A 55,832-nucleotide genomic window follows, 5' to 3' on the forward strand; every position below is an offset into this window, starting at 1 on the left:
CGAGCGGCTGGAGAAGCTGGTTTCCGCTTTGAAGCAGGCTGCCTTCGGCCGCAAATCCGAGAAGGCTGATCCAGAGCAGTTCGATCTTGCACTGGAGGACCTTGAGACGGCTATTGCCGCTGTCCATGCTGAGGACGAGGCCGATAGCCCTTCGGGTAAGCAGCACGCCAAGCTACGCGCAAGCAATCGCGGTTCTCTTCCAGCCCACCTCTTACGCATAGAAGAGATCATCGTGCCGGAAAGCCTGATCTGTGCTTGCGGCGGGTGCCTTCATTGCATCGGCGAGGACGTGTCCGAGAGGCTGGATATCATCCCGGCGCAGTTCCGTGTCATCGTCACCCGTCGTCCCAAATACGCCTGCCGTGACTGCACCGACGGCGTCGCTCAGGCTCTAGCACCCGCTCGGCTGATCCATGCAGGATTACCTACGGAGGCAACCATCGCGCATGTGCTGGTGTCCAAATATGCCGATCATTTGCCTCTTTACCGACAGGCTCAGATCATGAGCCGACAGGGCATCGACCTTGACCGTTCCACGCTTGCCGACTGGGTCGGTCGAGCAGCTTTCGAACTGCGTCCGGTATTCGACGCTTTAATTGCCGACCTGAAGCGCTCGACCAAGCTGTTCATGGACGAGACCCGTGCTCCGGTTCTTGATCCAGGCTCCCGCAAAACCAAGATCGGATACTTCTGGGCGCTGGCCCGCGATGACCGACCATGGGGCGGAGGTGCCCCGCCAGGTGTAGCCTTCACCTATGCTCCCGGTCGCGGCGGTCAACATGCCGAGCGGATATTGCAAGGATTCACGGGGGTCCTCCAAGTGGACGGTTACGCGGGATATAATCGCCTGATCTCGCCGGACCGCACCGGTCCCGGCATCCGGCTTGCCTATTGTTGGGCGCATGCCCGGCGTAAGCTGGTCGAGATCACCCGCACTGGTTCAACGCCGATTGCCGAAGAAGGCGTGAAGCGGATCGGCGAACTCTATCGCATCGAAGCTGAGTTGCGCGGTCTCTCACCCGAAGCCCGCCTTGCCGGAAGGCAAGAACGATCAGCACCGTTGATCAACGACATGCGGATTTGGCTCACACAGCATCGGGCTCGTGTTGCTGGCAAATCGCCGCTCGGCGAAGCACTCACCTACATCGCAAAATACTGGGATGGCCTTTGCAGCTTCCTGACCGACGGCCGCATCGAGATCGACAGCAATAGTGTCGAAAGAACCATACGGCCGATAGCTCTGAACAGGAAGAATGCGCTTTTTGCCGGGCATGACGCGGGAGCCGAGAATTGGGCAACCATCGCCTCGCTGATCGAGACGTGCAAGCTCAATGCCGTCGATCCATTCAGTTATTTGACCAGCACGCTCACCGCCATTGTTGGCGGCCATAAGCAAACCCAGATTGATGGTCTCCTGCCTTGGAACTACCAGGCAGGATAATGCTCTCTAAGAGCTCCTGTCGGCCTGAAGCGGTCGTCCCGCTACTGTTGGCTGGTTTCGTGGGCTGGTATGCAAAACTTCGCAAACCTTTGGCACGCAAGCGTTCAGAGGGCAGCTTGAGGGTTCTGTAACGAATCGCGCCTAGACTGGGAAAATGATGTTCCGTCCACTCATCGCCGCTATCACCAGCGTTCTGACCGCAGCGCCCGCCCTCGCTATCGACCGCGCTGACATCGAGCGCGTTCGTCAGACACCTCGTCATTTCATGTGCAAGCTGGATCAACGATTCCTGGGAAACGTGCACACACCCGGAGAGGGAAGCAGCACGACACGCGACATAATCCAGCAATCGAACGATAGGGGATCGCCAGTTCCGGCGGCCATCGAAATGAGGATTACCCCAGCCACCAAAAGCGGGAACGGGGTAGCCACCGGAGGACTCTGGCCGGAATTCGTTACGCCGGGCCGCAGACCTATTCCTTTTGACCTTCAGCAGGTCAGAATTTCGTTCTTCGATGAAAGGCAGACCATATCGTTCGTTTTGAAGAGCGAAACGATGATGTTCCCGCTCAGCCTTGTTGAGGCACCATCTCGTCAATGGTGGCTTTCGCTTTCCTCTGCTGTCTATCCGAACACCAGAACACACGACTATCTGTGTGAAGACCTTCCGAACTGATCAATATTGAACGGCAGCGGTGGAACCGACGGCGTGTTTGAGATAACAGCTATTGGCGCGAAGCGGCCGTCTCGTCATGGCGGCAATCCTCGAAACTACTTGAAGCATGTTGGTCAAGGTGCGACCGGGACACCGCTTACGACTTTTCCCGTTCATCAAGTACTTTACGATCCACGGCTCTGGGCGACTGAACAGCACCTTTGCTCCAGGCACGTCGACTGCTTCGAAACGCGTAAGGTTGCCTTTCACGGCTGCGGGATTTGCGAGAAACCCCGATAGCGGAAGCACGATCCGATGGACGTCGGGCGTTTGCACTTACGTCGAACTCGGCACGAATCTGGCTCGGTTCCATACGTTCCGCGGGAACGTCTATCGCTACAAATACACACAAAACAGCAACAATCAGTATGTGCTTGGCAGCGACGACGTTTCCGCTCCGGCCTATGCGATCCGCTACTACATCTTCGGCATCCCGGCTTAGCGCCGCTGCCTTAAGGAACTCCACAACATGGCTGATTACTACATCGCAGGGACGATCGCCCTGACGAACGGCAGTGCTGCGATCGTCGGCACTGGTACTGCGTGGCAGATCGCCAACGTCGCCGGCGGCACGATCTTCGTGCAGGGCGAGGGCAATCCTCTCCCGCTGGCCTCGATCGAGGACGACACGCATGCCACGGCGGCGCTCGAATGGACCGGCGCAACCGGCCCCTATTTGTATGCGTTGCTGCGCGCCACGGCGTTCAGCGAGCAGCTCGAGGCGAACAGCAACATCATGTCGCGGCTTCTGGTCGGGCTCGAAGCAGGGACGCTTTACCGCTATGATGCATCCGGCGACACGGCTGATCTCGCGACATATGACGATCGACCGAAGGGCTTCGCGTTCCTCGCGGTCGACGTTAACCCGGCTGATCTCTACATCAAGGCATCGGCAGCGTCCGCCGATTGGGCAGGGCCGTTCAGCTACGGAACTGGACCGCAGGGTCCGGCGCCTGCCGTGACGTTCGAGCCTGTTGTCACCGGCGCTCCTGGCACCAGCGCCAGCATGGCCGTGACGGGAAGCGGCGAAGCGGGCGACCCTTTCGATATCACCTTCACCATCCCGGCCGGCGATCTCGGCATCAATTGGCGCGGAGCCTATTCCGGCGCAACCGCTTATGCCGCGCGTGACGGCGTGCTGGACAACGGTTCGGCGTGGATCGCGCTGCAAGCGACAACAGGTCACGCGCCGCCTGTCTTGCCGACAACCGCGAATTCCTATTGGTCACTGGTTGCGGCAAAGGGAACGGACGGCACTGGTACAGGCGATGTTATCGGCTCGGGTGCGTCCGTGGCGGGCCGTATTCCGCGATATGTAGGCACAAGCGGCAAGACGATTGAGGATAGCGGCGTACTAGCCGCCGACGTCGTCACCGGTCCCGCATCGTCCGTTGACGGCGCTCTTGTTGCGTACAGCGGGACGACCGGGAAAGCAGTCAAGACACTGACGAACACGCAGGCTAAGGCGTGGCTCGCATCCACGGCCCCCGATGTGTCGTTCAGCAATGCTGTCGCCAATCTTCCGGGATCTCCAACGACGGTCCAGGCTGCGATTGAATCGGTTGCAGCAAATAGCGGCGGTAAGAACGACGCCTTGTTTGCGCTCGAAATCGCGGACCTGAAAGGCTCGCGCATGGGGATGAAAGGCGGGATTGCTGACGCGTTCGATGACGAAACGGGTGTCAATACGGGCGGATCCACCAATCAGGCATATGACGCGACGAATGACTGGTACGCACCGACTTCGACGGTTTCAAATGTAGCGTCATTGCCGGTCAATACTGATGCACCCCTTACCACACAAAGAAAGTATCGAACTCGCATTAGCGCCGCCGGCTTGGCGGCAAGCGGGACATTTATTCGCATTCAAGTTACCGGGCCATCTAGCGGCACACCGAAGCAAATCAACAATATCTTTGTCGGACAAGCCGCCGCAAGCGGTGACGCTTGGGACATGGCGGCGTCTGGACCGACCCCGGCCCGTATTACCTTCGGCGGCTCAAACAGCGTCACGCCGCCCGTTGGCGGGAGCGTCTGGAGCGATTGGGTTGCGTTCGTTCTCGACAATACGAAAGACCATGTCGTTGCCTTTGATACGGCGGCAGGATCGGCGTCTATTCGCTTTGGCTCTGCTGTAACGAATTTTGTTTCGTATTTTAAAGACGGTGCAACTGACGAGGCCGGAACGCCAGACGTATCGGGGTACTCTTCGACCGCGAACGTCTTCATTATGTCGGCGATCGAAACGAAATCCACTGCCGCCAGCTTCAACAACATGACATTGGTTTCTGCCGCTTACACGGCAGCTAGCGCACCGTCCACGGCACGCCTAGCCGTTCAGCTTGTGGAAGTCGATGCAATCACGATCAACACCGACGTCACGGCCGAAGTCTCGCGTGACGGCGGCACGACCTGGTCGGCGGTCACGCTGGCGCTTTCCACGAACCTGAATGGCGTCAAGGTCTATGAAGGAACCGCGTCGATTAGTGGGCAACCTTCCGGCGCGTCGATGCGCTGGCGAGTGAAGACGCTGAACAACAAGAACGTGGATGTTTCAGGAGTGGTGCTGCAATGGTCGTAAAAACATTCGGAAGTGTCATCGTTCCCGGCGAAGCGCCGACGCTCGACCATTACAAGGTGGCGTTCGATGCGCACCTCGATTCCGTCGCGCAAGAGCGGCAATACGACAGCCGTCTAACGATCTTCACATGGCTGAACAGTGCCAACCTACAATATGCTGCGGAAGCGCAAGCCTACAAGGAATGGCAGGACACCGTCTTCGACGAGATGGCCACCATGCAGTCGGCGGTTGCGGCCGGAACGATGCAGCCGCCGTCGATCTCGGAGTTCATTGCTGCGCTGACGCCGATCAGTTGGCCCTAAAGTATTCGGTTCAGGTATCTAGCGCGGTCCTGCCGAACCTTGTCGCCGTTATAGACGCCTTGCAGTTCAGCCCACCGGTATGCGGCAACCGCGCCCCGCACAATAAACGCCAAAAGCAGAAATGGTGCCACGGCGGCGGCCATGGCGCCTGTGCCGATAATCAGAACGGTCTTTGCGATCAGGCGCATAATTTCCCCCTGAACAAGAGTCGGGGAGTTGGAAACTCTCAGAGGAGAGCGCCCGCGCCTTTAGGGTTGCCCCCTGAACATACGCGCGGGCCTCCCCGACCGTTTGTTCGGAGAGTGCAAGTCACGGCTGCACAAAGCCGCCTCTGAGGGGTTTCCACGCCCCACTGCCCAATGTGTGGGCAGCGCGCAAACATAGTGAGAAATCAGACCGTCAGTCAATTGGGAGCTTTTACATCCGCTCAAACTTCTACGCGGCACTTCGCGGCGAGAGCGGAGACCCGGCATAGGGCTGGGGCCTTACCGGGTCTCCATGCCGCGCCGGGTCAGCCACCGGCGCAGCACATTCAATGCTGCGTCGGACGTCGATACACACTTCTTTAGGAAAAGGCGAGAACTGGTGCAGCGACAATGACCAAGGCCACGATCGAGAGCAAGTGCCGAATTGATTCTGCCGACGCGCCGGCTATGTGCACCGTCGTCTTTCCCGTCGCGCTCGGGAAGTTGGCCGAGATAAGCTTCGGTTTGCAGAAGAGACTCGGGGAACAATGAGGCCGCCGGAAGGTTCCGGCCACCCGCATCCGCGCTTCAGCCATTAATCGAGGTAAAAGGTCCGGATAATCGGGCAACCTCGCTTGTTATAAAACTCCGCACGCATGGGACCTCTGCGCGTCATTCCGTCAACTGCGACAGAGTTTGACGAGTAGTTTACAATGCGCCCGCGGCGGATACCCCGATCACGCGCCTTGTCCATCGCAAGGTCGGGATCACAACGGCGGCTAGCGCGGCGATCATAACGGTAGCGGTAATCGTCGTCGTAGTCATAGCGCGGCGCGTCATAGTACCCGCGGGGTGAATCGTAATATCGGGGGCTGCCGGGCCCGATATAAATTTCCTGAGAAAGTGCGATGGACGGGGCGATCACGGCGGCTGCGGCCGCTATCAGCATAACAAGTGCGCGCATTTAGAGTCCTCCTGGTCCTCCTTAAGAGTTGCTTTGGCAATTCTACAGCGCCGATCATGAATGGCGGCAGAACAGACGTTCCGCGCGCCACAAACTAAGCGGTCGGCTCTACGCGCCGGCGGCTTGCCGGAACCTTCCGAAGTATATGGAGCATCCCATGGATCGTGCGAAGTTCTTCGCGACGGTGCGGAGACCCGGCAGAAATTCTGGGGTGCCACCGGGTCTCCTTTTGCCGCAGGGAGGAATGTGCGGCGCGACAATTTAGATGGGGCGCACCTCGATTCGTGCCATCGAAATGAACCGGTAAGGATAACGGCCGGTTAACATCCAATGGACGTGTTCCTGTCCGAGGCGTTTATCGGAGTGTGAAGCGGGGCCAGTTCGATAGCCGCGCCTTGGCAAGCACAGTCTGAGCTTCTCGGCCGACAAGAAGCGCAATGAAGATCAAAGTGATTGTGGAAAAATCCCAGAACATTCGCGCACCTCGAAAAAGTGAGAAAGAGCGGGCCGCAGCTTAACCACTCACCCCCTGCGGCCGCTCTAGCGTCCGTGAGGTGCTCAAGACCTACTATCCATATCAGGCGGCAATGCGTCTGGTTATCGCAAGATATCAGGATGAGCAGGCATCCTTCGCGACCGTCTTCTGCCTAACCCTACAAAATCGGAGCATCCCTATGCAGGTCCTTGACCCCGCAAACGAATTCGCACGTTCTCTCGCCAAGGTGCTTATCATCGAAGGCGGCTATTCCAACAATCCGAAGGATCCCGGCGGCGCAACGATGAAGGGCGTCACGCAACGCGTCTATGACGAGTATCGCCGCTCGCATGGTCTGCCCCTCATGCCGGTAAGAAACATCAGCAACTCCGAGCTGGAGGCCATCTACCGCCAGAAATACTGGGACGAAATCAAGGGCGACAAGCTGGCGCCTGGCGTCTCCTGTGTCGTCTTTGACGGTTCGGTGCATTCCGGCGTTGCGCAGTCGGTCAAATGGCTGCAGCGCGCGCTTCAGGCGATGGGTCTCTATCAAGGGCTCATTGACGGCATTCTCGGGCAGGGGACGCTTCTCGCTCTCGGGGGCGTCAACGACAACGACAGCCTGATTGCGCGCATCCTCGACCGGCGTCTTGCCTTCCTCAAGGCGCTGAAGACATGGAAGACGTTCGGCAAAGGCTGGACAGCCCGCGTCAACGGCGTGCGCGCGGTCGGTCAAGCCTGGGCAACCGGCTCGGTTGGCCCCGAGATCGAGTATGTCGCCGGCGGCGAAGCCAAGGCGCTGATCTCCGACGCGAAGCCCGCTCCGGTGCTGGCAGTTGCGGACGCGACGACCGGGGGCGGCATTGGCTCCGGCACTCTCGCCGGCACACTGCAGCAGGCTCAGGACCAGTTGACGCCGCTCAGCACGAGCAGCGAATTCATCGGCAAGCTTGTCGCGGGGCTGATCATCGCCAGCGCCGTGTTGACGATCGGCGGCCTTGCCTATCGCTGGTACGCTAAGCGCAAGAGGGACGAGCTGCAGGATGCCCTCGATCTGAAGGTGGCGGTCAATGCTCAAGCTGCTGCCTGAATGGCTCAAGATTGGAGCGGGAGCGGCGTTGGGCGCTCTCGTTGCCATCTACCCTGCAATCCTCGTCGGACGCTCTGAGGGGCGCCAGCAAGCCGCAACCGCGGCGCTAGAAACTGCGGTGAAGCGCTTCGCCGAAAAAGGAAAAATTAATGGTCAAGTCTCTTCGCTTGATGCTGCCGCTCTGTGCAATGATTTCGGGCTGCCAGACAGCGACAAAGCCGACTGCATGCGCCGGGTTCGAGAAGCTTCAGCCAAGCCTTGAGACGTCGGTGCTCATCCTCCGAAACGACCGGCCATTTGCCAACCAGGTGGCATCACATAATCGCTTCGGCGCCTCTCAGGGCTGCTGGTAGCGAGGGCCCGGCCTCCTCGTAAGGCCGAGCCCTCCTGTTGCCGCCTCGAAGCTTAGCGAGCACGGCGGCGGCGAAATAGTCGATCGGCTTTCGTCGGTCAAGCATCGCATAGAGCATTTGAAGGGCAGGGCGCGCAGGAATGAACGGAGACACCATGCACATCGAAGTTGAGAAGCCGACCGGTTCATTTCATCGCCATCATCGGCGCTGGATTGGCCAATGCCTTTGCCGTCGGCGGGGTATGGGTCAGTCTTAACCGCGACATCGCCGATATTCGAAGTGCTCAAGAGCGGACACAGAAGGTTCTCGACGACACCCAGCAGCAGGTGTCGCAAATTCCACCGCTTTCATTCCAGGTGACGAGAGCTCTTGAGGCGACGGCGGAAAATAAGAAGGGGATCGAGGCGGCAAACGCGCGCGTTGATCGCGTCGTGGAATCGCTCGGGGGGAAACTCGACACCGCGATTGAGAGCATTAACAAGGTCGCGACCCGCGTCGAGGTGTTGAGCAGTAAGCTCGATGATGCTCAGGAGCGAGCGAACAAGACCATGTTCAGGACGCCGATCGTCCGGCCTTAATACGACCAGGGCTCGTCCAAACGTGTCAGAAATGGCGAGCCCTGTCGCATACCACGGCGTTGGTTGGAGAGCGGCTGCCGCGGCTAGGTGCTGTGCTTGGCGGCTACAGCATCTAAAACTAAAGCTCCGCCAGCGCCTGCGCGTCAATAATCAATTAGGATTACGCTGACACGTCATCAGCTTGGACGGCATTGCGGCTTTGCGTAAAGCGCGCATCGAGGCTTGCAGCGATCTCCTCTGGTGCCTTGACGCCCGCATTAACGAGCGAGATGGCGGCCGTGAGCGCTTGTTGGCCACCTTCGCTTTGGAGATTGACTTGGTTGCTCTGCGACCGGCAACTCAATGCCGAGCTGATAAGTTCAATCTCATCGTCTGTGCAAGAAAGTAGCTCGAAAACAGATGACATGATCGCTCTCCATTGGGGCAAGAGCAGATTGTCTCTCAAGCGGTCGACACCCGGTTGCATACGTGGACCGATGACAAAATGTACGCCTCGACGGCGCCCATAGCAATTAGGTGTCCGCTAACGTACGGAGGCCCGTCTGAGCGGGGCAGTCTGATCCAGAGGATCGCGCGGCCCTCCAAGGGCAAGGAAGGAGCAAAACAATCAGCCTGCCACACGATCCCAGATAGTAGACGCCCGAGCTCTATCGAATGTTCCGGCGCCTGACCGCCATTTCCCGGCGCGGTTCATCTGCTGGGGTCAATCCAGGACCATGAAGCCGAACGGCAGAACCGCGACGATATCGCCGCTTTCATCCACGATTTCGAAGCGCTGTGCCGCGATCTGCTCGCCGCCCATGACTAATTCCGCAATCATCTCGCGAGCAGCGTTGCGGGCCTCTTGCTGAACGGCCGCGACGTTCGGCAACTCGACACCTTCGTCGTCTTCGACCAATTGATCGCCAGTACGGATGTGAAAATAATACCTCGCCATCGACGGACAGTCTCCTGTTACGCGATCGGAGAACAATCAAGGCTGCCCATTGTTCCCGTCTGTGGCGTGCGCTTAGCCATCAGCTGAGAGCCTCCAAGACCGCCGCCAACCTACCGAGTGTGTCCGGAGCGCATCGATCACATCGGCCGTCAGCACCTCGCTCTGCGGGGCAGGGCCGTCGCACTAGACATGGAAATACGACCAAGGGCCCGTCCAAAAGGGTCGGAGAATGGCGAGCCCTTGGTCTTATGGCGGCCTCGGGATAGTGGGGAACACCGTTGCCGTCATGCGCTGCACTTTGGGGGGCTCCAGCGCCGAAAACTAAAGCTCCGGGGAGCCTGCGCGTCAATAATTAATTTGGATTAAGATCGAAGGGCCCGCTCCTACGGAAAAGCGAGCCCTTGCCGCGCCTCTTGTGTCCCCTAGCCATTCAGCGCGGGATTGACCACGCGGCACCCGGAGATGGGTGTCATCCGGGCTGAACAGAAGAACTGCCGCGCACCCCCAAGCGCGCCAAACAAAGCTGGTTCCGTAATGTTCCAAAAAAACCCCTAAGCGGGGCAGGTTACGGGGAAAGGTGACCGCGCGGCACCAGGATGAAAGCTGCAATCTAACACCACTGGCGGCTGAGGTAAGGAAGTCTAACCGCGCGGCCGTCACCCAAACGCTCGGGATCGGGGCCTGTTCCCGTTCGGAACCGTACGGTCAAAAAGAGGCCCCGCCGAAGCGGGGCAGTTTGACGAAGAAAGGATCGCGCGGCTTTCCAGTAAGGCAAAGGAAGGGTCTATCAGCGAACCATGCCACGCGATCCCAAACAATCAACAATTAGACGCCCCTAATGTTCCGAACTGGGCGCATTAAAAAGAGGCGTTGACCCGTTGCGGGATTTCACCTTGTGGAAGCTGCTGTTCGATGAGGTTTTGCGCAAGTGCCGTGATGCCACCATCGTCAGCTGGATCGGTCTCCAGCAACTCCAGTGCGCGCTCAAAGATTGCTTTTTGCTCCTCTGCGGAAATGATCCCCTTCCGCTCAAGATGTTCCATCAGTGCCGCATGAAGTGCTGATGTGGAAAGGGAAACGGCGGAGGAGGAGATAAGGGCGGGATCGGCCACGACCGTAACATCGATCCTTCGCGATGAGAGGCGGCTTTTAGCCGCTCGCCAGAACCGGCTGCATGATTCAATCATTGGCATGTTCCTCCCAGCCCGCCAACTCTTGGTAGCGTACCGCAAGCCTAGAAGCTCTGGAAGACGGCCTTAGGTCCCACAGATCATTGGAATAGCTGCCAGATAGCCAACAGCCCCTACCAGCGCGGCGGTCGCGAGCGTCTGGCATTCCTGGTGGCACACCACCCCTCCAAAAGACTGAGAGGCCCCCTCCTTTGCCTGAACCATTGTCGTTATGGCTGCGGCGGGCAGCCAATGGGACAGCTTTCCCACATAGACATTTCGCTAGAAAATAGGGGCCAAATATCTCCGAAATGTAAGTCAAAGGAGAGAGCTATGTCGGCAAAAGAACGACCATCACAGCTCAATCAAGCACGGCGTCATTTTCTCGGTCTCGCTGCTGCAACAGGTGCCAGGGTAACGGCGATGGCAATCGCCGGCTCAACTATGCTTTCTGGGTTCAGCGCCCAAGCACAGAGCCGTGGCAACGGCAACGGGAACAACGGGAATGGCAATGGTAACGGCGGTGGGAATGGCAACGGCAACAACGGCAACGGCAATGGTGGCCCGTGCTTTCTCCGCGGCACTTCTATCCTAACCTGGGCAGGCGAGAGATGCGTGGAGGATCTTCAGGTCGGGGACCTTGTCTTGTCCCTACCCGGTCCGGTCAAGCCGGTCAAATGGATCGGTCGTAGCCTCTACAAGCGAAGCGGTTCTTCCTGGAATGCCGACGTCGTGCCGATCCGCATTTCACGGAATGCACTGGACGAGGGGACACCTTATAGGGACCTCTATCTCTCCCCTGGCCACGCTCTGTTCGTTGATGGCAGCCTTATCCTGGTGAAGGACCTCGTCAATGGGATGTCTATTGTGCCGGTGCCTCCTGCCGACGGCGAGGTGATCGAATATTTCCACGTGGTGCTCGAAACCCATGAGGTGATCTTCGCCGAAGGAGCGCCTGCCGAGAGCTTCCTCCTCTGGGCCGACAATTACGAGGGCTTCACGAACTTCGCTGAGTTCGCCCGCCTCTATCCTGGCGGCTTTAGGATGAAGCCATTTGCGCGAGTCGCCGGCTTCGAATCCGGACGGGATCACCTGAAGGCTCTGCTGCGTCTGGGGATGCATCCTTTTCTCCCAATCCCTGACGCGCGCGACCCAATCGATCGCGCCTATGAAAGAATTGCGGCGCGCGCCGAGCTGCTTGTAGGTGAGATCTGATCGCCTGAGAGGGAAGGGCTTCTCGCTGAACATATGTAGGTCTTGCTCGGCTCGCGAGCGACACTGGGCTTCGCGCGGCGGTACGCGGCTAAACTTTCACATTTGGAGGACTCTTCCGATTGCGTAGGTTTCCGCGCCTTCTGGTCGGCCCGCGAGCCACCAAAGGGCTGCCGCCAGCCCGCCGTAACACGCTATCATCAAGGCGCATGCGGCGGAGGCTCGCCATAGGTGGGCGAGAATATCCTGTCCCTCGAACTGAAATGGCGAGGCATATCTGAAAAGCGCAAAGGTTAACGCGAGGCTGGTTAGCGGCCGTATGAACGCGGCTACCTGAGCGATCACGCTTGCGCCCGTCATCTCGCGAACGCTCCAAAGCACGATCGCCAGAACGGCAACAGCCGCGGCCGTCTGAGCTGCGAGAGCTCCGTTCACGCCATAAAGGGCGATGCAGACGAGTGTCAGCGGGATCCTGACCGCCATCTCTGCCGCCATCCGGATTGTGAGAAAATGCATCTGGTTAAGCCTGAGCGCGAGCGGCACGAGGGGCAGAAGCGGTATGGCGATGATGTTGATGATCGCCAGCCAGGCCAGGATCGGCGCCGCGGACAGCCATTGAGGACCGAAGACGATAGCGATCAACGGCTCCGCAAGAGCACCCATGATCATGTAGAGCAAGCCCAGAAATAGCATGTAGCCTCCGACCACCTGGCAGTAGATGCTGCCAAGCTCCTTCGTATCCTCAAAGCGTGCAAAGGTCGCGACCAGCGGCTTCACCAACGGCTGGACGACTGCCTGATGGGGAATGAAGCTGATGTCCGTCGCGACCGTGAACTTGCCGAAGGGAGCGGCAGGGATGAAGCGGGGGAGCATAAGGCGCTCGAGCTGCCAGTTCAGCGCCGAGATGAACTGCGTGAGCGTATTCCATCCGAAGATGCCCGAGAAGAAACGCCACTCAACAAGGGTAAGCCTTGGCGCAACGGGGACGAAGGCGAACGACAGGATAAGAGCGGCAAGCGGCGTCGCGATGATCGCCGCAACGATGGCCCAATGGCTGTGAAAGACGATGGCGACTGTGACCGCGGCGAGAAAGGCGCAACTCTTCGATGCGACGTCGATGGCGCAATCGCGTCTTAAATCGAAATGCTGGGCGAAGATGATCATCCTTGGGTTCGCCATCCCCCGCATTGCGGGGGCTAAGCTGAGGATTCCGATGACGGCGGCGAGCTCGGGATACCCGTAGAACTGCGACAAGGGCCAGGCCAGGATTCCAAGTATCAGGCCGATGACGAGACCACGGATCACGCCAAGCGTAAACGCCGTATCGAACATATCGTCGGTGGGGTTCTGGGTCCGCAGGAGTGCTGCGGCGATTGGAAGGTCGAGAATGGCCTCGACGATGAGGACGGCCGTCATGGCCATCGCGATCAGCCCCATGTCCGCGGGCGTCAGGTAGCGGGCCAGAATGACCAGGGTTCCGAGATCGATTAGCTTCGCGCCGAGCCTGCCGGCGATGGCCCATGCCCCCGCAGACGTTGCATGCGTCGACAGCGGCTTCCCGGACACGCCGGCTGGTTGGTCTATCTCAGAACGATCCGTGATCGTCTCCAGTCCAGTCACACGCGCCAAGAGCCTGAGAGTTAAAGGAGGCCACAAGCTGGGACCGTGAACAAAGCTGTGACCTCCTTTTCCCTTGGAGGAGGGATACGAGGAACGTCACCCCAGCAACCAACGCTTCCTAGTCATTCAGCAGTTAGGCTTTTCGCCGCAGTCGACTAGTTGGACAAAGGTCCTAGGACAGGTCTACGGAATGGCTCGCGCGGCTCGCCCTGATCTTCAGTGCCAACTGCCGATTTCCCCTCCAGTACGGGTGTTTTTGACTTCCCAAGCTTTGGAGCCAAATGCGGAACATTACGGGAGCAGGCTAGTTTAGATAATTCCCATCCGCCAACTCGGTGACGACGTTCATCCTTTCCCCACAGTCAGGACGATGAGCGAGTCAATGATCGGTGATAGCATGGACACGCAGGCCAAAATCAGCAAAGAGGCGCTTCAGGCATCCATCGACCGCCTTGCACCATTCCACCATGCCATTGATCTGCCCTACGGACTGAGCACTTTTGTGGCGGCCGCTTCTCGTCAAGATAGGGAACGGACGCGAATGCAAACACTCCTTGATCATGCATGGGCAAGCACGATGTCGGCCTGCGGGGGGAGTTTGGAGGGCAAACGAGTCCTCGACATAGCCTGCAACTGCGGCGGATTTGCTGTCCACGCCGCTAAAGCAGGAGCGAAACACGTCCTCGGGATTGACACTGAACCTCACTACATCGAACAGGCGAATTTCGTTAAAGAGGCCCTATCTCTTAATAATCTGAGGTTTGAGCGACTCGATCTGATGGAACTCGACCCGGCCAAACACGGGACGTTTGATCTCGTCTTATTTTTCGGCATTCTCTACCACCTGGAAAATCCGATTATGGCCGTAAAGCGCATTTCGGCCGTCACCAAAAAGGTTATTGTGGTTGACACTTCCCTCATGAAGGTGCCGATTATAAATCGAGTTCTGGATCGCTGGCCGATGTGGCATATGCGTAGGGTGGCAAGCGTTGGTCCTGATGCGAAAAACATCACGACCGCACGCTGGCGCCGAGCGGACTTCTGTCAGTTTTCCCCTAATGCCGCCGCCGTCACAAGCCTGCTGGAATATACTGGATTTACCGATATCGTTCGCCTCAAACCAACGGCAAGCGGGCTTGAGAGGCGCTACTACGATGGCCGGCGTGCAACCTTCATTGGCATTAAAACTCGCCCCGACTTGGCTCCGGCGTGATCAAGCGCACCAGTCATTTCTATGCCGCGACCGCCATTCCCTCGCAAAGCCTTCACGCAACAGAATCTGGCCGATCTCCTGCCCATTCGCCCGATAGATGTTCACCAGCGGCCGATGTGACGGCGTGTTGTCGATCGCGCCGCTCCATTCGATCCGCTCCGCTTTGTAACCTAGCGCATCCCACGCCAAACAAACTTTAGCGCTTTAAAAGCAAATACGAATCTGAGCTGAGATGGACTGTCATATCCTTCTTTCTTTTCGTGGAAGAATATGTACTTTGCGATCACGCCGGGTACAGACAAAATCAGCCATCCGCCAGCGATCAGCCTAAATACTTCAGAAAAATATGATCCTATTGAAAGGATTAGGATAATAGCAATCCGGTATACGATAATATGCTGGGAAATGAGTGTTGTTACTTTATCCATTCTAGTTCCCCGCAGTGAAGTATGGAGACACCATGCGAGATTTTATTGCTGACTTCCCTTGGCGATTAACGCCAGCTTCCGTTCCCTGATGCACTTCGCGTGCGATCCGATTTCCGGCGTATCGATGCCCGAGACGAACGGAACACCTTCTCCCAGCAATCGAATGTTCTGACCGCTCGGCAGGCACTTGACCGTGTCGCCGTCGATGGCCGCCATTGAGGCGCACATAAGCAGTTCGGTGATCAATTCTGTCCTCCATGCCTCGGCAGGCCTTTGTAATTCAACGGCTGATGTTTACGGCAATACCAGAGCGTGATTGCCTTGATCTCCTCAAAGCCGTAGCAGCCCCACTCTGTGCACCGGATGCCGGTGGCGTCCTCATGGTCGCATAGGTGATTCTCGTGAATGTTGGCGCCGGGCGCCGATGTATGAGCATCGCTGAGCATTTCCTTACCTCGGCATCTTCATCACGAAAAATCCAGACTTACCCGTCTCGCCACACTTCTTGCATCGCAGCTTGGGTTCAAGCTTGCGCAGGACGGCATCGCCTCCACACTTCAGTCTCAGCGCCCGGATATTGACTTCGGCATAGTGCTCACACTTGCAGATAGCGAATAAAATCTCCCAGCTCATGATATCGCCGAGCTTCTCCTCAGGCCCAACCCGTTCTGGCTTCCGTTCCCTTGCCATAGCTACCACCGGTTTTCCCGCTTCATCGTCATGGCTCGGGGTGGCTTGGCGGCAGGCATGAACATCACCGCCACTTTCCGGCTGCCACACACCGGGCAGCGCAGCCGCTCCGACAGCATCGACAGCGGAAAATCGCGGCCTCGCGTAGCAACCAGGGTGACGATATCCAGATCGTGCTTCCAACTGCAGGCTCGAACGGTCTTTAGACCCTCATGCTTACCCCATGCGCATCGGGCCTTAAGGTCCCAACCGGCATCCATTGCTTCGCCGATCGTTTCGGCCATGCGTCATCGTCTCCTCGTCACAGGTTTCCAGTGCCCTGATTTTCAGAAAGACGGCCGCTCGTCTGTTCCTTAATTGTTCTCATCTGCGAGGCGAGTCAAGCGGGTGATTGCTTTTTAAGCTAAGTCTGATGTGATGGGGGATGACCAAGCCGCCAAAGTCCAAGCCTCTCCTCAGCGATGCCGACTCGCCGGTTCGATCCCGGCCGCGCAAGCGGCGAGATCCCGCACAGCCGAACCTTCAACTTGATCCGATGCCCGACCGCATCGAGCCATGCCTTGCGCTGCTCAAGCCGAAGGTGCCGAAAGGTCAGGACTGGGTCTACGAGATCAAATGGGACGGCTACCGCCTGGCCGTGCACATCGAGCCGAAAGGCGTGCGGATCCTGACGCGCGGCGGCCATGACTGGACGCATCGATTTCCCACAATCGAGCAGGCGGCAAAGCAGCTCGGCGTGAATACCGCAATCCTCGACGGGGAGGCGGTGGTGTTCGACGAGCAGGGACGGTCCGATTTCGGACGGCTGCAGCAATCGCTCGGCGGCCGAGGTGGAAAGCAGAATTCCTTCGAAGCGATGTTTGTGGCCTTCGACATCCTCTATTTCGACGGTCACGATCTCACCGGCATGGACCTGATGGCGCGGCGGCATCTGCTGGAGGGTTTGGTCCCCGCCGGCGGCGAGGACACCATCCGACTGTCTGAGGAGATCAACGCCGACGGCGACAAGCTCCTTGCCGCCGCATGTGAGCATGGACTGGAGGGCGTTATCGCCAAGAACCGGCATAGCACTTACCGTTCCGGCCGCCTGGGTGATTGGGTCAAGGTCAAGTGCCTCCAGAGCGACAGCTTCATGATTGTTGGCTACGAGCGATCCGCTTCGGCGAGCCGTGGAATTGCGAGCCTGCTACTCGCAGGGCGCAAGGGCAATAGTCTCGTCTACGTTGGCGATGTCGGGACCGGATTCAAAGAGCGCGATCTGATCTATCTGTCGGAGACGCTTGACACCCTGAAGACCAGCAAGCCGGCCGTTCAGGTCAAGCGAAAGAACATCGTGTGGGTACAGCCGACGCTGATAGCCGAGATCGAATACCGCGCCTGGACGCATGACGGAAAGCTCCGGCACGCGTCCTACAAAGGCCTACGTGATAAACAGGACAACGCGGCAATTTATGAGCTGAGCGACATTCTTTAGTTACAGAAGTTGATGCCGTCTTTAACGATGACCGCCCACTTAGGGCCCAGGGTCTCGCGCGCGGAAAGCGCTTGTGCACTGCCTGGTTCGCCCTCTTTGAACATGTGCACTCCAATCGCTTGGTCGTGCGATCCGCTATAGACGACCGGGCCTGGCGTGTATGTTGTTGTTGTGTTGACCGTGCCAAAGTTTCCGAAAGAATTCACGGTTCCATACGTCCGATAGGAACCTGGCATCTGGGTCGCCTGCACATTGTTCGAGGCGGCCGCTGAGACAATGATATACCTGTCGTAACCGGCTTTGATTGTCTCGATCGCCGCTTGTTTCTGAGCGGCGCGGGCTGCACCAATGCTGCCGCACATTGGCTCGGCGCTTGTTTGAATGATTGCTTGGTTTTGCGCGACGCGCATCGTGCTCGACTGCACACAAGAGGACAGCAGCAGGCACGCTACTGCGACAGCAATAGTAACTTTCAGCATTTCTAGAATTCCCCAACCCTGAGGCGAGGAGATGACAGGACACTAACCCGAGAGTCAATCCTTAGGGCTCTGTCCTCATCTAGGACTGCAAGGCCACAGTCATCTGATCTGTGGAAACTTTGACCGTTCGACAATCGTGATTCGCGACTCAGCACGGAACTGAATGAGATAGGCTCAGGAGGTGCGGGATGTCGCTAGCCTATTACGCCCGGAACGTCGCGAGCGGTGAACGTGCCAGACGCAGGATGATGCGCGAGGGGGTCACGATGTCGGGCGCAAGACTATGGACTGAAGCGGAGTGGGAAACCGTCAGGAAGCTGGCGCCAGACTACGACGCCATAGTGAAGCAGCTTCCGCATCGGACCCGTATAGCCGTAGCCAGCCAAGCCAGGAAAATGGGCCTTCAGCGAGAAATCCATATCTGGAGCGCCGCAGATATCTTCAAGCTTCGCCGGATGTACCGGAGCGCGTCGGCCGACGAGATTTGCGCAGCATTTCCTCACTCGACCTGGGTCAATATCCGACAGGTCGCAAGATATCACGGATGCCGCCGAGATCGACGAATCGGATACAAGCTGACCGGGATACCAGCCCTCGATGAGGTCCGCCGGCGCTGCTTTGATATCCGTTGGTCAATGGTTGATCTGGACAAGGCGGCTAGAACGGGCACCTATTTCTATCGGGCGGGATGGATCGGGAAAAAGATCAATCACCGAGCGTTAGGCCGAGCCATTGAGGCACTCGATGGTGTCGTTCAGGCGCAATGGAACGACTAGACGCAATTGGCTCGGGCGAGCTTCCACACGTAATCTGCCCAAGCAGTGAGCGCCGCGCGTTTTTCTTCCGCATAATCATAGCGATTGTAGACCGCCGCAACCCCCTTGATCGAGCCGGAGCGATGGTTCAGCACGGCCTCCAAGACATGGATCGCCACACCTAGTCGCGCCATTCCGCTCGCAGCGGTTCGTCGTAGGTCGTGGAAAGTCCAAGGCTCCCACGCCGGTAGTCTTTCAGGGTCGTCTCCCCGCTTCACAGCTTCTTCCTTCGCTAACGTCAGGATTTCCTCGTCTAGCGCCTTCTTGGCTTTAGAGTAGCCCGAAATCGGCGTCGTGCCTGTGGTCGTCAGCAGGAAGATTGCTGCCGTCTTTTCATCGGGTTTGATTTTTGGAAGGGCTTCAATCTCTGTCAGCGCTGCCGATGTGAGCGGAACGTAATGCTCTTGCTGATTCTTCGCGCGCTCCGGAGGAATCACCCAGAGCTGATTATTGCCGCCTATCTCTAGTTCATCCCAGCAGAAGCCACTTACCTCGCTACGTCGTTGGGCGGTCAGCAGTAGCAGGCGCACAAACGGGCCGAAGGGGTAGCCGAGCTTCCCCGACGCCAACCACACAAGCCGGATCTCTTCATCACTTAGTACGCGGTCGCGCGTCGTCTCGGCACCTGGCGCCGCCACGCGCCGTTCCATAGGCGACGTATCGATGATGTCTCGATCGACCGCCCATGAGAAGAACTTCCGAAGTAGGCTCAAAAGCCGATTCGCCAGTACCGGCGCGCGCTCCGCCACCTCGTCGAGCAGCTTGATCACGTCCAGCCGCGTTATGCTGCGCATTGAGCGCTTGCCCCACTTCGGCTTCACTTCTTTCTCGAAAAGCCGGGTACGCTCCTTGAGAACCGAAGGGCGGTTCTTCACCGCGACATAGCGTTTCAGGAAGTCGTCTATCGCATCGCTGACCAAATCAACCTTGCGGTCTTTGCGTGCCGCTTTCTCGGCCGCTGGGTCTTTCCCTTCGGAGATGGCGCGCAACTGCTTGCTGGCCTCCTGACGGGCATCGGCAAGGGAGAAAGCGGGGTAGGGACCAACCGTGTGTTTCTTCGGCTTGCCATCGAACCGATAGCGGATCGCCCAGCTCATGGAAGCCGGCAGCTCTTTGCCGTCTCGTTCTCGCTTTGGCTGAACGATCAAATAAAGGCCCGGCAAGCCGCCGTCCGGTATTTCGCGCCTCAACGCCTCAGGTTTGATTGCCACGATCGCTTTGACGGTCAGTGCTTTTGCCATTCTCGCCCTTGGGGTAACGCTGGGGTAACAGATTTGTGCGACAGGTGGTGAAATGTCACGGTATCTTATGGCGGCATGATTTGCCAAGAACCCCTTGTTTTTCAGGCCATTCAATGTTGTGGATGAATCGTTGTGAACGACGATGAACTGATCAAGCACCTGCCTTCTAAGCAGGTGGTCGCAGGTTCGAATCCTGCAGGGGTCGCCAAAAATTTAACAGCTTAAGTGAAATGATTTTCTCGGCTCAACTTTCGGCGTGCGCTCGCGTAACACGTGCCGATTTTGTGGCTGGAACAGCCGTAGCGAGCCGATGATGCATCTCGTTTCGACGCTATGGATTTCACCCGAACAGATCGACACCTTCGATCTGGCTGCCCCGAAACTGTAGCGTGCCGTTGTCATCGGGACGGCTGAAACGTGAGGCCGTTGGATCGGAATATCCGAAAAATGTCCTTCGACCCGCTGGGTGTAAGGTGGCCATAATCGGAGGCCATTGGTGCCCCGTCAGATGCAATCATCTTGCAGGTGCCTGACGACGAGCAAACCGCTTCAAGCGGCGAGTAGTATTCTGCCCCGGTGTCGGCGAGAAGTCCCCTGAGATCGACATCGACGCGCTTGATCTCATCCAGTTCCGCCATTGCTTGACGATCGTCCGAGTATAGGCGAGGCAAAAATTCCGCTGAGAGAATGTTTGGCAGTGCGTCTCGATATTCGACTACAGGACCAACGACAACAACCTTAGGCGAAGACCGTTTCAGGAATTCCACCGTTGACTTCAGATCACGGTAAGAACCGGTGCGCCATCGTGCGCCGATGACAATGGCATCGAAGAGCTTCTCTGGGGCATACTTTTCGATTGTCCGTTGGAACGCCCTTGTGCAGTCGGATGGATTGCGTTTTCGAAGACCCGCGATCATTGGCTTGCAGCCGCTGGTGGAGACGGCAACGAAATGAACATCCGGAAATACGGCATCAAGCCCCGCGCCCAAATGGGCGGCATGGCTATCGCCAATCAAAAGGACATTCGGTCGCCCATCAACTCGCGACAGGCACTTGCGAACTTCGCTGTCGGTTGCTCCCCGCTCAAACTCTCCCATGCAGTTGAAGTCGAAGGCTTTGAAGGTGGATATGCCGTTGAAGCTATCGTAGAACGCCACCTTGGCGGGAAGGCGTTCTGGGAAGCCACCATTGAGCGCAATGGCTGTGCCGACGACAAGAGTGCAGAAGCTGGACACCACGGTGCCAACAGCGGCGAGTGACGATTTGGACCGCCGGAACGGCTGCTCTATGAATCGATAGGATCCGCAGGAAAGAAGGATGATTGCTGCGATAGTCAGGACCGTCTCAAATCCTTGCGGTTCGCTGCCGCTATATGTCCGGAAGAACACGAGCACCGGCCAATGCCAGAGGTAGAGAGAGTAAGAGATACGTCCTAAGAACCGGACTGGTGCCGCAGACAGCACGTTCCTCGTCCAGGAGCCCTGCTGGCTGGGCGCCAAAAGAATAGCAGTGGCAACGCACACAGGGAGCGCGGTTGTGCCGGGGAACGGAAAGCCGGCTCTCAGTATGAGGCTGCTCAATAGAATGAGGAGGAGGCCGACGGCATCCAGCCACATTCGCGTTCGCTCTTTGAAGTCGAGGCGCAGGAACACCATGAGACCGCCGAGCGCCAGTTCCCAGGCTCGCGATGGCAACAGGTAGAATGCTGAAACTGGATCGAGAATGACAGCGCTTATCGACCAGCACAGGCTGATTGATGCAATCGTGATGATGGTGAATAGGAGCGCTTTCGCGCTACGCCATATGCGCCACGGGACGAAAAGAAGCGCCGGCCAGAACAGATAAAACTGCTCCTCAATCCCGAGCGACCAGGTATGAAGAAGCGGCATCGAATCCGCCGCTTTTGAAAAGTATCCGGATGTGGTGATGAAGTAGATGTTCGATAGGCCAACCGAGGCATAGGTTGCCTGCCAACCCAAAGACTGCAAATCAGATGGCATGAAGAGCAGCCAGCCTCCAAGGAGGCTTGCGCACACCACGGCAACAAGTGCAGGTGCGATGCGTCGGATGCGGCGGATATAAAAGGCGGCGAATGAGAATGATCCGCTCCGTAGATCGGAAACCATCATCGACGTAATCAGGTAGCCGCTGATGACAAAAAAGACATCGACACCGATAAAGCCACCGCGAAAGGGTTTTATGCCAAAGTGGAAGAGGATGACCAAAGATACCGCGAGCGCTCGCAAGCCCTCGATATCGGCACGGAAGGAAGATTGCGAATTGTGGGAGTCGGCGGGAATGGCGCGTTGGAGCATACGATCTCATCTCATGTTTGAGATGCAACTACCATTTGTCATCGCGTCTTTTCCACAGACGCAAATCAGCGATCGATCGAGAGCTATAACATATGCTCCGGCTCGTCGATGAATATCCCGCAATAGGTCGACATCAAATCGTTCGAGTCTTGGACGCGCTGGAAGAAGCGGTAAACAGAGAGTCTTCGGCAGGTCTGCTAAGCCGGGCTTGAACTCGACCTAATGCATGCCGAGGTTTTCGGAAACGGAAAGTGGCGCTCGCAGACCCTAAGCTCATCCTCAACTGCAAGGATGTTTGGGCGATGCGAGCAATTTTGGCGAAGATCCAGTTCTTGTCGATATGGACATGCTCGAGGACGGCCGTCGTGCAGATCAGGTCATCGGCGCCGGTCTCAAAGTGCTTGATGACATCCGCGATCGGTGAAGCCGCGATCTTGGCATCCGCTGCGGAAGATGAGAATGATCTTAAGTGAAAACAGAATCTTAAAACCTTGTGCGCAACTATACGAACTGCCGTATAACGCTGGGTCAGGCATGAAGCCCTTCTCCATTATCTTTAGGCTCGCTGAGAGCCTGCCGCTGTTTGCCGCCAGGCGGAGTGACGCCGCCGTAAAAAGGCTCGAACTCGCTCTGGCCGAGAAGGAGCGGCAGTTGAAGGAGCAGGCGGCCGCCCTTGCACACAGCCGGAAGATCTTCGACCGTTCGTCTGAAGCCGCTAGGATCGGCGTCTGGGAATGCAGCCTGCCGGACAATGGCCTGGTGTGGACCGATATGGTTTACGATCTTTTCGACCTGGCGCCCGGCACTGAACTCGATCGTGCCGAGATTGTGAAATTCTACTCGACGGACTCCCTTGAGGAACTGACAAGGCTCCGGACCGAGGCGATCGAGCAGCGCAGCGGGTTCAGCATGGATGCCGAGATACTGACAGCCAAGGGCAACAGGCGTTGGATCCGCATCACCGCGACCGTCGAGTGCGAAGGTGACGTTCCTGTCCGCATTTTTGGCATGAAGCTGGATATCACCGCCGAAAAGATGATGTTCGACCAGATCCGCTATCTGGCCGAGTTCGACATGCTCACGGGATTGCCCAATCGCGCGCAGTTTCAGTCCGCCTTACAGCGCTTATCGCCGCCGCAGCCAAGCGACGCGCGTCCGGCCGCTCTTCTCCTCATCGATCTCGACGGCTTCAAGGGCATCAACGACACTTTCGGTCACCAGGCCGGTGACGACTGCCTCAAGGAGGCAGCAGAGAGATTGTTGATGATATGCCAGGGAGAAGACCTTGTTGCGCGTATCGGCGGTGACGAATTCGCCGTCCTTGTCAGTGGCCAGGGCAGGGTCGATGCTGTCGCCGATCTTGCCGAAGCGATCGTCCAATGCCTTGGCTGGGCCGTCGAGAAGGACGGAATTCGGATGCATATCGGCGCGTCAGTGGGCGTTGCACTTCTTGACGCTTCAGCGCCCACGGACCTTTTCATCAAGGCCGACGGCGCTCTCTATAAAGCCAAGACGGCCGGCAAGAACAGATTTCAAGTCTATCGGCCTTCAGAAGAGGCGGGGAAGCAGGCGATGGACGCAGCCTGAGGCCGGTCGCTTGCGTCGTTGGCAAATAGGAGCTTTCCAACCACCCACACGAAAGCACAGCCAAGCCGATACCGGCTTGGCTGTGCTGCTATGTGGGGAAGTGAACCCTTCAGTGACTGCCGGCTTTCTTGCTGGCAAGCAGCATCACGTAGTCATCGGCAGCGTCCGCCAGCGCAAGCGCCACCTCGGCCGGTTCCCAGCCGTGCTGCTGCAACTGCTTTACCATTTCAAACATGGCGGCTTCGACCTCCGTTCGGCAGTTGAGAGGTTGCTGTGATCCGCCGTTTGCATGCTGAGCGCCTTGAATTTCCATTACTGTCCACCCCGGTTTCAAGCCTCGTTTGCGGCCCTGAGCATTGCATAAGTTTTTGCTTAATCAAGCTAATGCTTAATCAACAGTTAACGCAGCTGGTTGCATGATGTCATTTGACAGGATGGAGGGGCCGGTTGAGCGATATTCTGCGCTTTCGAAGCCATCTCCTAACGGTGGTCGTTGTCTCTAAATATCGAACGGTAGACACGCCTTGAGATCATCAGGCTGCGGTCGGGCCGAATGATGTATGTCTCCTCGACAATGCGGCTTCCATCGTAAAATGTGTGCGGGAAAGCCGAGCCGACGGGGGATTTCGTCAGTTTCGTGCGAGGCTGGCCGTTATAGGTGATGCTGCCGGGGATGGGTTCCAGGCCTGGGCCGGAGATGTCGCGTGCGGTGCACCCCGCAGTTATTGCGCTCGCAAGAAGAACTGCGGCAAGTGTGACTTTCATCGGAGGTGCTCCCTCATCGGCATCGCATGGTCTAGAATTAAGATTTCGCAGCGTTTTTTCTATGGGCCGGGCACATTGCGGTTTGCCAACCGGCCATGCGTAACGAAAAAGTGTTCGCTTCCGGGACAGGCCGGCCGGATTTGTGCCGGCTTCGGTGCTGGACTCTGCAAAATGTTGCGTGGCTTGGCTTCCGCCAAAGCAAGAAAAGCCGCCGGATCGCTCCGGCGGCTTTCTTGAAAACGTTGCTCTTTCCTAGTGCAGGATCTGGCTGAGGAAGAGCTTGGTGCGCTCGTGCTGCGGATTGTCGAAGAATTCGGCGGGTGAATTCTGCTCGACGATCTGGCCCTGGTCCATGAAGATGACGCGGTTTGCGACCTGGCGGGCAAAGCCCATTTCGTGGGTCACGCAGAGCATGGTCATGCCTTCTTCGGCAAGGCCCACCATCGTATCAAGAACTTCCTTGATCATTTCCGGATCGAGCGCCGAGGTCGGCTCGTCGAACAGCATGATCTTCGGGTTCATGCAAAGCGAGCGGGCAATCGCCACGCGCTGCTGCTGGCCGCCGGAGAGCTGGCCCGGATATTTATTCGCCTGCTCCGGGATCTTGACGCGCTTGAGGAAGTGCATGGCGATCTCTTCGGCCTGCTTCTTCGGCATCTTGCGCACCCAGATCGGCGCAAGCGTGCAATTCTCAAGGATCGTCAGGTGCGGGAACAGATTGAAGTGCTGGAACACCATGCCGACTTCGCGGCGGACCTCATCGATCTTCTTCAGATCGTTGGTGAGTTCCGTGCCATCGACGATGATGTGACCCTTCTGGTGCTCTTCGAGGCGATTGATGCAGCGGATCATCGTCGACTTGCCGGAGCCGGACGGCCCGGCGATGACGATGCGCTCGCCGCGCATGACTTTCAGGTTGATGTCGCGCAGCACGTGAAAATCGCCGTACCACTTGTTCATGTTGAGGATGTCGATGGCCACATCCGTAGCGGAAATGGTCATTTTCTTGGGTTCAGCCATAGTTATTCCCTTCATTCTTATCGTTTGTGGCCGGTGTCGAGGTAGCGTTCCATGAACACGGAATAGCGCGACATGCCGAAGCAGAAAATCCAGAACACGAAACCGGCGAAGATAAGGCCGGTCATCGGCGTTACGGAGCTTGCCCAGTTGGTGTCGGCAAAGTTCAGGCGGACGATGCCGAGCAGATCGAACATGCTGATGATCGAAACGAGCGATGTGTCCTTGAACATGCCGATGAACGTATTGACGATGCCCGGGATGACGAGCTTGATCGCCTGCGGCAGAACGATGAGCCGCATCTTCTGCCAGTAGCCGAAGCCGAGGGAATCCGCACCCTCGTACTGACCTTTCGGAATGGCCTGCAGCCCGCCGCGAATGACCTCGGCCATATAGGCGGAGGCGAATATCGATACACCGATCACCGCGCGCAGCAGCTTGTCCACCGTCCAGCCTGCCGGCAGGAAGAGCGGCAGCATGACGCTCGCCATGAACAGAACGGTGATCAGCGGGATGCCGCGAATCACTTCGATGAAAATGATGCAGACCATTTTCACGACCGGCATGTTCGATCGCCGCCCGAGCGCCAGCAAGATGCCGACCGGCAGCGAGACCGCCATGCCGACGAAGGACACGACCAGCGTCACGAGCAGACCGCCCCAGAGCGGCGTCTCGACGACTTCCAGGCCAAAGCCGCCATAGAGCATGAAGAATGAAAAGATCGGCAGCACTGCAAAAAGCAGAATCGCGTTCAGGCCCTTGCGCGGCACCGACGGGATCAGCATCGGCACCAGCAGGAGGACGAAGAGGATGCCGACTATTGTCGGACGCCAGCGCTCGTCGAGAGGATAGCGGCCGAAAACGAACTGATCGAACTTCGCATTGACGAAGGCCCAGCAGGCCCCGCTCCAGCCATCGGGCTGGATGCCGCCCTGAACCGCCGTTGCGCAGAACGTGCGGTCCGGACCGGTCCAGACGGCCTGGATGAAGAGCCAGTCGACCATGTGCGGGAGGGCCCAGGCGAGCGCCGCAATGGCGAGCACCGTCAGCACGGCGTCCTTCGGTGTTGCGAGGAGGTTGCGGCGCAGCCACGCGTACGCACCGCGTTCGCCGGGCGGTGGCGGTTCAGGCGCCAGTATGGCCGTTCTGACGAAGGATGTGTTGGAAACCGACATCTTATCTCTCCACCAGTGCCATCTTGGCGTTGAACCAGTTCATGAACAGCGATGTGAGAATGCTGAGGCCGAGATAGACGGCGATCCAGATCAGCACGATTTCGATCGCCTGCCCAGTCTGGTTCAGCGTGGTTCCGCCGACAGAGACGAGGTCCGCGAAGCCTATCGCAATCGCGAGCGACGAATTCTTCGTCAGGTTCAGATACTGGCTCGTCAGCGGCGGAATGATGATGCGGAAAGCCTGCGGCACGACGACCAGGCGGGTCACGGAGGACGGATGCAGCCCGAGCGCGCTGGCGGCCTCGGACTGGCCCTTCGCCACGCCACGGATACCGGCGCGGACGATCTCGGCGATGAAGGCTGCCGTGTAGAAGGATAGCGCCAAATACAACGACATGAATTCCGGGCCGACCACCGAACCGCCCGTGAGGTTGAATTTGCCGGCGACCGGAACATCGAAGGTGACCGGCATGCCGGTCACTAGGAAGGCGAGGACGGGCAGGCCGAGGATCAATGCGATCGATGCCAGGATGGTATGGAACGGTTGGCCCGTCGCTGCCTGGCGCTTATGCGCCCAACGGGTGGTGGTGAGGGCGGCGATGACGCCAACGATCAAGGCGATCAGAACCACCCACATGCCCGGTTCGAAAATCGGCTTCGGGAAGGCGAGGCCGCGATTGTTCAGGAACATGCTGAACGGCAAATGGACGGATTCGCGCGGCTGCGGCAGCACGGCGAGAACGCCGGAATACCAGAAGAAGATGACGAGCAGCGGCGGAATATTGCGAAACACCTCAACATAGACCGTGCACAGCTTGGCGATGAGCCAGTTGTGCGACAGGCGCCCGATACCGACGATGAAGCCGATGATGGTGGCGGTGATGATGCCCGTTACGGCAACCAATATGGTGTTCAGGATGCCCACGACCAGTGCGCGGGCGTAAGTCGAATCGCTGGAGTAGGAAATAAGCGATTGTCCGACCTCGAAGCCCGCACGTCCCCTGAGGAAGGCGAAGCCGGAGGCCGTATTGCTGCGTGCGAGATTCGCGATCGTGTTATCGACGATCCACCAGATCCCTCCGACGAGGACGAGAACGGTCAGAACCTGGAAAAAGATCCCCCTGATTCTGGGATCGTAGAGGGCCGACCGTAGAGTCGATCCGGTCTTAGGCAAAGGTGTCGAATGCAAGGCCTCTTGCGTCATGCCGAGCCATTTCCCCTATATGCCCTTTTCGGGCTTTTTTCTTGGATCAGGGAAAGGCGGTTACCCGCCTTTCCGGTTCTTGTATCGAGCCAGATGTCAGCGAACCGGCGGAGCGTACTGGATGCCGCCCTTGTTCCAGAGCGCGTTCAGGCCGCGTGCAATCTTGAGCGGGCTGCCCTGACCGATGTTGCGTTCGAAGACTTCGCTGTAGTTACCGATACCCTTGATGACGTTGTAGGCCCAGTCGTTGGTCAGGCCGAGGTCGGTGCCGATCTTGGTGTCGGCTTCGGTGCCCAGGAAGCGCTTGATGTCCGGGTTCGGCGAGTTCTTCATCTCATCGACGTTCGCCTGGGTGATGCCGAATTCTTCAGCGTTGACCAGCGCGAAGGCCGTCCAGGAAACAATATCGAACCACTGGTCGTCGCCCTGACGAACGGCGGGGCCGAGCGGCTCCTTGGAGATGATTTCCGGAAGGATCACGTGCTCGTCAGGATTCTTCAGTGTCAGACGCACCGAGTAGAGCTGCGACTGGTCGGTCGTATAGACGTCGCAGCGGCCGGCTTCGTATGCCGCGCCGACTTCTTCCAGCTTTTCGAAAACGACCGGATTGTACTGAAGGTTGTTGGCCTTGAAGTAGTCGGCGAGGTTGAGCTCGGTGGTCGTGCCGGCCTGGACACAGACGGCAGCGCCGGAAAGCTCGAGTGCCGATTTCACGTTGAGGCTCTTGCGAACCATGAAGCCCTGACCGTCGTAATAGGTGACCGGGCGGAAGTTGAAGCCGAGAGCGGTATCGCGGTTGATCGTCCAGGTCGTGTTGCGCGAGAGGAGGTCAACTTCGCCGGACTGCAGGGCCGGGAAACGGTCTTTCGCGGAAAGTGGCGTGTACTTGACCTTGGTCGGGTCGCCGAAGACGGCTGAAGCAACGGCCTTGCAGAAATCAACGTCGAAACCGGCCCAGTTGCCGGACGCATCAGGCTGCGCAAAGCCCGGAAGCCCCGAGTTGACGCCGCACTGGATGAAACCCTTTGCCTTCACGTCCCCAAGAGTGGTCGCCGAGGCAGCCGAGGCGCCAAGGGCGAAAACTGCTGCGCCGACGGCGGCGGACAGGAGCTTAATGTTCATTTTTTCCCAACCTTTTATCTGTTGTCTTATGTTTTTGTTGAAGAGACAGCCGAAGCAGGCCATGCGTCCCCCAATTCTCGACACCCTCCCGGCGCGAGTGTTTCTATCACAGTCGCAAATGTCACCCCGGTCAAGTGTCGCGGCATATAATTGGGGCAGAAATTAGCATTTTGACCGAATGCGCCGCTGCAATAGGCACCAGGGCAAGAAATGGGCAGGACTCTGCGGAAAAATATCTCGAAAATTCACTGATATATCTCGTGGCGTGAGGGCACACATAGTTCCTCGCATGGCTTCGTGCGGGGGGTTGACCGGCTTGCGGGGCGGGTCCAAAAGTTGGGCTTTGCATCCTCCGCCAGAAGGCTATTCGAGATTATGAAAGATAAAGACAGCTTGCTGCAGAATGCCGGAATCAATACCCGCCTCACGCATGTCGGTAACGATCCTTTGGACTACCACGGCTTCGTCAATCCTCCGGTCGTCCACGCCTCAACAGTACTGTTTCCGAACGCCAAGACGATGGAGAAACGGTCCCAGAAATACACCTACGGCACGCGTGGGACACCGACGACGGACGCGCTGTGCGAAGCGATCAATGAGCTTGAGGGAGCAGCAGGGACAATCCTGGTGCCGTCGGGTCTTGCAGCTGTCACGGTGCCGTTGCTGGGATTCCTCGCCTCCGGCGATCATGCCCTGATCGTCGATTCGGTCTATCAGCCGACTCGGCATTTCTGCGACACGATGCTGACACGCCTCGGCGTTGAGGTGGAATATTACGACCCGGCCATCGGCGTCGGAATCGAGCAGTTGTTCAAACCAAACACGAAGCTGGTGCACCTGGAGGCGCCGGGTTCCAACACGTTCGAAATGCAGGACGTTCCGGCCATTGCGGCGATCGCCCACAAGCATGGTGCGATCGTTGCCCTGGACAACACCTGGGCGACGCCGGTCTACTTCCGGCCGCTCGACTTCGGCGTCGATATTTCCATGCACGCCGCGACCAAATATCCGTCCGGGCATTCCGACATTCTGATGGGCACGGTTTCGGCCAATGCCAAGCACTGGGAGCAGCTCAAGGAGGCGAACGGCGCGCTCGGCATTTGCGGTGCGCCTGATGACGCTTATCAGATCCTCCGCGGGCTTCGCACGATGGGCATCCGCCTCGAGCGCCACTATGAAAGCGCACTTGATATCGCAAAGTGGCTTGAGGGCAGGGAAGACGTCGCCAAAGTGCTGCATCCGGCGCTGCCAAGCTTCCCCTCGCACGAGCTTTGGAAGCGCGATTTCAAAGGCGCAAGCGGCATCTTCTCGTTCGTGCTTGCCGCAGAAAGCCCAGAGAAATTCAAGCCGAAGGCGCACGCCTTCCTCGATGCGCTGCGGATCTTCGGCCTGGGATATTCCTGGGGCGGTTTCGAGAGCCTGGCGGTGCACGTCAACCTCAACGACCGCCGCATCTGCAAGGCGCCGACGGAAGGACCTGTCATCCGGCTTCAGATCGGCCTGGAAGACGTGGCCGACATCAAGGCCGACATCGAACGCGGCTTTGCGGCGGCGAATGAGGTCTGATCAGCCGATCGGACGGTAGCCGTAGATCCAGTCGAGATCCGCCGCGAGACTTTGCGGCGGTTTCAGCGCAAGCACGAGATCACGGCCGAGGCGGATCGGTCCGCTTGCGTGGTAGGCAAAGCGGTTGAAGGCGCCGCGCTTGCGGACTTGAGCAATCCGTGGCGCCCGCTGCCGTTCGAACCGTGCCAGAGCTTCGGCGGGCTCATGGGCGCCGAGCAGGGCTGCGAGCTCATAGGCGTCTTCGATCGCCATAGCTGCACCCTGCGCCGCAAACGGCATCATGGCGTGAGCGGCATCGCCGATGAGGACGGTATCTTTTCCGTTCTGCCAATGGCCCGTTGTCGTCTCGTAAAGCGGCCAGAAGGTCATTTGAACGTCCCCGAGCAGAGACTTGATATCGGGATGCCATCCCGAAAGCCGCGTGCGGAGCTGTTTCGACTGCTGGTCCGTCGGCTCGTTTCGCCAGTCCTGTGGTGCGGCGTTGCCGGCCGTGATGGCGACGAGGTTGAAATTGGCCGTCTCCTTCAGCGGATAGCATACAAGGTGAGCCGAAGGACTAAGGAATGCCGAGACACTCGAACGATCGAGGAAAGCCGGCGCGGAACTGCCGGCGATCGTGAAGCGATAGGCGACGTGGCCGGAAAAACGGGGCAAGGGGCTTGCCTCGATTGCCCGCCGCAGCTTCGACCAGACGCCGTCGGCGCCGACGATAACCTCCGGCTTGCGGCCGGTCTGCGGGATTGCTCCGGGCTCGATTCCGCTCCCGAGATGAAGGGTGCAGAGGGGATTTGCCGCGACGGCTGCGATCAGCACTTTTTGCAGCGTCGCGCGGTGCAGGACGCCATAGGGCGCACCCCAGCGGCTGCGGGCGAAATCGCCTGCGGGAACGGAAGCTAGCGGGCGAAGCGTGTGCCCGGAGACAAGACGGATCGATTCCGGCTCGAGCCAGACTTTTTCGATATCCGCCAGCACGCCGAGCTCGCCAAGGATGCGCGAGGCGTTCGGCGAGATCTGCAGGCCGGCGCCCGCCTCGGCAAGTACATCGGCCTGCTCGAAAATATCGGAGCTGATGCCGCGTCTGGCGAGCGCCAGAGCAGCGGCAAGGCCCGCAATTCCGGCGCCGATGATGGCGGCATGTCTGACCGGCATACTTGGTCCGATCCGGATGAGCGGAATTAGGCTGCCTTGACGTGGAAGACGCAGCCGGGAGGGTTCGTCTGGGACGGCTTCAGCGCGCTATTGAAGCGGTAGAGCGTCGAGCAATAGGAGCAAACCTTCTCGTTGTCGTCGCCCATGTCGATGAAGATATGCGGATGGTCGAACGGCGCCGATGCACCGGTGCACATGAATTCCTTCACGCCGACTTCGATCACGCCGTGTCCGCCGTCGTTCTGGAAGTGGGGAATGCTGTGGCCGGCCATGTCTGTCTCCGAAGCTTTGAAATGTGCCCGGACCTTATAATCCCTTGCCGCAAATGTGTAGAGCCAAAGCGCTGCACGCCGCATGGTTTTTTGGCGCGGCGAGGGTTCACCTCCGCCCTTTGATAAAATATGGTCCGGCCAAAAAGGACGGCCCTTATGAATTTGAATACGCCTGTATTTTCCAGCTTTACCCGTGACGGCCTGAAACTCGCCTTCTTCGACGAAGGCGATCCGAGCGGCCCGCCGGTGCTGCTCATTCACGGTTTCGCCTCGAACGCCAACGTCAACTGGGTGCATCCCGGCTGGCTGAAGACACTGGGCGATGCGGGCTACCGGGTGATCGCGATCGACAACCGCGGCCATGGCGCGAGCGACAAACCTCACGATTCAGAAGCGTACCGGCCGTGGATCATGGCGGAAGATGCCGTGGGGCTGCTCGATCATCTCGGCATTCCGGAAGCCAATGTCATGGGCTATTCGATGGGCGCGCGGATATCCGTCTTCGCGGCGCTCGCCCATCCGGATCGCGTCCGCTCGCTCGTGCTTGGCGGCCTCGGCAACGGGATGACGGACGGCGTGGGCGACTGGGACCCGATTGCGGATGCGCTGCTCGCACCCTCGCTCGACGACGTCACGCATGCCCGCGGGCGCATGTTCCGCGCGTTTGCCGATCAGACGAAGAGCGACCGGGTGGCACTGGCATCCTGCATCCAGGGATCGCGCGACCTCGTGTCGCGTGCCGACATGGGCAAGATCGAGGCGCCGACCTTGATCGGCGTTGGAACCAAGGACGATATTGCCGGTGCTCCAGAGAAACTGGCAGCGCTTATGCCGCATGCCCGGGCGCTCGACATTCCCGGCCGCGATCATATGCTTGCGGTCGGTGATAAAGTGTTCAAGAAGGCCGTTCTGGAGTTCTACGAGGAGGTCGCCGGGCGGTGACAATCTGCCTCGAATGGTCGCGGTCACCGAAAAAACATCCTAAAAACGCATGGTTCCCGCACCCATTTATGTTAGAGGCGTTTTACCCTATATAATGTCATTCCGACGGAAACGAGGAGACCTGGAATGGTCGCGAAGACAGACGCTCGTCCTTTTGAAGCAGCGAGCCCGCTGAAGGTCATGGATCCGATCTGGGACAGCCTGCGCGAGGAAGCGCGCGTGGCTGCGGAGAAGGATCCGGTGCTGGCGGCTTTCCTCTATTCGACGGTGATCAATCACCGTTCGCTGGAAGAATGCGTCATCCATCGCATCTGCGAACGCCTCGACCATCCCGACATGCAGGCCACGCTGCTGCGGCAAGTCTTCGACCACATGCTGGAAGACTGGCCGGAATGGAGCGACATTCTGCGCGTCGATATCCAGGCCGTTTACGACCGTGATCCGGCGTGCCTCCGCTTCATGGAAGCCGTTCTGTATTTCAAGGGGTTCCATGCACTGCAGACGCATCGCCTGGCGCACTGGCTGCTCAATCAGGGGCGCCGCGACCTCGCGCTCTATCTGCAGAGCCGGTCGTCCAGCGTCTTCCAGACGGACATCAATCCCGCCGCGCGTATCGGCAGGGGCATCTTCCTGGATCATGCCACCGGCCTCGTCGTTGGCGAAACGGCGGTAATCGGCGACAACGTCTCGATCCTGCATGGGGTCACGCTCGGCGGCACGGGCAAGGAGGGCGCGGACCGTCACCCGAAGATCGGCAGCGGCGTCCTCATCGGCGCGGGTGCGAAGATTCTCGGCAATATCCAGATCGGCTATTGCTCGCGCGTGGCCGCCGGCTCGGTCGTGCTGCAGCCCGTTCCGCCAAAGACGACAGTTGCAGGCGTGCCGGCGAAGGTCGTCGGAGAAGCCGGGTGTTCGGAGCCGTCGCGGATCATGGATCAGGTGATCGGCGCCGATATCTGAACGCAGAAAAGCCTGCGGATCTGATGGGGAAGCAAGCGCGCAAGTGCCGCCGCAGCCTTTACAGCGTTGCTTTTCCTGTGCGAGAAGCGGCCAACCAAACCCGCTAGGAGATCAAGTGTGAAGCCTGAAGAACTCAAGAAGCTCGACGCCTATTTCAAACGCACGCTCAACCCGCAGATGGTCGTGAAGGCGCGTCCGCGGAAGGACGATTCCGCGGAAGTTTATCTCGGCGAAGAGTTCCTGGGTGTCGTCTATCTCGACGACGAAGATGGCGATCGCTCCTATAACTTCTCGATGGCGATCCTCGACGTCGACCTCTGATGATCAAATGTCGCGAGCCGCATTCTTGCGGCTTGCCTGCCTGACCGAGCCATCCCATCCGTTGGCATGCTGTGCCAGCCGCAGCAACAATCTCACAGCCCAAGCTGGATGAGTTCGTCCTCCGCCCCATTTTAGCTTCTGCGAATGCGACCAGGCTAAATTGGAGGATAGGACATGGGTATTTTCGAGAAGATCAAGAATGCGATTTTCGGCGAGGCGCAAGCTGCGCCGGTGAAGGAGGCAGGGGCAGCACCAAAAGCGCAGCCCACGCCAACCCCGGCCTCACCCTCTGCTGCGCCATCCACAGCATCCTCAACAGCGTCGCCGGCTCCTGCGGCTTCGGCGGCCCCCATCGATATTGCTCCTATTCTCGACGCTGCGGTCAAGAAGAGTGGACAGAAGCTGGATTGGCGCCGTTCGATCGTCGACCTGATGAAGGCAGTCGGCATGGATGCAAGCATGTCCGAGCGCAAGGAGCTTGCGGCGGAGCTTGGGTATTCAGGCGACACAAGCGATTCCGCCAAGATGAACATGTTTCTCCACAAGGCGCTGATGAAGAGGCTGTCCGAAAATGGCGGGAAGGTTCCGGCCGATCTGATGGATTGACGCGCTGATCGGCGCAAAGCGCGAGAATGAAGGCTTCGTGATTATATTTGGCGAAGCCTCAGGTTGTGGCTGACTGATATATATCTTTGAAATCAACCAGGCAGGTGCGCGGCTCGTTCCTAATAGCGCGCCGGCAACCCCGGCTGCAATCTCCAGTGGTTGTGCAATGCACAAAAAATGCTTGACTATATATGCGGTGCAGCTAACGTTTCCCAGCCAGCAACACATGGAGGATGGGCATGTTCAACTTTGACGAAACCAGCCGCAAGAGCAGGGAAGCCATGGATACGGTTCTGAAGAGCTATTCCGATACCACCAAGGGCTTCCAGGCGATTGCCACCGAAGCGGCTGATTTTTCCAAGAAGTCTTTCCAGGACGCAGTCAATCACTTCGAGACGCTGTCGGGCGCTCGCAGCTTCGAAGCCGTCTTCGAACTCCAGACCGGCTACATCAAGTCGTCCTACGAGAATTTCATCGCCGAGGCGACGAAGATGGGCGAAATGTATGCCGATCTCGCCAAGGGCGCCTACAAGCCCTATGAAGCGCCGCTCGCCGCTCCGCCGGCCAGGGCGCCGAAAGCTGCAGCTCAGGTAGCGCCCGCAGCCGCATAAGATCGAGGGCGCGAATAGCGCATCCCCTTGAAAAATGGAGACCGGCAACGCATCTGTTGCCGGTCTTTTTTGTTTCCTCAAACCTCGGAAGAAGCCACGCGGGACTTTTTTAGTCTTTGCGTCCGGTCCTGCGGAATTGTGATTGCAGTCGGAAACAAGGGGCTTAAAATCGATGCATTATGAACTAAGTTAGTGTTTCAGATATCCGGTGGGTAAAGCAGCCTCCCATGCACCATTGGACTGATCGAGGAATGAATGAACATGATCGTAAAGCCGATCCGGATGCAGAACGATAGCGAAAGGAACGGGGACAACGGAAATCGCGGAACCTCGGTCATCACACGTACCAAGCCGAAGACCAAGAAGCCCAATCTCTATCGCGTACTCATTCTGAACGATGACTACACTCCGATGGAATTCGTCATCCACATTCTGGAGCGTTTTTTTCAAAAGGATCGTGAAAGTGCCACCCGCATTATGCTCCATGTCCATAACCACGGCGTCGGCGAATGCGGAATATTTACATACGAGGTAGCGGAAACGAAGGTGAGTCAGGTGATGGATTTCGCCCGCCAGCACCAGCATCCGCTGCAATGCGTCATGGAAAAGAAGTGAGGATCTAAACGTGCCAACATTTTCGCCTAGTCTTGAGAAGGCGCTCCATCAGGCACTGACCTTTGCCAACGAGCGGCACCATGAATATGCGACGCTCGAACATCTGCTGCTCGCCTTGATCGACGATGCCGATGCGGCAGCTGTCATGGGTGCATGCAATGTCGACCTCGATGCACTCCGCAAGACGCTGATCGAATACGTCGACAACGAGCTTTCCAATCTGGTCACGGGATATGACGAGGACTCCAAGCCGACCTCCGGCTTCCAGCGCGTCATCCAGCGAGCGGTGATCCACGTGCAGTCGTCGGGACGCGAAGAGGTGACCGGGGCAAACGTCCTCGTCGCAATATTTGCCGAGCGCGAAAGCCATGCGGCCTATTTCCTGCAGGAGCAGGAAATGACCCGCTACGACGCCGTCAACTATATCTCTCACGGTATCGGGAAGCGTCCCGGCTCTTCGGAAGTCCGCAGCCCACGCGGCGCCGAGGACGGCGAGCCCGACAGCAAGCCGAGTGCATCGCGCGGCGGTGAAGAGGAAACTGGTGCCAAGAAGCAGCAGGACGCGCTGAAGGCCTATTGCGTCAATCTCAACGAGAAGGCCAAGAGCGGCAAGATCGATCCGTTGATCGGCCGCAACGCGGAAGTCAGCCGTACCATCCAGGTTCTGTGCCGCCGTTCCAAGAACAACCCGCTCTACGTGGGCGATCCTGGCGTCGGCAAGACCGCGATCGCCGAAGGTCTCGCCAAGCGCATCGTGGAAGGCAAGGTGCCGGAAGCGCTCGCTGACGCCACGATCTTCTCGCTCGACATGGGCACGCTGCTTGCCGGCACGCGTTACCGTGGCGATTTCGAAGAGCGCCTGAAGCAGGTCGTCAAGGAACTGGAAGAATATCCGGGTGCCGTGCTGTTCATCGATGAAATCCATACGGTCATCGGCGCCGGCGCGACCTCGGGTGGCGCAATGGATGCGTCGAACCTGCTGAAGCCGGCGCTTTCCAACGGCGCGATCCGTTGCATCGGCTCGACGACCTACAAGGAATACCGCCAGTTCTTCGAGAAGGACCGTGCTCTCGTCCGCCGCTTCCAGAAGATCGACGTCAACGAGCCGTCGATCGACGATGCGATCGAGATCATGAAGGGCCTGAAGCCCTATTTCGAAGAGTACCACCACCTGCGTTATTCGAACGACGCCATCAAGACTGCCGTCGAGCTTTCGGCCCGCTACATTTCGGACCGCAAGCTGCCGGACAAGGCGATCGACGTCATCGATGAAACGGGCGCTGCGCAAATGCTGCTGCCGCCGTCCAAGCGCCGCAAGCTGATCACCGAAAAGGAGATCGAGGCGACGGTTGCGACCATGGCTCGCATTCCGCCGAAGACCGTGTCGAAGGATGACGAAGCCGTCCTTGCCAATCTCGAGCAGGAACTGCGCTCGGTGGTCTATGGCCAGGATACGGCGATCGAAGCCCTTTCGACCTCGATCAAGCTGGCGCGGGCGGGTCTGCGCGAGCCGAACAAGCCGATCGGCGCTTACGTCTTTTCCGGCCCGACCGGCGTCGGCAAGACGGAAGTCGCCAAGCAGCTTGCCTCCTCGCTTGGTGTCGAGCTGTTGCGCTTCGACATGTCGGAATACATGGAGCGGCACACGGTTTCCCGTCTGCTCGGTGCACCTCCCGGCTATGTCGGCTTCGATCAGGGCGGCCTCTTGACCGATGGCGTCGATCAGCATCCGCATTGCGTGGTTCTGCTCGACGAAATCGAGAAGGCGCATCCGGATATCTACAACATCCTGCTGCAGGTCATGGACCATGGCGCTCTGACGGATCATAACGGCAAGAAGATCGACTTCCGCAACGTCATCCTGATCATGACGACCAATGCGGGCGCGTCGGAAATGGCCAAGGCTGCGATCGGCTTCGGTTCGTCCAAGCGCACCGGCGAGGACGAGGAAGCGCTGAACCGCCTCTTCACGCCCGAGTTCCGCAACCGTCTCGACGCGATTATCCCTTTCGCGGCGCTGCCGACGGCGGTGATCCACAAGGTCGTGCAGAAGTTCATCATGCAGCTCGAAGCGCAATTGTCCGAGCGCAATGTCACCTTCGATCTGCAGGAAGACGCGGTCGACTGGCTGGCGGAAAAGGGTTACGACGACAAGATGGGCGCGCGCCCGCTCGCCCGCTTGATCCAGGAAGTCATCAAGAAGCCGCTGGCGAACGAAATCCTCTTCGGCAAGCTGAAGAAGGGCGGCGTCGTCAACGTCAAGGTCGGCCCGAAGGAAGACGGCAAGCCCGGCATCGTTCTGGAAGCCATTCCGGAATCCGCGCCGATCAAGCCGAAGCGGGAGGCCGAAACCGTTCATCCCGAAGCAGACGGCGAGGATGACGGCGAGCTGAAGACGAAGGCAAAGGCCAAGAAGGCTCCAGCCAGGAAGGCAAGGGCGCAAGCCGAGGCCGAGGTCAGGAGCGCGACGAGGAAGGGCAGCACGGTGCCGAAGGTGCCGCGCAAGAAGTAATCGTCACCGGCAGGTGAATTGAAGAAAGGCCGCAGTGATGCGGCCTTTTTTATTGCTTCTCAAACTTTTGCAGGAATGAGGGAGGACATGCAGCTGAGCGGTGCTGCGAAGCCCTTCAGTTCCCCAGCTCGCCTTTGATCTTCTCGGCGTTCGCTGCAAGCACGTCGCCATCCTCCATCTTGCCGGAATGCGGCTTCAGCGGAATGCCCTCGTGGCGGGGGATGACGTGGAAGTGGAGATGAAACACGGTCTGGCCGGCCGCCGGCTCATTGAACTGGATGACCAGGACGCCATCCGCATCGAAGGCGTCCTTCACGGCGCTTGCGATTTTCTGCACGACGGTGATGGCATGCGAAATCGTGGCCGGGTTGGCATCGAGAATGTTGCGCGATGGCGCTTTCGGAACGACGAGCACATGGCCCGGGGCCTGCGGCATGACGTCCATGAAGGCGACCGTGTGCTCGTCCTCGTAGACGCGATGCGACGGGATCTCGCCACGAAGAATCTTGGCAAAGATATTGTCGTCATCGTAAGCGGCGCTGCTCATCTCGAAATCTCCTCGTTTTCCGGTGCTCGGGTAGCGCGGCAAAGGCGCGGACGTCAATCCTCCTGCTGCCGCTCGCCTTTGCGGAAGGGGCTGTGCTCGGAGAGGATCTCGTTCATCTGCTCCACGTCCTCGCGCTCGTGTTGGAGGTAATCGGCAATCGCACGCCGCAGGCCCGCATGGGCGACATAGTGCGCCGAATGCGTTGTCACCGGCAGGTAACCACGCGCAAGTTTGTGCTCACCCTGTGCGCCCGCCTCGACTCGCTTGAGGCCCTTGGCAAGTGCGAAGTCGATCGCCTGATGATAGCAGACCTCGAAATGCAGGTAGGGGTGGTCTTCAATGCAGCCCCAATGGCGCCCGTAAAGCGTGTCGCCGCCGATGAAATTGATCGCGCCCGCAACATATCGGCCATTGTGCTTGGCCATGACGAGCAGGATGTCTTCCGGCATGCGCTCGCCGATCAGCGAATAGAATTCGCGGGTGAGATAGGGCCTTCCCCACTTGCGGCCGCCCGTATCCATGTAGAAGGCGAAGAACTCGTCCCAGATGCGTTCGGTAAGATCGCTGCCGGTCAGCCAGTCTATGGTGATGCCGTTTTCGAGTGCGGTGCGGCGCTCCTTCCGCAGCGCCTTGCGCTTGCGCGAAGCGAGGGTTTCGAGGAATTCCTCGTGGTTGGCATAGCCTTCGTTGATGAAATGGAATTGCTGGTCGGTCCGGTGCAGATAGCCGTCGCTCTCGAACACGGAAATCTCGTCTTCCGGCACGAAGGTGATATGGGCCGACGAGACGCCGAGCTGGCGGACGACCTCTTTCATACTCTCTGCGATGGCATTCTGGATCGGCCGGCGCTCCAGACCCTCGGCAACGAGCAGCCGCGGGCCGGTCGCGGGTGTGAAGGGGATCGAGCATTGCAGTTTCGGGTAATAGCGCCCGCCGGCCCGCTCGAAGGCGTCCGCCCAGCCATGGTCGAAGACGTATTCGCCGCGGCTGTGGTTCTTCAGGTAGCCAGGCAGGGCGCCGATCAGCTCACCCTTGTCCGTCTCCAACAGAAGATGATGGCCGAGCCAACCGGTTTGTGCCGTGGCCGAGCCTGACTCTTCGAGCGACGAGAGGAAGGCGTGCGACAGGAAGGGATTGTAGGCGAGCGTCTTGCCTTCCTTGGATGTCCCGGAAAGCCTGGACCAGCTCTCCGGGGAAATCGCGGTGAAGGACCGCTCGACGCGGATCGATAATTCGTCTGTCATGGAACAAATGCGAGGCCGTTTGGGGGAGGATTTTGGCTCTCCTTCAGTCTGCGCATGACTTTGTCCAAAAAGCGAGCGTCAAACCGAAACCCGGGGATCGAAACCTTCGAACGTCATCTGATCGGCATGCTCGAAGGTATGCTGGCGCGCCTTTTCGTCGCGGACCGTCCAAGTAATGACCGGGATGCCTTTTGCACGCTGGGCGGTGATGAAGGCGTTCGGCAGGTCGGCGAAGAAATAGGAGATGAAATCGAGGCCGATCTCCATCGCCCGTTCATGGTTGGCGAATTCCTCCGGCTTGTTGCCGCCGGCGGTGAGCCCGAGCGGGTAGGGCGCGTTCAATGCCTTGAGATCGCGCAGCAGCCAATGATCGAAGCTCATCAGCGCGATTTTGCCATCGTAGCCTTCCAGCACTTCGAGGACGGCTTCTGCGAAGCCTTCGTCATCCGCCTCGCGGCCCTTGAGTTCGAGGACGAGTGGGACTTTGCCTTGTACAAGATCGAGCAGCTGCTTGAGCGTCGGGATCTTGTCGGCCGTGCCGCCGACCGACAGCAGCCCGAGCTCCCGGGAGGTGCGCTCGCGGATGTCGCCCTTCATGTTGCCGAGGCGCTCGAGATTCTCGTCGTGGAAGACGATCGGCACGCCATCCGAGGCATAATGGAGATCGCACTCGATGGCAAAACCGGCTTCGACGGCGCGGGCGAAGGCAGAAAGCGTGTTTTCCCAGACGAGCTTGTTGGTGTCGTGATAGCCGCGATGGGCGACCGGCAGTTCCTTGATCCAGGCAGCGGAGGTCATTTATGCAATTTCCATGATGGCGTCGATTTCGACTGCGGCGTTAAGGGGCAGGGCGGCCATGCCGACGGCCGCGCGGGCATGCTTTCCGGCATCGCCGAGAATGCCGGCGATCAGGTTCGAGGCGCCATTGATGACAAAATGCTGCTCGACGAAGTCCGGGGCGGAGGCGACAAAACCGTTCAGTTTGATGACGCGCTTGATACGGCCGAGATCGCCTCCGAGCGCGGCCTTCGCCTGCGCGAGGATATTGATGGCGCACAGTTCAGCGCCACGCTGGCCCGCGGGAACGACGACATCTCTGCCGAGATGGCCGGTCACCGCGACCTTGCCACCTTCGATCGGGAGCTGGCCGGAAATATAGAGGAGGTTGCCGCTAATCACATAAGGAACATAATTGGCAGCGGGGGCGGCGGCTTCCGGAAGGGTTATTCCCATTTCCTTCAGGCGAGCCTCGATTTGATTCGACATTTTCGTCTCCGCTTTTTGTTGTAGGTTCTTCAAAAAACTATGTATCGAGACTAGAATCTTTGCCTGTGACATTTTCGAGCCTCGATTTGGCCGAAAGCGTTCTTATATCATCGCGGCCGAGTCCAACAGGAGATAATGGATGTTCCGACCGAGTCTTGCCGCTCTTCTTATCGCAGGCGTCTCATCGAGTGCCTGGGCTGGGGCACCTGCGTCCGGCGCGGCGATCGCCTCCGGTCTTGTCGCCCACCGGGCGATATATGACCTCGAGCTGAAGGACGCCACGGAACGCTCCGGTATCGCCGGCATGTTTGGCCGCATGGTTTACGAGTTCGACGGCAATTATTGCGAAGGTTTCACGACGAATTTTCGCTTCGTGACGCAGATCGACACCGGAGACAGCACGCGTGTCAGCGATCAGCAGACGAAGACCTTCGAGAACCTGAAGGACCGCAAGTTTACCTTCGAGACGAAGTCGTTCACCGACGACCAGCTCGACAAGGAAGTGAACGGCGAGGCAAACAACAAGGCCGATGGCGTGACCGTCGATCTGAAGCGCCCGCAGAGCAAGGAACTGCAGCTTGCTCAAAGCCGCTTTCCGACGGAGCACATGCTCGACGTGATCGAGAATGCCAAGGCCGGCAAGCGCTTCTTCGAGGCTCGCGTCTTTGACGGCTCCGACGATGGGGACAAGGCGTTGGCGACGACGACGGTCGTCGGCAAGCAGGTCACGCCGGTAGCCGGAGATGAGACGGATGCGGGCAATGCCGGCGCTTTCGCTAATGAGGCCTTCTGGCCGGTGACGATCTCCTATTTCAACGAAAATACGAAATCGGATGCGCTGCCCGTCTATCGTATGTCCTTCAAGCTTTACGAGAACGGCATTACACGCGACCTTACCATGGACTACGGTGACTTCGTGCTGACCGGTAAGCTCGCGAAGCTGGAGATGCTCAACAAGAAAGCGGACACCTGCAAGTGAACCGCAACGGATGAGGCGCATACTCCGGGAGGCATGATGCCTCGCCTTTCCTTTTCGTGCGCATAATCAGAATTCAGTCACCATTGGTAGCCGGCGTTGCCGGCAAGGGGAACGGGTATGAAGAACTTGCCATCAACTGCACGTCCAGGTTTCTTGATGGCGCTTGTCGTCACCGCCGTTGTATCGGCCGGCAATGCTATGGCGGACGATTGCCGTCGCACGCCTGAGTCCGGTATCGACTGGAGCGAGTGCACCAAGAAGAACCTGATGCTGGAAGGCAGCGATCTCCAGAAAGCGACTCTCATCGGAACCGACCTGACGCAGACCAGCCTCAAAAATGTCAACCTCACGGCGGCCAACCTCGAGAAGGCAACGCTGGTGCGGGCCTGGCTTGAAGGCGTAAAGGCTGACAATGCCAGGTTCGACAAGATTGAGGCCTACCGCGCGGTATTCCAGCATGCGTCGGCGCAACGCGCATCCTTTGTCAGCGCTGAGTTGCAGCGGGCGGATTTCACCGGCGCACAGCTTTCCGGGGCCAATTTCGAAAAGGCCGAGCTCGGGCGCGCGAATTTTGAGCAGGCGGTTCTAACAGGCGCGACATTTTCACTCGCGAATCTGTCGCGTGCCGACCTCGGCGGCGCAACCCTGGGAGGTCCCGTCAATTTCGATCGCGCCTTCATGTTCCTGACGAGGATAGAGGGCCTCGATCTTTCCGCTGCAACAGGGCTTCAACAATCGCAGGTCGATCTGACCTGCGGGGATTCGTCGACCAAGCTTCCTGCCGGCCTCAAGCCCCCAGCCAACTGGCCCTGCCCATCTGACTGAGTGGGAACGCAACCATAGCAGTGAAGTTATGTCCCGCAGGAGGCGTCGACATGAATTTCACGTTTGCCGTGGGTGACATTCACGGCTGCCTGGAGCCACTGAGAGAGATGCTGGATCGCATCGGTGGCCGCGCGCACAGCGGTACGGTGGTCTTCCTCGGCGACTATGTGGACCGCGGTCCCGACAGCAAGGGCGTTGTCGATCTCCTAATGAGCGGACCAGGCAGCGGATCCTGGCGCTGGATATGTCTGATGGGGAACCATGAGGACATGATGCTGCGCGCCTATGGCAGTGATGAGGAATATATCTGGTGGCTCGAAAACGGCGGGTTCCAGACCGAGCTTTCCTATGGCGGCAGGGTAGCATTTGGGCATCTGGTTTGGGCCGGCAAGCTGCCTTTGATGCACGTCGATGATCATCGTATATTCGTGCATGCCGGCGTGGTTCCGGAACGCGCCCTCAATATGCAGAGGCCGGACGACCTGCTTTGGCTAAGGGTGCCCGATGATTATTCGACGGATTATTGGGGAAAGCATCTGTGCCACGGCCACACGCCCTCAGATCGGAATCCCATAACGGTCGCCAACCGGACGAACGTCGACAGCGGATGCGTATTTGGCGGTACGCTTTCGTGCGCCGTGTTCGACGATTCGCTGGCTGGCGGCCCGATTGAGTTTATCCAAGTACCGGCTTAACGGGGTGATCGTCGACGCGATTTGTGTGTCGCGGCGCGACGCAGCGCATTTAGAACAGCTCGGTGGCGGTTTTTTCCGCGAATGTCTTGCATTTCTAGCCGATCGAAGGTAAGGGCACCCGCATTCCACACGTAAGGCATGGGATTGTCCGGGAGAAATCCGGATTTTTCCGCCGGTGGCATCTTCGAAGAGGATGCTGTTCGCCTTGCGGAGGTTCAACCGGAAAAGGAGTCAAAGGCATGGCATTGCCTGATTTTTCTATGCGCCAGCTTCTGGAAGCTGGTGTTCACTTCGGCCACCAGACCCATCGCTGGAACCCGAAGATGAAGCCGTACATTTTCGGCGATCGTAACAACATCCACATCATCGACCTGGCCCAGACCGTTCCGATGCTGTCGCGCGCCTTGCAGGTCATCAGCGATACCGTCGCCCGTGGCGGCCGCGTTCTGTTCGTCGGCACCAAGCGCCAGGCTTCGGAAATCATCGCCGATGCAGCAAAGCGTTCCGCTCAGTACTACGTCAACTCGCGTTGGCTCGGCGGCATGATGACGAACTGGAAGACGATCTCCAACTCGATCCAGCGTCTGCGCAAGCTCGACGAAATCCTCGCTGGCGACGCCCAGGGCTTCACCAAGAAGGAACGTCTGAACCTCGAGCGCGAGCGCGAAAAGCTCGACAAGGCTCTCGGTGGTATCAAGGACATGGGCGGCACGCCGGACCTGATGTTCATCATCGACACCAACAAGGAAAAGATCGCGATCGACGAAGCCAAGCGCCTCGGCATTCCGGTCGTTGCGATCATCGACTCGAACTGCGATCCGGACCTGATCGACTATCCGATCCCGGGCAACGACGACGCTTCGCGCGCCATCGCTCTCTACTGCGACCTGGTTTCGCGTGCTGCCATCGACGGTATCGCCCGTCAGCAGAGCGCATCGGGCCGCGACCTCGGCGCTTCGGTTGAAGCTCCGACCGAGCCGGCGCTCGACGAGGCTCAAGCCTGATAACCAGGCGGACGGGCCCTGCGGCCCGTCCAGCTTGACTGGATTGGGAAAGGCCGCGCGAGATCTGCGAAGCTCCGGCGGCCTTGACCTTTTTAGGCGGCAGCTTTGCCCAGGCCGCCTAACGAGTTCTGTTATGACGCGTCTTCATCACGCTGTCATACATACAGGTACATTTCGTGCCTCAATCCGGTGGCGCATGGCACGTTGCGGACCACCGTATAACCGACAAGAGGAAGCTTATGACCGAGATTACGGCTGCACTGGTGAAGGAACTGCGCGAAAAGTCCGGCGCGGGCATGATGGACTGCAAGAAGGCGCTGACGGAAACCAACGGCGACATCGAAGCAGCGATCGACTGGCTGCGCGCCAAGGGCATTTCCAAGGCTGACAAGAAGTCCGGCCGCACCGCTGCTGAAGGCCTGATCGGCATCGCTGGCGCCGGTCACAAGGCAGTCGTCGTCGAGCTCAACTCCGAGACCGACTTCGTTGCCCGTAACGACGCCTTTCAGGATCTCGTTCGCGGCGTCGCCAACGTTGCTCTGGCGACCAACGGCACCGTTGAAGCCATTTCGGCTGCGACCTATCCGGCGTCCGGCAAGCCGGTTGCCGATACCATCAAGGACGCGATCGCGACGATCGGCGAGAACATGACCCTGCGTCGTGCAGCCAAGGTGGAAGTTGAGCACGGCGTTGTTGCAACCTACATCCACAATGCTGCCGGCGACGGTATCGGCAAGCTCGGCGTTCTGGTTGCCCTGAAGTCGAATGGTGACAAGGCCGTTCTGACGTCCATCGGCCGTCAGGTCGCCATGCACATTGCTGCAACCAATCCGCTCGCCATCCGCGCTGAAGAAGTCGATGCCTCCGTTGCAGAGCGTGAACGCAACGTCTTCATCGAACAGGCCCGCGAATCCGGCAAGCCGGAAGCCATCATTGAAAAGATGGTAGACGGCCGCATGCGCAAGTTCTTCGAGGAAGTTGCCCTTCTCTCGCAGGCTTTCGTGATCAACCCCGACCTGACGGTCGGTGCTGCGGTCAAGGAAGCTGAAAAGGAAGCCGGCGCGCCGATCGAGATCACCGGCATGGCCCGCCTGCTCCTCGGCGAAGGCGTCGAGAAGGAAGAAAGCGACTTCGCAGCCGAAGTCGCAGCAGCTGCCAAGGGCTGATAAAACCTTATAGAATGTGAAAACGGCGGGGCATCGCGTGACAACGCGGTGCCCTTCGTGTATCCGGCAGTCATGCCAATAAACAAGGAGCCAAGATGTCGTTAGAGCCTGTCTATAAACGCGTTCTACTCAAGGCTTCCGGCGAAGCGCTCATGGGAAGCCAGGGATTCGGCATCGACGTTGCGGTGGCTGACCGCATCGCTTCGGATATCGCCGAAGCCCGGAAGATGGGCGTTGAGGTCGGTGTCGTTGTCGGCGGCGGCAACATTTTTCGCGGGGTAGCGGTCGCCTCCAAGGGCGGGGACCGTGTGACAGGCGACCACATGGGCATGCTCGGCACGGTGATCAATGCGTTGGCACTCGCTACATCGCTGCGCAAACTGAATGTCGACACGGTTGTGCTTTCGGCGATTTCGATGCCGGAACTCTGCGAGAGCTTTTCGCAGCGGGCGACGCTCTATCATCTTTCGATGGGCCGGGTGGTGATCTTCGCCGGCGGCACCGGCAATCCGTTCTTCACGACGGATTCCGCAGCCGCTCTTCGCGCTGCCGAAATGGGTGCGGAGGCGATCTTCAAGGGCACGCAGGTCGATGGCATCTATTCTGCCGATCCGAAGAAGGATCCGACGGCTACCCGTTTCGACCACCTGACGCACAAGGAAGTGCTCGAAAGGGGCCTTGCCGTCATGGACATCGCCGCCGTCGCCCTTGCTCGCGAAAATTCCATTCCGATCATCGTCTTCTCGATTCACGAGAAGGGCGGATTTGCTGAAATCTTGACGGGCGGTGGCCTCAAGACCATCGTATCGGATAACTGACTAGAAGACAGCGCTGCAACCGCGGCGCGTCAGAGTGACGGGAGCATCGACTATGACTGAAGAAATCAAGGAACTGAAGCGCCGCATGGACGGCGCGGTTTCCGCATTCAAGCACGATATCGCATCGTTGCGCACTGGCCGCGCCTCGGCCAACATTCTGGACCCGGTCACGGTCGAAGCCTATGGCTCGCGCTTGCCATTGAACCAGGTTGCTAATATTACCGTGCCCGAGCCGCGGATGCTTTCGGTATCCGTCTGGGACAAGTCGATGGTCGGCGCGACGGATCGCGCCATCCGCGAATCGAATCTCGGCCTCAACCCGATCGTCGACGGACAGAACTTGCGCATTCCGCTGCCGGAACTCAATGAAGAGCGCCGCAAGTCGCTGGTCAAGGTCGCCCATGACTATGCGGAAAAGAGCAAGGTCGCGATTCGCCATGTGCGCCGTGACGGCATGGAAGGGCTCAAGAAGGCCGAAAAGGACGGCGTCCTGAGCCAGGATGACAGCCGTGCGCAGTCCGAACGTGTACAGAAGATGACGGATGAGATGATTTCCGAGATCGACCGCTTGCTTGCGGACAAGGAAAAGGAAATCATGCAGGTTTAGGGCGTTCTCCTGCGCCCCTGGAGACCAGACGGATAATGTCGGAACCAGCATTCTTGAGCATGCCAGAACATGTTGCGATCATCATGGATGGCAACGGCCGTTGGGCAAAGCAGCGAGGGCTGCCGCGTGCAATGGGTCACCGCAAAGGTGTGGAGGCCGTTCGCGAGACCGTGCGCGCCGCCGGGGATGCAGGCATTAAATACCTGACGCTCTTTGCCTTTTCTTCAGAGAACTGGCGCCGGCCGGAAGCCGAGGTCACAGACCTGATGGGGTTGCTGAAGGCCTTCATCAGGCGGGATCTCGCGGAACTGCATGCGCAGAACGTGCGGATCAAGATCATCGGCGACAGGCAGAGCCTCCGCAGCGATATTCTCAACCTTCTGCTCGAGGCTGAGGAGACGACGCGCGACAACACGGCGCTGACCCTGGTTATTGCCTTCAACTATGGCTCGCGCGACGAGATCGCCCGAGCCATGACGAGCGTTGCCAGGGATATCGAGGCCGGACGGCTGCAGGCGGGGGACATCACGCCCGAACTCATCAATGCGCGGCTGGACACAGCCGGCATTCCCGATCCCGACCTCATCATTCGCACCAGCGGCGAAGAGCGGCTCTCGAACTTCCTTCTCTGGCAGGCGGCCTATTCCGAATTCGTCTTCGTGCCGGAGTACTGGCCGGATTTCAGCCGCGAACTCTTTTATGCCGCACTTGAGAAATTCGCGGCGCGCGATCGCCGGTTCGGGGGCATTTCGGCGCAGGCGGCCGCAGTAGGTAGCTGATGCAGCAGGAACTGAAACTTCGCGTCGTTTCAGGCGTCGTTCTGGCAATCATCGTGCTTGCGGCGACATGGTACGGCGGCTTTGCCTTCCGGTTGCTGTCGGCTGTGATCGGCCTGCTCATCTATTATGAATGGTCGACGATCACGCGGTTGCAAGGCGAACAACCGGTTGCGAATGCAGCGGGCTGGATAGGGCAGGCGGCGATTGCCGTTGCGATCCTGCTCGGCCGCTTCGATTTTGCGCTGAGCTTGCTTGTCTTTTTCTTCGCTGTCGCGATCGGCTTCGTTGTCGCCCGCAGTGCCAACTGGTGGTTTCCGGCAGGCGTGGTCTACGCGGGATTGACCGGCATCGCGCTGGCCGAGATCCGGGGTGCCGACACCGCCGGACTGCATGCAATGCTCTTCGTCTTCGCCGTGGTTTGGGCCACCGACATTCTTGCCTATTTCGTTGGGCGTGCAATCGGCGGGCCGAAGCTAGCGCCCAGGATTTCACCGGGAAAGACACAATCGGGTGCCCTGGGAGGTGCGGTCTCGGCCGTTGTCGCCGGCAGTCTCGTCGCCTATTTCTTCATCCCGGAGGCGGATTGGCTGATGGCGGCTGCCGTCGCCTTCATTCTTTCCGTCTGCAGCCAGGCGGGCGATCTGTTTGAATCTTTCATCAAGCGCCGGTTCGGCGTAAAAGATTCCAGCCGTCTCATTCCGGGACACGGCGGCGTTATGGACCGGGTCGATGGGCTGATTGTCGCTTGTTTTGCGGCGTTCTTGCTCGCGACATTATTTTCCCTGATAAAAGGGGATGGCATGGCGCCGCTCGGCGCCGCCTTGTTCGGTCTCTGATAAATGCGTGAGCGCAGCGGAAGGATTTCATGGAAGGCTTGACCAGTATATTCGGCTTTCTGACGGGCTACATCATTCCCTTCGTCGTGGTTCTGTCGCTGCTCGTCTTTGTGCACGAGATGGGGCACTATCTCGTCGGCCGCTGGAGCGGCATTCGCGTGCTTGCCTTTTCGGTCGGTTTCGGACCGGAGATCGCGGGCTTTACCGACCGGCATGGCACACGGTGGAAGATCTCGGCGATTCCGCTTGGCGGCTACGTGCGCTTTTTCGGCGACGAAGATGCGTCGAGCAAGCCTGATATGGACAAGCTCAAAACGATGTCGCCAGAGGACCGTGAGCGTTCATTTGCAGGGGCGAAGCTCTGGAAGCGGGCGGCGACCGTAGCGGCCGGTCCGATCGCCAATTTCCTGCTTGCGATCATCATCTTTGCAACGCTTTTTTCGATCTACGGCCGTTCGGTCGCCGACCCCGTCGTTGCCGAAGTGAAGCCGCAAAGCGCTGCAGCCGAAGCTGGCATATTGCCCGGCGACCTGCTCTTTGCGATCGACGGCGCGAAAGTCGAGACCTTCGATGATGTGCGGCGCTACGTCAGCATCCGTCCGGAACAGCGGATTGTGGTCACGATCGAGCGAAACGGCGAGAAGATGGACCTGCCGATGGTGCCGAAGCGCACCGACATGACCGACCAGTTTGGTAACAAGATCGAGATCGGCCTGATCGGCATCGTCACGAACCAGGAAGTCGGCCATTTCCGCGTGCAGACGTATACGCCGCTCGCGGCGCTGCGGGAGGGTACGGTCCAGACCTGGTATATCGTCACCGGCACCTTCAAGTATATCGGCAATCTCTTTGAGGGCTATATGAAGCCTGATCAGCTCGGAGGTCCCATCCGCGTAGCGCAAGCTTCGGGCCAGATGGCAACGCTAGGTGTTGCTGCCTTGCTTCAGCTCGCTGCAGTATTGTCGGTTTCCATCGGACTACTGAATTTGATGCCAGTTCCGGTACTTGATGGCGGCCATCTGATGTTCTATGCGATTGAGGCAGTTAGGGGAAAACCTTTGGGAGCATCGGCTCAGGAAATTGCATTCCGCATTGGCTTGGCTATGGTCCTTTCCCTGATGGTTTTTGCTACCTGGAATGACATCAGCGCGTTGATTGGCTGACGCGCTTGGTGGAGGGAAATTACCGTTTATTTACGATGTTTCAAAGCTGTAGTGGCGAATGGGTCACGCTTCGAAATGAAGTAAACAGAAATTAACTCGCTACCTTGCTTGTAGGGCAAAAGCGGGTAAAACGACACACGTGCCGGAATCGGGTTCGCCCGGAGACGGGGACGAGAAAAAAGGTAATGGGTGAAATGAAGGCTGGTTCAAGATTTTTGAACGCAGTATCGGCGGTTGCGCTGTCTGCAGGTATCGTTGCTTCGGGCGCAGGTGCAATTACGATCGTTTCCGCGACTGCTGCGGAAGCAGCCGTTATCCAGCGTATCGACGTGCGCGGAGCCAGCCGCGTTGGCGCCGAAGCCGTCCGGTCCAATCTTACGATCACCCCCGGCAAGAGTTTTTCAAACACCGACATCGATGACTCGGTGAAGCAGCTCTACGGCACCGGCTATTTCTCCGACGTGAAGATTTCGGTCTCCGGTAGCACGCTCGTCGTTACCGTCGAGGAAGCTCAGCTCGTCAATCAGGTCGTCTTCAACGGCAACCGCAAGATCAAGGACGACAAGCTTGCGACCGTGGTGCAGACACACGCAGCCGGTCCTTACAACGATGCGCAGATCCAGGCAGACATCGCGGCGATCAAGGAAGCCTACGCTGCGACCGGCCGTAGTGAAGTTCAGGTGACGACGCAGGTCGTTCCGCTCGGCGAAGGCCGCGTGAACCTTGCCTTCGTCATCGATGAAGGCGATCGCACGAAGATCGCAGGTATCAATTTCGTAGGCAATAACGCCTACAGCTCCAGCCGCCTCGCTGCCGTAATCAGCACCAAGCGCTCGAACTTCCTGTCGTTCCTGACCCGCAAGGACGTTTACAACGAAGATCGCCTTCATGCCGACGAAGAGGCGCTGCGCCAGTTCTATTTCAACCGCGGTTATGCCGACTTCAAGATTATCTCTTCGGACGCCTCTTTCGACGAGACCACCAACAAGTACACGCTGACCTTCAATATGGAGGAGGGGCCGCGTTACAACTTTGGTCCCATCACCGTGCAGTCGACGGTCGAGGGCGTCAGCGCCGATCAGCTTCAAGGCCTGGTGACGACGCACGAGGGCGAGGTCTATAGCGCCAAGGACGTCCAGCGATCCATCGAAGCCATTTCGGACCAGGTTGCTTCGGCGGGCTACCCATTCGCGCGTGTGACGCCTCGCGGCAATCGCGATCTCGGCAACAATACCATCGGTGTCGAATATCTCGTCGATCAGGGCGAGCGTGCTTACATCGAACGCATCGAGATTCGCGGTAACAGCCGCACGCGTGACTACGTCATCCGTCGCGAGTTCGACATGAGCGAAGGCGACGCCTTCAATCAGCAGATGATCACCAAGGCGAAGCGTCGTCTTGAGGCGCTCGGCTTCTTCTCGTCGGTCAATATCACGACCCAGCCCGGCAGTTCGCCTGACCGCGTCGTGGTCGTCGTCGATGTTCAGGATCAGTCGACGGGTTCGTTCGGTATCGGTGCCGGTTACGCCGCTGGCGGCGACGGCCTGCTCCTGGAAGCCTCTATCGAGGAAAAGAACTTCCTCGGTCGCGGCCAATACATCAGGGTTTCTGCTGGTGGCGGCGTCGAAGGATCGCAGTCTTACGGCTTGAGCTTCACTGAGCCTTACTTCCTGGGTTATCGTCTGGCGACCGGCTTCGACCTCAATCACAGCCAAACCTCGAGCAACGACAACTACGACTATACGGAAGACAGCGCCATTCTTCGTACGACGGCGCCGATCACGGAAGATCTGGCGACGACGTTCCGCTACAACTTCAAGCGGATGGATTACGACGCCGACGGCAACGACCTGAGCGATCTGTCTGACACCTATCAGCACCTGGTCACTGACGGGCCGTGGATCCGTTCATCGGTTTCCAACACGCTCACCTACAACACGCTCGATGACATGACGCTGCCGCGTGAAGGCGTGTACGCGACGCTGACGAACGAAATTGCCGGTTTGGGCGGCGATTCGCAGTACTACAAGATCTACGGCAAGGCGCGGTATTATCATCTGCTGGCCGATGATGCCGATATCATTGGATCGGTTGCTGCTGGCGCAGGCTATGTTGTCGGCTTCGGAAGCGATTTGAACGTCTTCGACCAGTTCACGCTCGGTAATAATGATATCCGCGGCTTCGAGAACAAGGGTATCGGCCCGCGTATTGCTGGCTCCAACGACGACCCGCTCGGCGGCACGACGTATTTCACCGTGTCGGCGGAAGCGACGTTCCCGATGCCGCTCTTCCCGCGTGACTTCGGTCTGCGCGGTGCGGTGTTTGCCGATGCCGGTACGCTTTTCGGCAACGACGTTACGCTGCGCGGCAACGATAAGTTGGAAGGCGACAATGCGGATCTCCGTGCGTCCGTGGGTCTCGGTATCGTCTGGCAGTCGCCGTTCGGCGCACTGCGCGTCGATTACGCGATCCCGGTCGTGAAGGAAGATTTCGACAAGACGCAGTACTTCAAGTTTGGCATCAACAACCAATTCTGATATCGGCAATCCAGAATCGAAAACTGGAGCTTTGCCGGTGGTGCAGAACAATTTTTTTCCGTCCGGAGATGGCGTCAGACTTTCGGAGCTGGCGCATCATCTCGGGGCGGAACTAGCCAATCCTGATAGCGGCGATGTCCTCATCCGCTCCGTAGCGCCGATCAACCGCGCGAAAGCGGGGGACCTTTGCTACATCATCTCGCGCAAGAGCCGTGCCGAGCTTGAAACCACTCAGGCCTCTGCGGTTCTTTGCGATCCTGCCATCAGTTCAGCCGTGCCGCCGCACATTCCGGTTCTGTTGTCGAAGAATCCGCATGCCGCTTTCGCCATCGCCGGCGGGCTCCTGCATCCGGAGGCGCTTCAGCCGGTCGCGCTCGTATCTTCCGCAACCGACGTTTCGCCGAGCGCAGTGGTCGATCCGACCGCGCGGCTCGAGCCGGGCGTGATCGTAGAGCCTTTTGCCGTCATCGGGGCCAACGCCGAAATCGGCCAGGGTACGCGTATCGGTGCCAGTGCCCTCATCGGCCCAGGAGTGAAGATTGGCCGCGATTGCACGATCGCGGGCGGCGCCAGCATTCTCTGCGCTCTGCTGGGCAACCGTGTGATCGTGCACAATGGCGCACGTATCGGCCAGGATGGCTTCGGCTACGCGCCAGGGCCGCAAGGCATGATCAAGATCGTTCAGATCGGCCGCGTCATTATCCAGGACAATGTTGAAATTGGCGCAAATACGACGATTGATCGCGGTACAATGGACGATACGGTGATCGGCGAAGGGACCAAGATCGACAATCAGGTCCAGATTGGCCATAACGTCAAGATCGGACGCCATTGCGCGATTGTTTCGCAGGTCGGCATAGCCGGCAGCACGATCATAGGAAACGGCGTTCAGATCGGCGGCCAGGCAGGACTTAATGGCCATATCGTGATAGGCGATGGCGCGCAGATCGCGGCAAAAAGCGGCGTCATCCAAAGCATTCCCGCCGGAGAGCGATACGGCGGCATTCCGGCGCGCGGGCTCACAAGACTGGAGAGAAGAATGACTGAGGGGGCCAAAGCGTCGCTTTCGTCGGCGGACATCATGGAGATCATGAAGCTTCTGCCGCATCGCTACCCGTTTTTGCTGGTCGATAAGATCGTTGAGATCGACGGCGATGAATCCGCGATCGGCATCAAGAATGTGACGGCCAACGAGCCGCATTTCACCGGCCATTTTCCCGAATCGCCCATAATGCCCGGTGTTTTGCTGATTGAAGGCATGGCGCAGACGGCAGGCGCCATCTGTGCGCGCAAGGATGGAACGAACGGCAACCTGGTCTACTTCATGACCATCGACAATGCGCGTTTCCGCAAGCCCGTGATTCCGGGCGATCGGGTCGAGTTTCATGTGAAGAAGCAGAAGCAGCGCGGCAATATCTGGAAATTCCATTGCGACGCCAAGGTGGACGGCGGCCTGGTCGCGGAAGCCGATATCGGCGCGATGATCCTGCGCAGGGAAGATGCATGAGCACGATCGCCGCAAGCGCCCGCATCCATGCCATGGCTGTTGTCGAGGACGGCGCCGTGATAGGCGAAGGCGTGACGATCGGACCGTTCTGCCATGTTGGTCCCAAAGTCGTCCTTCACGATAACGTCGAGTTGCTGGCGCACGCTGTAGTGACCGGCAAGACCGAGATCGGCAAAGGCACGCGAATCTTTCCGATGGCGGTCATAGGCGGTGATCCGCAGAGTGTGCACCATGGCGGAGAAGAGACCACGCTCACCGTTGGTGAAAATTGCATCATCCGCGAAGGCGTGACGATGAATACCGGGACCGTCGATTTCGGCGGCAAGACGATCGTCGGCAACAACAACCTGTTCCTTGCCAATTCGCACGTCGCCCATGACTGCCAAGTCGGCAGCAACGTCATCATGTCGAATAATGTCATGCTTGCCGGGCATGTAACGATTGAGGATCGGGTTATTCTCGGCGGTGGATCGGCGGTTCATCAGTTCACGCGCGTCGGCCGTCAGGCCTTCGTCGGCGGCCTTTCCGCCGTCAGCTACGATGTCATCCCCTACGGCATGCTGAATGGAAATCCCGGCTTGCTCGGCGGTCTTAATGTCGTCGGCATGACGCGTGCCGGGATCGATCGCGCCGTCATCCATACAGTGCGGCGCGCCTACAAGGCGATCTTCGAGGGCTCCGGATCGATCCGCGACAACGCGGCGGCGATCCGCGACGAATACGCCGATTGCGAGCAAGCGATGCACATCCTCGACTTCATCGCCGCCGAGAGCGATCGCGCGTTGTCATCGCCGACACGAGGACAGAAAGGCTGACCCTTGTCTCCCGCCGGTGATACCGACAAAGGCCGTCTGGCGATCATTGCGGGGAACGGTCTTCTGCCCTCCTACGTCGCCGAGGCGGCGCGGGCAGCCGGCGAGAATCCATTTGTGATCTCGTTGAAGGGAGAGCTCGACCGGTCATGGGAGGGCTACGACCATGCGGTGATCGGCGTCGGTGATTTCGCGGCACTGGACGGACTTTTCAATCGTCACAACATCACCCGTGTGGTGATGTCGGGCGGCGTTCGCAGGCGTCCCGAATGGCGGGAGGTGCGGCCGACCTGGCGGACGATCGCGAAGATGCCGGCCGTGGTGCGGACCCTGCTTTCGGGCGGCG

The 55,832-nt window shown here is 58.7% G+C and carries 58 protein-coding genes, 1 tRNA gene and 2 pseudogenes (1 of these 61 running past the window's edge); 37 read left to right on the forward strand and 24 right to left on the reverse strand.

Annotated features, from left to right (window positions below):
- The 5 genes from tnpC to ACPYOI_RS04250 form a co-directional block, all read left to right on the forward strand.
- Nucleotides 1-1,441 (forward strand): IS66 family transposase (tnpC, locus tag ACPYOI_RS04230; RefSeq protein ID WP_481422567.1); only part of this gene is annotated, 1,441 nt, incomplete at its 5' end.
- Nucleotides 1,442-1,598: 157 nt separating this feature from the next.
- Nucleotides 1,599-2,117, forward strand: a complete 519-nt coding sequence (locus ACPYOI_RS04235) for a hypothetical protein (RefSeq protein WP_481422568.1) — start codon at nt 1,599-1,601, stop codon at nt 2,115-2,117.
- Between the two features lie 238 nt (nt 2,118-2,355).
- A complete protein-coding gene (locus ACPYOI_RS04240; protein ID WP_481422569.1) occupies nt 2,356-2,598 on the forward strand; it encodes a hypothetical protein in 243 nt (80 codons plus the stop codon).
- A 27-nt stretch (nt 2,599-2,625) separates the two neighbouring features.
- Entirely contained in the window at nt 2,626-4,737 is a 2,112-nt protein-coding gene (locus ACPYOI_RS04245; RefSeq protein WP_481417520.1) for a hypothetical protein, read from the forward strand.
- On the forward strand, nt 4,728-5,039 hold the full coding sequence (locus ACPYOI_RS04250; protein ID WP_481417519.1) for a hypothetical protein: 312 nt from the start codon (nt 4,728-4,730) through the stop codon (nt 5,037-5,039). The genes ACPYOI_RS04245 and ACPYOI_RS04250 overlap by 10 nt, the downstream gene beginning before the upstream one ends.
- Here the strand turns inward: ACPYOI_RS04250 and ACPYOI_RS04255 are convergent.
- The gene (locus ACPYOI_RS04255; protein ID WP_481417518.1) at nt 5,036-5,227 is read right to left on the reverse strand and encodes a hypothetical protein; all 192 of its coding nucleotides are present in this window, start codon (nt 5,225-5,227) and stop codon (nt 5,036-5,038) included. The genes ACPYOI_RS04250 and ACPYOI_RS04255 overlap by 4 nt on opposite strands.
- Before the next feature lie 592 nt (nt 5,228-5,819).
- A complete protein-coding gene (locus ACPYOI_RS04260) occupies nt 5,820-6,188 on the reverse strand; it encodes a hypothetical protein (protein ID WP_481417517.1) in 369 nt (122 codons plus the stop codon).
- Between the two features lie 674 nt (nt 6,189-6,862).
- On the opposite strand from ACPYOI_RS04260, the gene ACPYOI_RS04265 reads away from it, so the two are divergent.
- The 3 genes from ACPYOI_RS04265 (at nt 6,863) to ACPYOI_RS04275 (ending at nt 8,684) form a co-directional block, all read left to right on the forward strand.
- Complete coding sequence (locus ACPYOI_RS04265; RefSeq protein WP_481417516.1) at nt 6,863-7,753, forward strand: glycoside hydrolase family 108 protein; 891 nt, start codon at nt 6,863-6,865, stop codon at nt 7,751-7,753.
- Nucleotides 7,734-8,015, forward strand: a complete 282-nt coding sequence (locus tag ACPYOI_RS04270) for a hypothetical protein (protein ID WP_481417515.1) — start codon at nt 7,734-7,736, stop codon at nt 8,013-8,015. The genes ACPYOI_RS04265 and ACPYOI_RS04270 overlap by 20 nt, the downstream gene beginning before the upstream one ends.
- A gap of 258 nt (nt 8,016-8,273) precedes the next feature.
- Nucleotides 8,274-8,684 (forward strand): hypothetical protein, encoded by a 411-nt coding sequence (locus ACPYOI_RS04275; protein WP_481422570.1) that lies wholly within the window; start codon nt 8,274-8,276, stop codon nt 8,682-8,684.
- A gap of 160 nt (nt 8,685-8,844) precedes the next feature.
- Here ACPYOI_RS04275 and ACPYOI_RS04280 read toward each other — a convergent pair whose 3' ends face one another.
- The 3 genes from ACPYOI_RS04280 to ACPYOI_RS04290 form a co-directional block, all read right to left on the reverse strand.
- Nucleotides 8,845-9,090, reverse strand: coding sequence for a hypothetical protein (locus ACPYOI_RS04280; RefSeq protein ID WP_481422571.1), 246 nt, complete (start codon nt 9,088-9,090; stop codon nt 8,845-8,847).
- 297 nt (nt 9,091-9,387) lie between these two features.
- Nucleotides 9,388-9,621 (reverse strand): DUF6894 family protein, encoded by a 234-nt coding sequence (locus ACPYOI_RS04285; RefSeq protein ID WP_168833152.1) that lies wholly within the window; start codon nt 9,619-9,621, stop codon nt 9,388-9,390.
- 857 nt (nt 9,622-10,478) lie between these two features.
- Nucleotides 10,479-10,814, reverse strand: a complete 336-nt coding sequence (locus ACPYOI_RS04290; protein WP_481419093.1) for a hypothetical protein — start codon at nt 10,812-10,814, stop codon at nt 10,479-10,481.
- A 309-nt stretch (nt 10,815-11,123) separates the two neighbouring features.
- Between ACPYOI_RS04290 and ACPYOI_RS04295 the strand changes: the two genes are divergently transcribed.
- Nucleotides 11,124-12,005, forward strand: coding sequence for a Hint domain-containing protein (locus ACPYOI_RS04295; RefSeq protein WP_481419094.1), 882 nt, complete (start codon nt 11,124-11,126; stop codon nt 12,003-12,005).
- A 96-nt stretch (nt 12,006-12,101) separates the two neighbouring features.
- Here the strand turns inward: ACPYOI_RS04295 and ACPYOI_RS04300 are convergent, their stop codons facing one another.
- Nucleotides 12,102-13,568 (reverse strand): oligosaccharide flippase family protein, encoded by a 1,467-nt coding sequence (locus ACPYOI_RS04300; RefSeq protein ID WP_481422572.1) that lies wholly within the window; start codon nt 13,566-13,568, stop codon nt 12,102-12,104.
- A 451-nt stretch (nt 13,569-14,019) separates the two neighbouring features.
- Here ACPYOI_RS04300 and ACPYOI_RS04305 point away from each other — a divergent pair, with 451 nt between their 5' ends.
- Nucleotides 14,020-14,835, forward strand: a complete 816-nt coding sequence (locus ACPYOI_RS04305; RefSeq protein ID WP_481419096.1) for a class I SAM-dependent methyltransferase — start codon at nt 14,020-14,022, stop codon at nt 14,833-14,835.
- Nucleotides 14,836-15,005: 170 nt separating this feature from the next.
- Here ACPYOI_RS04305 and ACPYOI_RS04310 read toward each other — a convergent pair whose 3' ends face one another.
- The 3 genes and pseudogenes from ACPYOI_RS04310 to ACPYOI_RS04320 form a co-directional block, all read right to left on the reverse strand.
- Nucleotides 15,006-15,263 (reverse strand): hypothetical protein, encoded by a 258-nt coding sequence (locus tag ACPYOI_RS04310; RefSeq protein WP_481419097.1) that lies wholly within the window; start codon nt 15,261-15,263, stop codon nt 15,006-15,008.
- Between the two features lie 54 nt (nt 15,264-15,317).
- Nucleotides 15,318-15,491, reverse strand: a pseudogene (locus ACPYOI_RS04315) (thermonuclease family protein); the annotation flags it as partial.
- A 464-nt stretch (nt 15,492-15,955) separates the two neighbouring features.
- On the reverse strand, nt 15,956-16,237 hold the full coding sequence (locus ACPYOI_RS04320; RefSeq protein ID WP_168827806.1) for a hypothetical protein: 282 nt from the start codon (nt 16,235-16,237) through the stop codon (nt 15,956-15,958).
- A 140-nt stretch (nt 16,238-16,377) separates the two neighbouring features.
- Between ACPYOI_RS04320 and ligD the strand changes: the two genes are divergently transcribed.
- A complete protein-coding gene (gene ligD, locus ACPYOI_RS04325) occupies nt 16,378-17,427 on the forward strand; it encodes a non-homologous end-joining DNA ligase (RefSeq protein WP_481422573.1) in 1,050 nt (349 codons plus the stop codon).
- Here ligD and ACPYOI_RS04330 read toward each other — a convergent pair.
- Nucleotides 17,424-17,906, reverse strand: a complete 483-nt coding sequence (locus tag ACPYOI_RS04330) for a hypothetical protein (RefSeq protein WP_481422574.1) — start codon at nt 17,904-17,906, stop codon at nt 17,424-17,426. The genes ligD and ACPYOI_RS04330 overlap by 4 nt on opposite strands.
- A gap of 188 nt (nt 17,907-18,094) precedes the next feature.
- Here ACPYOI_RS04330 and ACPYOI_RS04335 point away from each other — a divergent pair, with 188 nt between their 5' ends.
- The gene (locus ACPYOI_RS04335) at nt 18,095-18,682 is read left to right on the forward strand and encodes a hypothetical protein (RefSeq protein WP_481419100.1); all 588 of its coding nucleotides are present in this window, start codon (nt 18,095-18,097) and stop codon (nt 18,680-18,682) included.
- On the opposite strand, the gene ACPYOI_RS04340 is transcribed toward ACPYOI_RS04335, so the two are convergent.
- A complete protein-coding gene (locus tag ACPYOI_RS04340) occupies nt 18,679-19,962 on the reverse strand; it encodes a tyrosine-type recombinase/integrase (protein WP_481419101.1) in 1,284 nt (427 codons plus the stop codon). The genes ACPYOI_RS04335 and ACPYOI_RS04340 overlap by 4 nt on opposite strands.
- An 87-nt stretch (nt 19,963-20,049) precedes the next feature.
- Here ACPYOI_RS04340 and ACPYOI_RS04345 point away from each other — a divergent pair.
- Nucleotides 20,050-20,170, forward strand: a tRNA-Arg gene (locus tag ACPYOI_RS04345).
- Between the two features lie 190 nt (nt 20,171-20,360).
- Here ACPYOI_RS04345 and ACPYOI_RS04350 read toward each other — a convergent pair.
- Nucleotides 20,361-22,277: an acyltransferase family protein gene (locus ACPYOI_RS04350; protein ID WP_481419102.1), complete on the reverse strand. Its 1,917-nt coding sequence runs from the start codon at nt 22,275-22,277 to the stop codon at nt 20,361-20,363.
- A 534-nt stretch (nt 22,278-22,811) separates the two neighbouring features.
- Between ACPYOI_RS04350 and ACPYOI_RS04355 the strand changes: the two genes are divergently transcribed.
- A complete protein-coding gene (locus tag ACPYOI_RS04355) occupies nt 22,812-23,864 on the forward strand; it encodes a diguanylate cyclase domain-containing protein (protein ID WP_481419103.1) in 1,053 nt (350 codons plus the stop codon).
- A 109-nt stretch (nt 23,865-23,973) separates the two neighbouring features.
- Here the strand turns inward: ACPYOI_RS04355 and ACPYOI_RS04360 are convergent, their stop codons facing one another.
- From ACPYOI_RS04360 to ACPYOI_RS04385, 6 genes are all read right to left on the reverse strand, one after another.
- Nucleotides 23,974-24,099 (reverse strand): hypothetical protein, encoded by a 126-nt coding sequence (locus ACPYOI_RS04360; protein WP_409527104.1) that lies wholly within the window; start codon nt 24,097-24,099, stop codon nt 23,974-23,976.
- A gap of 245 nt (nt 24,100-24,344) precedes the next feature.
- Nucleotides 24,345-24,629, reverse strand: coding sequence for a hypothetical protein (locus tag ACPYOI_RS04365; RefSeq protein WP_481419104.1), 285 nt, complete (start codon nt 24,627-24,629; stop codon nt 24,345-24,347).
- Between the two features lie 252 nt (nt 24,630-24,881).
- Nucleotides 24,882-25,649: an amino acid ABC transporter ATP-binding protein gene (locus ACPYOI_RS04370; protein ID WP_168832830.1), complete on the reverse strand. Its 768-nt coding sequence runs from the start codon at nt 25,647-25,649 to the stop codon at nt 24,882-24,884.
- Nucleotides 25,650-25,666: 17 nt separating this feature from the next.
- Nucleotides 25,667-26,821: an amino acid ABC transporter permease gene (locus ACPYOI_RS04375; RefSeq protein ID WP_168832829.1), complete on the reverse strand. Its 1,155-nt coding sequence runs from the start codon at nt 26,819-26,821 to the stop codon at nt 25,667-25,669.
- Nucleotide 26,822: 1 nt separating this feature from the next.
- Complete coding sequence (locus ACPYOI_RS04380; RefSeq protein WP_481419105.1) at nt 26,823-28,025, reverse strand: amino acid ABC transporter permease; 1,203 nt, start codon at nt 28,023-28,025, stop codon at nt 26,823-26,825.
- A gap of 96 nt (nt 28,026-28,121) precedes the next feature.
- Complete coding sequence (locus ACPYOI_RS04385) at nt 28,122-29,147, reverse strand: amino acid ABC transporter substrate-binding protein (protein ID WP_168832827.1); 1,026 nt, start codon at nt 29,145-29,147, stop codon at nt 28,122-28,124.
- A 375-nt stretch (nt 29,148-29,522) separates the two neighbouring features.
- Here ACPYOI_RS04385 and ACPYOI_RS04390 point away from each other — a divergent pair, with 375 nt between their 5' ends.
- A complete protein-coding gene (locus ACPYOI_RS04390) occupies nt 29,523-30,713 on the forward strand; it encodes a cystathionine beta-lyase (RefSeq protein ID WP_481419106.1) in 1,191 nt (396 codons plus the stop codon).
- Here ACPYOI_RS04390 and ACPYOI_RS04395 read toward each other — a convergent pair whose 3' ends face one another.
- Both ACPYOI_RS04395 and ACPYOI_RS04400 read right to left on the reverse strand, forming a co-directional pair.
- The gene (locus tag ACPYOI_RS04395; protein WP_481419107.1) at nt 30,714-31,862 is read right to left on the reverse strand and encodes an FAD-dependent monooxygenase; all 1,149 of its coding nucleotides are present in this window, start codon (nt 31,860-31,862) and stop codon (nt 30,714-30,716) included. It abuts the gene before it with no gap.
- Between the two features lie 26 nt (nt 31,863-31,888).
- Nucleotides 31,889-32,134, reverse strand: a complete 246-nt coding sequence (locus ACPYOI_RS04400; protein WP_168832824.1) for a zinc-finger domain-containing protein — start codon at nt 32,132-32,134, stop codon at nt 31,889-31,891.
- A 156-nt stretch (nt 32,135-32,290) separates the two neighbouring features.
- On the opposite strand from ACPYOI_RS04400, the gene ACPYOI_RS04405 reads away from it, so the two are divergent.
- The 7 genes from ACPYOI_RS04405 (at nt 32,291) to clpA (ending at nt 38,701) form a co-directional block, all read left to right on the forward strand.
- The gene (locus ACPYOI_RS04405; RefSeq protein WP_481419108.1) at nt 32,291-33,076 is read left to right on the forward strand and encodes an alpha/beta fold hydrolase; all 786 of its coding nucleotides are present in this window, start codon (nt 32,291-32,293) and stop codon (nt 33,074-33,076) included.
- Nucleotides 33,077-33,202: 126 nt separating this feature from the next.
- Nucleotides 33,203-34,036 carry a serine O-acetyltransferase gene (cysE, locus tag ACPYOI_RS04410; protein WP_481419109.1) on the forward strand — a complete coding sequence of 278 codons (834 nt, stop codon included), beginning with the start codon at nt 33,203-33,205 and terminating at the stop codon, nt 34,034-34,036.
- Between the two features lie 117 nt (nt 34,037-34,153).
- Entirely contained in the window at nt 34,154-34,357 is a 204-nt protein-coding gene (locus ACPYOI_RS04415; protein WP_168832821.1) for a DUF3126 family protein, read from the forward strand.
- 174 nt (nt 34,358-34,531) lie between these two features.
- Nucleotides 34,532-34,963, forward strand: a complete 432-nt coding sequence (locus ACPYOI_RS04420; RefSeq protein ID WP_481422575.1) for a DUF3597 domain-containing protein — start codon at nt 34,532-34,534, stop codon at nt 34,961-34,963.
- Between the two features lie 239 nt (nt 34,964-35,202).
- Nucleotides 35,203-35,574 carry a phasin family protein gene (locus ACPYOI_RS04425; RefSeq protein WP_481419437.1) on the forward strand — a complete coding sequence of 124 codons (372 nt, stop codon included), beginning with the start codon at nt 35,203-35,205 and terminating at the stop codon, nt 35,572-35,574.
- A gap of 261 nt (nt 35,575-35,835) precedes the next feature.
- Complete coding sequence (gene clpS / locus ACPYOI_RS04430) at nt 35,836-36,189, forward strand: ATP-dependent Clp protease adapter ClpS (RefSeq protein ID WP_168832853.1); 354 nt, start codon at nt 35,836-35,838, stop codon at nt 36,187-36,189.
- Between the two features lie 10 nt (nt 36,190-36,199).
- Complete coding sequence (gene clpA, locus ACPYOI_RS04435; protein ID WP_481419438.1) at nt 36,200-38,701, forward strand: ATP-dependent Clp protease ATP-binding subunit ClpA; 2,502 nt, start codon at nt 36,200-36,202, stop codon at nt 38,699-38,701.
- Between the two features lie 115 nt (nt 38,702-38,816).
- Here the strand turns inward: clpA and ACPYOI_RS04440 are convergent, their stop codons facing one another.
- From ACPYOI_RS04440 to ACPYOI_RS04455, 4 genes are all read right to left on the reverse strand, one after another.
- Nucleotides 38,817-39,248 carry an HIT family protein gene (locus ACPYOI_RS04440; protein ID WP_481419439.1) on the reverse strand — a complete coding sequence of 144 codons (432 nt, stop codon included), beginning with the start codon at nt 39,246-39,248 and terminating at the stop codon, nt 38,817-38,819.
- A gap of 53 nt (nt 39,249-39,301) precedes the next feature.
- Complete coding sequence (locus tag ACPYOI_RS04445; RefSeq protein ID WP_481419440.1) at nt 39,302-40,492, reverse strand: GNAT family N-acetyltransferase; 1,191 nt, start codon at nt 40,490-40,492, stop codon at nt 39,302-39,304.
- 78 nt (nt 40,493-40,570) lie between these two features.
- On the reverse strand, nt 40,571-41,290 hold the full coding sequence (locus ACPYOI_RS04450) for a glycerophosphodiester phosphodiesterase (protein WP_481419441.1): 720 nt from the start codon (nt 41,288-41,290) through the stop codon (nt 40,571-40,573).
- A complete protein-coding gene (locus tag ACPYOI_RS04455; RefSeq protein ID WP_481419442.1) occupies nt 41,291-41,758 on the reverse strand; it encodes a RidA family protein in 468 nt (155 codons plus the stop codon).
- A gap of 139 nt (nt 41,759-41,897) precedes the next feature.
- On the opposite strand from ACPYOI_RS04455, the gene ACPYOI_RS04460 reads away from it, so the two are divergent.
- The 15 genes and pseudogenes from ACPYOI_RS04460 to ACPYOI_RS04530 all read left to right on the forward strand — a co-directional run.
- Complete coding sequence (locus ACPYOI_RS04460; protein WP_481419443.1) at nt 41,898-42,737, forward strand: cell envelope integrity EipB family protein; 840 nt, start codon at nt 41,898-41,900, stop codon at nt 42,735-42,737.
- Nucleotides 42,738-42,854: 117 nt separating this feature from the next.
- Complete coding sequence (locus ACPYOI_RS04465) at nt 42,855-43,562, forward strand: pentapeptide repeat-containing protein (protein WP_481419444.1); 708 nt, start codon at nt 42,855-42,857, stop codon at nt 43,560-43,562.
- A 50-nt stretch (nt 43,563-43,612) separates the two neighbouring features.
- Entirely contained in the window at nt 43,613-44,257 is a 645-nt protein-coding gene (locus ACPYOI_RS04470) for a metallophosphoesterase family protein (protein WP_481419445.1), read from the forward strand.
- A 239-nt stretch (nt 44,258-44,496) separates the two neighbouring features.
- Nucleotides 44,497-45,261 carry a 30S ribosomal protein S2 gene (gene rpsB, locus ACPYOI_RS04475; RefSeq protein ID WP_481419446.1) on the forward strand — a complete coding sequence of 255 codons (765 nt, stop codon included), beginning with the start codon at nt 44,497-44,499 and terminating at the stop codon, nt 45,259-45,261.
- A 239-nt stretch (nt 45,262-45,500) separates the two neighbouring features.
- A complete protein-coding gene (gene tsf, locus ACPYOI_RS04480; protein WP_481419447.1) occupies nt 45,501-46,427 on the forward strand; it encodes a translation elongation factor Ts in 927 nt (308 codons plus the stop codon).
- Between the two features lie 95 nt (nt 46,428-46,522).
- The gene (gene pyrH / locus ACPYOI_RS04485; protein ID WP_168832809.1) at nt 46,523-47,245 is read left to right on the forward strand and encodes a UMP kinase; all 723 of its coding nucleotides are present in this window, start codon (nt 46,523-46,525) and stop codon (nt 47,243-47,245) included.
- 52 nt (nt 47,246-47,297) lie between these two features.
- Complete coding sequence (gene frr / locus ACPYOI_RS04490) at nt 47,298-47,852, forward strand: ribosome recycling factor (RefSeq protein ID WP_168832808.1); 555 nt, start codon at nt 47,298-47,300, stop codon at nt 47,850-47,852.
- Between the two features lie 35 nt (nt 47,853-47,887).
- Nucleotides 47,888-48,631, forward strand: coding sequence for an isoprenyl transferase (locus ACPYOI_RS04495; protein WP_481419448.1), 744 nt, complete (start codon nt 47,888-47,890; stop codon nt 48,629-48,631).
- On the forward strand, nt 48,631-49,467 hold the full coding sequence (locus tag ACPYOI_RS04500) for a phosphatidate cytidylyltransferase (protein ID WP_481419449.1): 837 nt from the start codon (nt 48,631-48,633) through the stop codon (nt 49,465-49,467). The genes ACPYOI_RS04495 and ACPYOI_RS04500 overlap by 1 nt, the downstream gene beginning before the upstream one ends.
- A 29-nt stretch (nt 49,468-49,496) precedes the next feature.
- Complete coding sequence (gene rseP, locus ACPYOI_RS04505; protein ID WP_481419450.1) at nt 49,497-50,630, forward strand: RIP metalloprotease RseP; 1,134 nt, start codon at nt 49,497-49,499, stop codon at nt 50,628-50,630.
- Nucleotides 50,631-50,824: 194 nt separating this feature from the next.
- Nucleotides 50,825-53,167 (forward strand): outer membrane protein assembly factor BamA, encoded by a 2,343-nt coding sequence (bamA, locus tag ACPYOI_RS04510; protein ID WP_481422577.1) that lies wholly within the window; start codon nt 50,825-50,827, stop codon nt 53,165-53,167.
- A 37-nt stretch (nt 53,168-53,204) separates the two neighbouring features.
- Nucleotides 53,205-54,188, forward strand: a pseudogene (gene lpxD, locus ACPYOI_RS04515) (UDP-3-O-(3-hydroxymyristoyl)glucosamine N-acyltransferase); the annotation flags it as partial.
- 60 nt (nt 54,189-54,248) lie between these two features.
- Nucleotides 54,249-54,674, forward strand: coding sequence for a 3-hydroxyacyl-ACP dehydratase FabZ (fabZ, locus tag ACPYOI_RS04520; RefSeq protein WP_481422578.1), 426 nt, complete (start codon nt 54,249-54,251; stop codon nt 54,672-54,674).
- The gene (gene lpxA, locus ACPYOI_RS04525) at nt 54,671-55,489 is read left to right on the forward strand and encodes an acyl-ACP--UDP-N-acetylglucosamine O-acyltransferase (protein ID WP_481415157.1); all 819 of its coding nucleotides are present in this window, start codon (nt 54,671-54,673) and stop codon (nt 55,487-55,489) included. The genes fabZ and lpxA overlap by 4 nt, the downstream gene beginning before the upstream one ends.
- A gap of 3 nt (nt 55,490-55,492) precedes the next feature.
- Nucleotides 55,493-55,832, forward strand: partial view of an LpxI family protein gene (locus ACPYOI_RS04530; RefSeq protein ID WP_481415158.1) — the 5' end (the start) only. 542 nt of this gene lie beyond the right edge of the window; only the first 340 of its 882 coding nucleotides appear in the window; its start codon is at nt 55,493-55,495; its stop codon lies off the right edge, out of view.

Source organism: Rhizobium sp. SVR5-2C (assembly GCF_056755115.1).

Bases quoted from the DNA above. Each gene is read 5' to 3' on its own strand.
- ACPYOI_RS04235 (WP_481422568.1), top strand. From the start codon at position 1,599: ATGTTCCGTCCACTCATCGCCGCTATCACCAGCGTTCTGACCGCAGCG.
- ACPYOI_RS04245 (WP_481417520.1), top strand. From the start codon at position 2,626: ATGGCTGATTACTACATCGCAGGGACGATCGCCCTGACGAACGGCAGT.
- ACPYOI_RS04250 (WP_481417519.1), top strand. From the start codon at position 4,728: ATGGTCGTAAAAACATTCGGAAGTGTCATCGTTCCCGGCGAAGCGCCG.
- ACPYOI_RS04255 (WP_481417518.1), bottom strand. From the start codon at position 5,227: ATGCGCCTGATCGCAAAGACCGTTCTGATTATCGGCACAGGCGCCATG.
- ACPYOI_RS04260 (WP_481417517.1), bottom strand. From the start codon at position 6,188: ATGCGCGCACTTGTTATGCTGATAGCGGCCGCAGCCGCCGTGATCGCC.
- ACPYOI_RS04265 (WP_481417516.1), top strand. From the start codon at position 6,863: ATGCAGGTCCTTGACCCCGCAAACGAATTCGCACGTTCTCTCGCCAAG.
- ACPYOI_RS04270 (WP_481417515.1), top strand. From the start codon at position 7,734: ATGCTCAAGCTGCTGCCTGAATGGCTCAAGATTGGAGCGGGAGCGGCG.
- ACPYOI_RS04280 (WP_481422571.1), bottom strand. From the start codon at position 9,090: ATGTCATCTGTTTTCGAGCTACTTTCTTGCACAGACGATGAGATTGAA.
- ACPYOI_RS04285 (WP_168833152.1), bottom strand. From the start codon at position 9,621: ATGGCGAGGTATTATTTTCACATCCGTACTGGCGATCAATTGGTCGAA.
- ACPYOI_RS04290 (WP_481419093.1), bottom strand. From the start codon at position 10,814: ATGCCAATGATTGAATCATGCAGCCGGTTCTGGCGAGCGGCTAAAAGC.
- ACPYOI_RS04295 (WP_481419094.1), top strand. From the start codon at position 11,124: ATGTCGGCAAAAGAACGACCATCACAGCTCAATCAAGCACGGCGTCAT.
- ACPYOI_RS04305 (WP_481419096.1), top strand. From the start codon at position 14,020: ATGGACACGCAGGCCAAAATCAGCAAAGAGGCGCTTCAGGCATCCATC.
- ACPYOI_RS04310 (WP_481419097.1), bottom strand. From the start codon at position 15,263: ATGGATAAAGTAACAACACTCATTTCCCAGCATATTATCGTATACCGG.
- ACPYOI_RS04320 (WP_168827806.1), bottom strand. From the start codon at position 16,237: ATGGCCGAAACGATCGGCGAAGCAATGGATGCCGGTTGGGACCTTAAG.
- ligD (WP_481422573.1), top strand. From the start codon at position 16,378: ATGACCAAGCCGCCAAAGTCCAAGCCTCTCCTCAGCGATGCCGACTCG.
- ACPYOI_RS04330 (WP_481422574.1), bottom strand. From the start codon at position 17,906: ATGCTGAAAGTTACTATTGCTGTCGCAGTAGCGTGCCTGCTGCTGTCC.
- ACPYOI_RS04335 (WP_481419100.1), top strand. From the start codon at position 18,095: ATGTCGCTAGCCTATTACGCCCGGAACGTCGCGAGCGGTGAACGTGCC.
- ACPYOI_RS04340 (WP_481419101.1), bottom strand. From the start codon at position 19,962: ATGGCAAAAGCACTGACCGTCAAAGCGATCGTGGCAATCAAACCTGAG.
- ACPYOI_RS04350 (WP_481419102.1), bottom strand. From the start codon at position 22,277: ATGCTCCAACGCGCCATTCCCGCCGACTCCCACAATTCGCAATCTTCC.
- ACPYOI_RS04355 (WP_481419103.1), top strand. From the start codon at position 22,812: ATGAAGCCCTTCTCCATTATCTTTAGGCTCGCTGAGAGCCTGCCGCTG.
- ACPYOI_RS04360 (WP_409527104.1), bottom strand. From the start codon at position 24,099: ATGTTTGAAATGGTAAAGCAGTTGCAGCAGCACGGCTGGGAACCGGCC.
- ACPYOI_RS04365 (WP_481419104.1), bottom strand. From the start codon at position 24,629: ATGAAAGTCACACTTGCCGCAGTTCTTCTTGCGAGCGCAATAACTGCG.
- ACPYOI_RS04370 (WP_168832830.1), bottom strand. From the start codon at position 25,649: ATGGCTGAACCCAAGAAAATGACCATTTCCGCTACGGATGTGGCCATC.
- ACPYOI_RS04375 (WP_168832829.1), bottom strand. From the start codon at position 26,821: ATGTCGGTTTCCAACACATCCTTCGTCAGAACGGCCATACTGGCGCCT.
- ACPYOI_RS04380 (WP_481419105.1), bottom strand. From the start codon at position 28,025: ATGACGCAAGAGGCCTTGCATTCGACACCTTTGCCTAAGACCGGATCG.
- ACPYOI_RS04385 (WP_168832827.1), bottom strand. From the start codon at position 29,147: ATGAACATTAAGCTCCTGTCCGCCGCCGTCGGCGCAGCAGTTTTCGCC.
- ACPYOI_RS04390 (WP_481419106.1), top strand. From the start codon at position 29,523: ATGAAAGATAAAGACAGCTTGCTGCAGAATGCCGGAATCAATACCCGC.
- ACPYOI_RS04395 (WP_481419107.1), bottom strand. From the start codon at position 31,862: ATGCCGGTCAGACATGCCGCCATCATCGGCGCCGGAATTGCGGGCCTT.
- ACPYOI_RS04400 (WP_168832824.1), bottom strand. From the start codon at position 32,134: ATGGCCGGCCACAGCATTCCCCACTTCCAGAACGACGGCGGACACGGC.
- ACPYOI_RS04405 (WP_481419108.1), top strand. From the start codon at position 32,291: ATGAATTTGAATACGCCTGTATTTTCCAGCTTTACCCGTGACGGCCTG.
- cysE (WP_481419109.1), top strand. From the start codon at position 33,203: ATGGTCGCGAAGACAGACGCTCGTCCTTTTGAAGCAGCGAGCCCGCTG.
- ACPYOI_RS04420 (WP_481422575.1), top strand. From the start codon at position 34,532: ATGGGTATTTTCGAGAAGATCAAGAATGCGATTTTCGGCGAGGCGCAA.
- ACPYOI_RS04425 (WP_481419437.1), top strand. From the start codon at position 35,203: ATGTTCAACTTTGACGAAACCAGCCGCAAGAGCAGGGAAGCCATGGAT.
- clpS (WP_168832853.1), top strand. From the start codon at position 35,836: ATGATCGTAAAGCCGATCCGGATGCAGAACGATAGCGAAAGGAACGGG.
- ACPYOI_RS04440 (WP_481419439.1), bottom strand. From the start codon at position 39,248: ATGAGCAGCGCCGCTTACGATGACGACAATATCTTTGCCAAGATTCTT.
- ACPYOI_RS04445 (WP_481419440.1), bottom strand. From the start codon at position 40,492: ATGACAGACGAATTATCGATCCGCGTCGAGCGGTCCTTCACCGCGATT.
- ACPYOI_RS04450 (WP_481419441.1), bottom strand. From the start codon at position 41,290: ATGACCTCCGCTGCCTGGATCAAGGAACTGCCGGTCGCCCATCGCGGC.
- ACPYOI_RS04455 (WP_481419442.1), bottom strand. From the start codon at position 41,758: ATGTCGAATCAAATCGAGGCTCGCCTGAAGGAAATGGGAATAACCCTT.
- ACPYOI_RS04460 (WP_481419443.1), top strand. From the start codon at position 41,898: ATGTTCCGACCGAGTCTTGCCGCTCTTCTTATCGCAGGCGTCTCATCG.
- ACPYOI_RS04465 (WP_481419444.1), top strand. From the start codon at position 42,855: ATGAAGAACTTGCCATCAACTGCACGTCCAGGTTTCTTGATGGCGCTT.
- ACPYOI_RS04470 (WP_481419445.1), top strand. From the start codon at position 43,613: ATGAATTTCACGTTTGCCGTGGGTGACATTCACGGCTGCCTGGAGCCA.
- rpsB (WP_481419446.1), top strand. From the start codon at position 44,497: ATGGCATTGCCTGATTTTTCTATGCGCCAGCTTCTGGAAGCTGGTGTT.
- tsf (WP_481419447.1), top strand. From the start codon at position 45,501: ATGACCGAGATTACGGCTGCACTGGTGAAGGAACTGCGCGAAAAGTCC.
- pyrH (WP_168832809.1), top strand. From the start codon at position 46,523: ATGTCGTTAGAGCCTGTCTATAAACGCGTTCTACTCAAGGCTTCCGGC.
- frr (WP_168832808.1), top strand. From the start codon at position 47,298: ATGACTGAAGAAATCAAGGAACTGAAGCGCCGCATGGACGGCGCGGTT.
- ACPYOI_RS04495 (WP_481419448.1), top strand. From the start codon at position 47,888: ATGTCGGAACCAGCATTCTTGAGCATGCCAGAACATGTTGCGATCATC.
- ACPYOI_RS04500 (WP_481419449.1), top strand. From the start codon at position 48,631: ATGCAGCAGGAACTGAAACTTCGCGTCGTTTCAGGCGTCGTTCTGGCA.
- rseP (WP_481419450.1), top strand. From the start codon at position 49,497: ATGGAAGGCTTGACCAGTATATTCGGCTTTCTGACGGGCTACATCATT.
- bamA (WP_481422577.1), top strand. From the start codon at position 50,825: ATGAAGGCTGGTTCAAGATTTTTGAACGCAGTATCGGCGGTTGCGCTG.
- fabZ (WP_481422578.1), top strand. From the start codon at position 54,249: ATGGAGATCATGAAGCTTCTGCCGCATCGCTACCCGTTTTTGCTGGTC.
- lpxA (WP_481415157.1), top strand. From the start codon at position 54,671: ATGAGCACGATCGCCGCAAGCGCCCGCATCCATGCCATGGCTGTTGTC.